The following is a 55,959-nucleotide window of genomic DNA, read 5'->3' as shown; positions in this document are numbered from 1 at the left end:
TTGCGCATCGTCCAGGGTGGCCCTGCGGATGCGCCAGATGGGCATGTTGGTCATTGCGGGAGTGCTCAGGCGGCCATGGTGAAAGGTTCGAGCCCGGCGAGCCGGGTGACGGGGGCAAGCTGGGGGACGCGGCGCGGGGGCAGCCCCTCGACCGCCTTGGCGATCGCGGCGATGTGCGCCGGGGTCGAACCGCAGCAGCCGCCCAGCGCGTTGACCTGGCCCGCATCGGCCCACTCCTTGACGAAGCTGGCGGTGGTGCCAGGCATCTCGTCGTAGGCGCCCAGTTCGTTGGGCAGGCCTGCGTTGGGGTAGATCATGATGAGGCAGTCGCAGATCTCGGAGAGGACCTTGACGTGCGGGCGCAGCTGGGTCGCCCCGAACGAGCAGTTGAGCCCGATCGTGAGCGGTCTGGCGTGGCGCACCGCGTGCCAGAACGCCTCGACGGTGTGGCCCGAAAGGTTGCGGCCCGACAGGTCGGTCAGCGTCATCGAGAGCATGATCGGCACTTCGCGCCCGATTTCCGCCTCGAGCTGGCGCACCGCCATGATCCCGGCCTTGGCGTTGAGCGTGTCGAACACGGTCTCGATCAGGATGAAGTCCGCACCGCCCTCGACGAGCGCGGCGGCCTGTTCCTTGTAGACGTCGACAAGCGTGTCCCAGTCGATCTCGCGGTAGCCCGGATCGTTGACGTCGGGGCTGAGCGAGAGCGTCTTGTTGGTCGGTCCGATCGCACCGGCGACGAAGCGCGGGCGTCCGTCTTTGGCCTGGAACTCGTCGGCGACGCGGCGGGCGAGCCGGGCGGAGGCGAGGTTGATCTCGCGCACGAGGTGTTCGGCGCCGTAATCGGCCTGGCTGATGCGGTTGGCCGAAAACGTGTTGGTCTCGGCGATGTCCGCGCCCGCCTCGAAGTAGGCGCGGTGGATCGCCTCGGGCACTTCGGGCCTGGTCAGCGCGAGGATGTCGTTGTTGCCCTTCTGGTCATGGCCCAGGTTGAGCGTTCCGGCGTAGTCGGCCTCGGCCAGCTTCCAGTTCTGGATTTCGGTGCCGAAGGCGCCGTCGGTAATGAGGATGCGCTTGGCCGCTTCGGCCAGGAAGGTATCGCGGGCGGACATCAGGCGGGTTCCCCAAGAGGCAGGTGCGGACGAAGGCCGAGCAGCTGGCAGATCGCGTAAGTCTGGTCGGCCTTGTTGAGCGTGTAGAAATGGAAGTTGCGCACGCCCCCGTCGTAAAGGCGCTTGCACAGGTCGGCGGCGGCGACCGCGGCCACCAGTGCGCGCGGACCGGGGCGTTCGTCAAGATCGCTGAACAGCGATTCCAGATAGGCGGGGATCGCGGTGTTGCCCGACATGCGGCGAATCGCGGCAAAGCTGGTCACCGGCATGATCCCCGGCACGATCGGGGCGTCGATCCCGGCCGCCAGCGCCTTGTCGAGAAAGCGGAAGTAGGCGTCGGCGGAGAAGAAGAACTGGGTGATCGCGCGCGTTGCGCCCGCGTCGATCTTGCGCTTGAGGTTGTCGAGGTCGCTCTGCGCGCTCGCCGCCTCGGGGTGGACTTCGGGATAGGCGGCGACCGAAACCTCGAAGTCGTGGCGCGCCTTGAGCCCTTCGACCAGCGCGGCGGCGCTGGCGTAGCCATCGGGATGCGCGCGAAACACGCCGTTGTCCTGCGGCTGCGGATCACCGCGCAGCGCCACGATGTGGCGCACGCCCGCTTCCCAGTACTGGTCGGCGATCTCCGCGATTTCACCCTTGCTCGCGGCGACGCAGGTAAGATGCGCGGCGGGGACCAGCGGGGTTTCCTTGCGGATGCGCGCGACGGTGGCGTGCGTGCGCTCACGCGTGGAGCCGCCCGCGCCATAGGTCACCGAGACGAAGTCGGGCGACAGCGGGGCGAGCTCGGTGATCGCGTCCCACAGCTGCGCTTCCATCTTCTCGCTCTTGGGGGGGAAGAACTCGAACGACACGGCGATGTCCCCGGCCATAGTGCCGAACAGCGGCGCATCGCTCGGCTGCGGGTGGGAAGGGGCCGGGTGGGAGGGGACGGTCATGGTTGGGCGGTCTTTCACTGGAACGGGTCTTGAAGGAGGTGTCGGGGCCGGCGGGCGCCCGGCCGGTCAGGCCTGGGCGTTCTCGACCGGAGGGCTGGCCGGGGTGTCGGCCGGGAGGCTGGGCGCAGGGCTGGCGTTGCGCCGCGCGGTCCAGATCTTCACCGTGAGCGGATCGCCGGGCAGCGCGATGGCGGGTTCGGGGGTGAAGCCCGCGCCCGTCATGAGCCCGGCCATCTGCTCGTCGGAAAAGCCCAGGCGCGCGTGGGCGTGGCGTTCGCGCAGGTCCTCGCGCTCGTGCGCGGCCAGATCGACGATGGCGATTCGCCCACCCTCGCGGGTGACGCGCGCGGCCTCGCCCAGCACGGGACCAGGGGAGGGGGCGAAGTGCAGCACCTGATGAAACAGCACGGTATCGAAAGTCCCCGAATCGAAGGGCAGCTCGGCAAAGTCGCCGCGCACCAGGTCCACTTTGCCCGCGGGCAGCGCCTGCAGGCGCGCGCGGGCGATCTGGAGCATCTCCGGATTGCGGTCGAGCGCGGTGATGTGAACGGCATTTGGCGCCAGAAGTTCAGCCATGCGGCCGGTTCCGGTGCCGATGTCGAGCAGTGCGCCGAGCCCTTGCGGGGCATCGCCGAGCGCGGCGATCAGCGCGGCCTCGACCGGCTCGTCGGCGCCGTGGAGCTGGCGCAGGGTGTCCCATTCCGGGGCATGGCGCGCGAAATAGGCCTGGGCATTGGCCTCGCGCGCCTCGCGGATGGTGGCGAGATGGCGCCGGTCGGTCCGGCAGCGGGTTGCAAATTCGGGATCGTCGCGCTCGGCAATTGCAAGCAGGCGCGCCGCTGCGGCCCCCATCTCGGGCTGCGAGGTGTCGCTCACCGCGCTGCGCAGGAACACCCAGCTGCCTTCCTTGCGGCGCTCGGAAAGACCCGCATCGCACAGGATTCGCACATGGCGCGAGACGCGCGGCTGGCTCTGTCCCAGCACCTGCGCGAGTTCGCCCACGGACAGTTCCATATGGGCGAGCAGGCGCATGATGCGCAGGCGCGTCGGCTCCGAAAGGGCCCTCAGAAGGGGGTCGATTTGCATGGAAGGGGATATAAAGATATCTTTATATCTGCGCAAGCCCACGGGGAACCGCCATTTGCCCCCCCCCTACTTCCTATTTGCGTTGCACCATCGTCTCGTTTAAAGAGTGCGACCGCAGGCTTGCCTGCAAGCGTTGGCCTATGTGCCAAACAATGCAAGGGGATTCGCATGAAGAAGATTGCTCTCGCCGCGTTCGCGTCGGCTGCCGCTCTGGCTCTCGCTGCTTGTGGCGGTAACGCACCGACCGACACCGCTTCGGAGTCGGTTGAGACCGTTCCGAGCGACATGATGACCACGGACGCTCCGACCGAGGTTCCGACCGAGGCGATGTAATCCGTTTGGGGGGCTGTCGGCGCCTCGCGGCGTTCCAGCCCCCCACGGCTTTCCGCTTCGCTTAGGCGAAGCAGCAGGAAAGAACCACTTTCGCAAGTGGACAAAGACCCTCCCGTTTCGGGGGGGTTTTTCGTGTTTGGCGCTTGTTTTCCCCTCGTGGGAAGGCGGGCGGGGGCGTGGGTTTTCATTTGCGCTGGGCGGGCCGGGCGGGCATCACCTGAGACCATGCCCGATGCTCTCAAGATTGCGCTTGGCCAGCTCAACCAGTCGGTGGGCGATGTCGCCGGCAACGCCGAGGCGATTCTCGCCGCCCGGCGCGAGGCGTGGGACGCGGATCTCGTCGTCTTTCCCGAGCTGCATCTGATCGGCTACCCGCCCGAGGATCTGATCCTCAAGCCGGCCCTCGTCGAAAAGGCCGCCGCCGAGCTTGAGCATCTGGCCGAGGCGACCGGACGGCCGGGCAGTCCCGCGCTGCTGGTGGGATCGGCCTTCGTGCGCGATGGTGCGCTGCACAACGGGGTGGCCCTGCTCGACCAGGGGCGAATCGCGGCAGTGCGTTTCAAGCACGAGCTGCCCAACTACGGCACCTTCGACGAGATGCGGCTGTTCCAGCCCGGCCCCTTGCCCGAACCGGTCATCGTGCGCGGCACGATGCTGGGCGTTCCCATCTGCGAGGATATCTGGCGTCCCGAGGTCTGCCGCCATCTTGCCGATTTCGGCGCCGAGATGTTCGTGTGCATCAACGGCAGCCCTTACGAGATCAACAAGGACGTGCTGCGAATCGAAGGCGTTGCCAAGCGTCGCGCGGTCGATACCGGCCTGCCACTGGCCTATCTCAACCGCGTCGGCGGGCAGGACGAGCTGGTGTTCGATGGGGCGAGCTTCGTCGTCAACGGCGACGGATCGCTCGCGGCGCAGGCGCGTGACTGGGAGGAGCAGGTGATCCAGACCCGCTGGACGCGCACCGCCAAGGGCTGGCGTTGCGACCGCGGGGCGATCGCGCCCGCCGCGCTGCATCCCGAAAGTCTCTACTGCGCGATCGTGCTGGCGCTGCGCGACTTCGCCGAGCGCGCAGGCGCGGCGAGAGTCGCGCTGGCCCTCGACGGGTCGCTCGATGCCGCGCTCTGCGCCGCGCTTGCGGTCGATGCGCTGGGGGCTGAGCGGGTGCTGGCGGTCCTCGCCCCGATCGGCGACGGCGAATCGCATGGAGGCGGGGCGGGCATCGCGCTGGCCCGGCTCTGCGCCAGCCGCCTGGGCATCGCGGCGCGCGAGGTGGCCGGGCATGCAGTCTTCGAAGCCGCGCTCGAGGCCTTCGAAGGCGGCGGTGCGGGTGAGGAAGAGCGTCTGGGCGAAGGCGTGCGCGGACTGCTGGTCGCCGCCGAGGCCGAGCGCTGCGGCGCGATGCTGCTGAGCGCGGTCAACAAGACCCAGCTCAGCGTGGGCGCGCGCGGGGATGCGCTGGTCGGGCGCTACGCCCCACTCAAGGATGTCTACGCCGGTACCGTGCGCATGCTGGCGCAGTGGCGCAACGACAGTCCGGCGCGGATCGGCCTGGGGGCGAACGGCGATGTCATTCCCGAAGCGGTGCTGGCCGCGCACGGCGCCGTGCATCACGCGCGCGCGCCCTACCGCGCGCTCGACGCGATGCTCCAGGGGCTGGTCGAGCAGGACAAGAGCATCGACCAGCTCGTCGCCGAAGGGTTCGACCGCGGGGCGCTGCGCGATGTCGAGGAACGCCTCCACCGCGCCGAAGCGGCGCGCCGTCAGGCCCCGCCGGGGGTCAAGCTGACCCCGCGCAATTTCGGACGTGACCGGCGCTATCCGGTGACCCACGCCTTTCGCAGCGCCTGAGCGGCGCACTCCCCGGCCACGCAGCGAGCGGCTACGCAGTTCGCGGCCAGGCAACCAGCGGCCCCGCTGCGCTTTGCCTGCATGCGCGCGCGTGGCATGGCGTGGCGCGCTGCGCATGATGGAGAACGATGATGGGACTGCTGGTCGAAGGGCAATGGCGTGATACCTGGTACGACACCAAGGCGACGGGCGGGGCCTTCCGCCGCTCCGAAGCCGCGTTTCGCGACTGGGTCACCGCCGATGGCGCGCCTGGCCCCGAGGGGCAGGCCGGCTTTGCCGCCGAGCCGGAACGCTACCACCTTTACGTCAGCCTCGCCTGTCCCTGGGCACACCGCACGCTTATCATGCGCGCGCTCAAGGGGCTGGAGGGAATGGTCCCGCTCTCGGTCGTCCACTGGTACATGGGCGAGAACGGCTGGACGTTCGCGCCGGGGCCGGGGGTGGTGCCCGATCCGATCCATCACGCGCGCTTCCTGCACCAGATCTACACCGCCGCCATGCCCGATTACACCGGCCGGGTGACGGTGCCGGTGCTGTGGGACACCCGGCGCGCGACGATCGTCAGCAACGAATCGGCCGAGATCCTGCGCATGTTCAACAGCGCCTTCGATTCTCTGGGCGCGCGCGCGGGGGACTTCTATCCGCCCGCGCTGCGCGCCGAGATCGATGCCGTCAACGCGCGGGTCTACGACACGGTCAACAACGGGGTCTACAAGGCGGGCTTCGCCACCACGCAGGAGGCTTACGAGGCCGCCGTGGTGCCGCTGTTCGAGACGCTCGACTGGCTCGAGGCGCGGCTGGCGACCAGTGGCTATCTGGTGGGCGCTCAATTGACCGAGGCCGATATCCGCCTGTTCACCACTCTGGTGCGTTTCGATGCGGTCTATCACGGCCATTTCAAGTGCAACCTGCGTCCGATTGCCGATTACCCGCGTCTTGCGACGTATCTGCGCGCGTTTTTCCAGATGCCGGGCATTGCCGCGACGGTCGATTTCCAGCACATCAAGGGGCATTATTATCAAAGTCACAAGACAATAAATCCGACCGGCATTGTCCCTGTCGGGCCTGTTCAGGACCTGCACGTTCCCCAGGTGCGCTTCGATACACTTCTTTAGTCGAAGAAAATGTAACAATTTCGTCATGTTGCACTGTGAAATACGCGGAAATCCAAATGCGATCTTGGTAATGTAGACGCACGATCTCTCGTTTCGCGTCTACAAGGTGCAAGTGTGCCGGCAGGCTTTTCGCACGCGGTTGATCCCCTCCCGTCCGGCTTTTTCGCGTATCGCAGGTGCGGGCGATGAGCGCGCTTCTGGTCGCCGGGCGGCGCGTGGTGTTGTTCATCTGCGCGCTTGCGCTGTTCGGCTGGGCGGTGCGTCAGGCTCCGCGCGATCCCGATTCGCTGGTGTTCGAGGGGGCGGACACGCTCGCCCGCGTGCCCGGCCTGATCGGGCAGACGCTGGCGAACCTGGTGCGCGATCCCTTCGTCGAATCGCAGACCCCCGACATCTCGCCCAGGACCGCGCACTACGCGCCGATCGCCAATCATACCGCGCACCGGATCGAAGGGTTGGTGCTGCGCACCGACCTCAAGCGCGCCGCGCCGCAGGCCGGCTGGCGCCTGGTGCAGGGCATTTTCATGATCGATGGCAAGCCGCGCTACGCGGCGCTCGCCATTTCGCCGCGCATGGCGGTCGAGCGGGTCTGGCTGGTCGGATCGGACATGCTCGTGCGGCACCACTTCGCGGTCGGCCAGGCGCCCTATCCGCACGGCTTCGCGCTGCTCGACGATGGCTCGATGCTCTATGCCTTCGACAGCGACTACTTCCCCTTGCGCATCGATTCGTGCGGCAAGCGGGTGTGGTACGGCGATGCGCGCATCACCCACGCCTTCAACCCCGACGATACCGGCAAGTTCGCCTGGGGGATCGGGTCGGAAGACGACATCCGCAAGATCGACCTGGCGACCGGACGCACCGTGCGGCGGATCACCGCGCTCCAGATCGAGGCTGCCAATCCGCAGCTCAGCGTGTTCCAGATGCGCCGGATCGACGACAACGCGGTGGGCGCCAATCCGCGTCGCGACACCGAGCGCTTCTACGACGATGCCTTCCACATCAACGACGCCGAACCACTGCCCGGTGCGCTGGCGGCGGCGTTTCCCGAATTTTCGCAGGGCGACCTGCTGATCAGCATGCGCTCGCTCAACCTCGTCCTGGTGATCGATCCCGAGACGCTGCACGTCAAATGGTTCACCAACGACGTGACCTTGCGCCAGCACGATCCCGACTGGGACGCCGACGGCACGATCAGCGTGTTCGACAACCAGAATGGCCGTTCGTTCAGCCGGATCGTCGCTTTCGATCCCAGCGGCGAGAAAGCCCCGCATGTCCTGCTCGATGGCCAACGCTACGATTTCTACAGCCGGGTGCGCGGCAAGCACCAGCGTCTGCCCGGCGGCGGCCTGCTGGTGACCAGTTCCGAACAGGGGCGCGCGTTCGAGGTGGATGCCTCGGGCCGGCTCGCGTGGGAGCTGGTGGTGCACGACCCGCGCCACCCCGGACGCAATTTCGTGCTGTCCGAAGTTGCTAATTTCCCCAGTGATTCCAAACGTATCGAAAGGGTTCTTGCATGCCCCGTTTCCTGATCTGCTTCGGCCTCCTGGCCGGTCTGATGAGCACCCCGGCGCTGGCCTATGTCGGCCCCGGTTCGGGGCTTGGCATCATCGGCGTGGTGTTCGGCATCATCGGTACGGTGGTGCTCAGCCTGGTCTCGCTGGTGTGGTATCCCATCAAGCGCGCGCATCGGCGCATCCGCGCCGCGCTCGCGCGCGGTGGGAAGTCCGGACGGTGATCCTCGAGGGGCTCCTCCTGATCGTGCTGTGCTGCACGGCAAGCGAGGTGTTCCTGCGTCTGCCGATCGCGCCGCGCGTCGCGCATCTCGCCGGGATCGGGCGTTCGGCCTCGCGGGTCCTGCTTTCGCGCCGGATTTCGGACCATTGGAAGGAGCGTGTCATGCCTCGCCATGCGCTGCGCATGGGGTTGGGGACGGCGGTGCTGGCGGGATGGTTTGCGCTGTTCGCGGCGCTGATCGGGGCGCTGGCCTGGGCTGCGGACCAGCTCGAGCCGGGCTTCGCGGAGGAACTGACGACGCTGCCGGGCCTCGTGGTGTGCTTCTCGGTTTCGGGCGCTTATCTCTTTATGCGGCACACCCTGCGCGGGTGCCGCGCGTGAGCCTGCGATGAGCGAGGCGGTTTCGCACTACACCCTGGCCGACCGCCTGCTGCACCGCCTCGCGCTGGGCCTGCCGGCGCTGGCCGAACTCTCGTTCGATCTCGACCAGAAGGCGAGCGCGGGGCAGCGCGATCGCGCCGCCGTCGCCGCGGGCCAGCACGTCTTCGTGACCGGCCTTGCCCGAGCCGGGACGACGATCCTGCTGCGTTCGATCCACGAGAGCGGGCTGTTCCGCTCGCTCACCTACCGCGACATGCCCTTTCCGCTGGCGCCCAACCTGTGGCAGCGCGTGTCGCGCCGCTGGCAGGCCGAGGCGGTGAGCCGCGAGCGCGCGCACGGTGATCGCATCGCGGCGAGCGTGGAGAGCCCCGAAGCGCTCGAACAGGTGTTCTGGCGCATCCACGCCGGGCACGACTACATCGGGCGCGACGCGCTGCGCCCGCATGATCCCGATGCGCGGCTGCTGGCGCGTTTCCAGGACTACGTCGGTGCGGTGCTGGCCTCGGGAGAGGCAGGGCCGACCCGCTATCTGTCCAAGAACAACAACAACATCCTGCGCCTGCCCGCGCTGCTTGGCGCCTTTCCCGCGGCGCGCTTCGTGATCCCCTTTCGCCGCCCCGAGACGCAGGCCGCCTCGCTCCTGCGCCAGCACCGCCATTTCAGCGCGGTGCAGCGCAAGGAGCCGTTCGTGCGGCGCTACATGGACTGGCTGGTCCACCACGAATTCGGTGAGGGCCATCGCCCCTTCGACTTCGGCCATATGTCTGCTGCGCGCTGGAGCGCGGCCGATCCCAACCACTGGCTGGCGCTGTGGATCGACGTGCACGAGACGCTCTGCGCGCTCGACGCGCCGGGACTGACCTTCGTATGCCACGAAGATCTGTGCCAGCAGCCCGCGGTGTGGGATCGGCTGGTCGACGCGCTGGCGCTCGCCGGGCCGGAGGGGCCATCGCCGCGCCCGGACTTCGTGCTGGCACAAGGCCGGGTCGATCAGCCGTTCGACGCCGAACTGCTGCTGCGCGCCGACGCGCTCTATTCGGCGCTGCGCGAGCGCGGCCGCGTGGCCGGCTGATCCGGGAGGACAGCGGCCGAAGGCGGGAAGGGGGCAACCAGCCTTTGACCTTCCCCGCGCGGCAACGTAATCGCGCTGGCCATGACCACCACGCGCTTTGCACCTTCGCCCACGGGGCTGCTCCACGTCGGCAACATCCGCACCGCCCTGCACAACTGGCTGCTGGCCAAGCGCGCGGGCGGGCGTTTCGTCCTGCGCATTGACGATACCGACGCGGCGCGCTCACGCGAGGACTATGTCGAGGCGATTCGCGCCGATCTCGCCTGGCTTGGCCTCCATCCCGAGGGCGAGGAGCGCCAGTCGGCCCGTTTCGCGCTTTATGAGGCGGAGTTCGAGCGGCTCAAGGCCGCGGGCCGGGTCTATCCGTGCTGGGAAACCCCGCAGGAGCTGGACCTCAAGCGCAAGGTCCTGCTCGGCCGTGGCCTCGCTCCGATCTACGACCGCGCCGCGCTGGCGCTGGGCGAGGATGCGAAGGCCGCGCGCATCGCGGCGGGCGATCTGCCGCACTGGCGCTTCCTGCTCGATCGCGAGGAGGCGATCGGCTGGGACGATGGTGTGCGCGGGCCCCAGAGCTTCGATCCCGCCGCCATGTCCGACCCGGTGATCCGCCGCGCCGACGGTTCGTGGCTCTACATGCTGCCCTCGGTGATCGACGATATCGCGATGGGCGTGACCGACGTCCTGCGCGGTGAGGACCACGTTTCGAACACCGCGACGCAGGTCCAGATGTTCACCGCGCTTGGCGGCACCGTACCGCGCTTCGCGCATGAGGCGCTGCTGGTGGGAACCGAGGGTAAGCTGTCCAAGCGGCTGGGCTCGCTCGGCGTGGCGCAGCTGCGCGAGATGGGGATCGAGCCCGAGGCGCTGATCGCGCTGCTGGCGCGGCTGGGGACGAGCGATCCGGTCGACCCGTCGCTGCGCCTTGCGGGCGCGGCGGCAAGCTTCGACCTTACCCATTTCGGCCGCGCGCCTGCGCGTTTCGACGAGGCCGAGCTCGAGCGGGTCAACGCCGCGATCGTCCACACGCTGTCCTTTGATACCGTGCGCGCGCGCCTGCCCGAGGGCATGAGCGCGGCGGCGTGGGAGGCGATCCGCCCCAATCTGGCGCACGTCCACGAAGCGCACGACTGGTGGCAGGTGGTCACCGGTCCGATCGCCCAGCCCGGTCTTGCGCCGGAGGACAGGCCGTTCCTCGCCGAGGCCGCCGTCGTTCTCGCTGATCTGGCGTGGGACGAAGGCGTGTGGAAGGCGCTTACCGGGGCGCTCAAGGTGCAGACCGGACGCAAGGGCAAGGCGCTGTTCCTGCCGCTGCGCCTTGCGCTGACCGGGATGGAACATGGCCCGGACATGGGCGCGCTGCTGCCGCTGATCGGCCGCGAGGCAGCGCTGGAGCGTCTTCGCGCGGCTTGATGCCGGTCAAGGTTGGAGCGGCCCGCCTGGCCTAGAGCGATTTTCGATCAAATTGCATCAGATCGACCGCTCTAGCCTTTTGTTTTAACGCATTTTCTGAACCGTCAGGTGATTCCACCTGACTGGAAAATGCTCTAGGGTTCGGGTGTGGGCTGGCTCGGCGTGGTTCTCCCAACCGCCGGTCGGGGCTGCGAAACGGACGTGTCCAGCGCGGGGGAAGGCATGGGGGCTTTCCGGCGCGGGACCCGTCTCGTTCGATCTTAGGCTTATTCCATGACCCAGCCGTGGCTGGCCAGCAGCGACTGGCCGGTCAGCGCGTTGCTCGGGAAGGCGGCGAAGAACAGCGCGACTTCGGCGATGTCCTCGACCGTGGTGAACTCGGTGTCGACGGTGTTGCCCAGCATCACCTTGCTGATGACCTCGTCCTCGGAAATGCCCAGTTCCTTGGCCTGTTCGGGGATCTGCTTTTCGACCAGCGGGGTGCGCACGAAGCCGGGGCAGATCACGTTGGTACGTACGCCCTTGGGGCCACCTTCGCGCGCGATCGTGCGGGCCAGACCAAGCAGGCCGTGCTTGGCGGTGACATAGGCGCTCTTGAGCTTGCTGGCGTCCTTGGAATGGACCGAGCCCATGAACAGGATTGCGCCCGAGCCCTGCTTGTACATGTGCGGGATCACCGCCTTGGAGGTGAGGAAGGCGCCGTCGAGGTGGATCGCGAGCATCTTCTTCCAGTCGGAAAACTTGAACTCCTCGATCGGGTTGACGATCTGGATGCCGGCGTTCGACACCAGTACGTCGACCGTTCCCCAGGCCTCGACCACCGCGGCAACACCGTCGTTGACGGCATCCTCGCTGGTGACGTCCATGACCAGCGCCTTGGTGTCGGTGCCATAGGCGTCCTTGATTTCGTCAGCGGCCTTTTGCGCGGCGTCGGCGTTGAGGTCGGCAATCGCGACCTTGGCGCCTTCGGACGCGTACTTGTGCGCGATCGCGAGGCCCAGACCGCTCGCGGCGCCGGTGACGATGCAAACCTTGTCCTTGAGCTTCATGTCGTCTTCTCTCTCCTGTTTTCTCTCTTGGGGCAGCTTCCGGAGACCACCGCTTGGTGGGCTGCGTGGTAGGGCTCAGCCGCGCGGGCGGTCGCCGGCCAGGTCGAACGTGGCGATTTCGTCCGGCTCGATCTTTCGGTCAATCCAGTCGGGATGCTCGAGCGAGTAGATGGCGTCGGCCTTGCCGGCCTGCCAGTGCTCGTCGACCGTCATGCGGGAGAACTCGTAGTCCTTTGAATTGGTTTCATAGCCGCGCGGGCGATTGATGAGGTGCATGACCGCGACCGGACCTTCGGGACGGCAGGCGAGCAGCTTCTTGAGATCGGGATCGTCCTGCAGTTCCTCGGGCAGCTTGTGCGCCAGGCGCCGGGCCGCGCCGCGCAGTTGCTGGAGCCGCCGCGACATGTCGGTGCCCAGCCGGGTGCGGCTGGAGAAGCGGATGTCCTTTTCGCGCTGGGCGACATCGGCCATCGTGCGCGGCACGTCTCCGCGCGCGGAGAACAGGTCGATCTGAAACACTTCCATCGCGCAGGGTGGCCGGTTGTCGAGCACGTATTGCAGCGGGGTGTTGGAAACCAGGCCGCCGTCCCAGTACCACTCCCCGTCGATCTCGACCGGGGGGAAGCCGGGGGGCAGCGCGCCGCTCGCCATGATGTGTTCGGGGCCGATCGGGCGCTCGAAATTGTCGAAATAGACAAAGTTGCCGTTGAGCACGTTGACCGCACCGGTGCTCAGGCGAACCTCGCCGCGGTTGATTCGCTCGAAGTCCACCAGTTCGAGCAGGCTGTCGCGCAAGGGGGCGGTGTCATAAAGCGACAGGCGGCTGAAATCGTTGGGCCATTCGGGCAGGGGCGGGGGGAAGCGGGGGTTGAAGAAGCCGGGAATGCCGATCGTCGAGGCGATCATCGAGGAGGCTTCGTTGTAGGCGCGCCGGGCAAAGCCGATCGGTTCGTCGAGCTTGTAGAGCAGCTGCGAGGAGGCGCGGTGCCAGAACGTGCGCAGCGCCTTGACCCGCTCACCCACCGGGTTGCCCGCGATGATCGCGGCGTTGATCGCGCCGATCGAGATGCCCGAAATCCAGTCGGGACGCATGTCCTCGGCGGCGAGCGCTTCGTAGACACCGGCCTGGTAGGCGCCGAGCGCGCCGCCGCCCTGGAGCACCAGCGCCGTGTAAGTGCCGGTTTCGCGGCCGGAACGGCTGGCCGAGGCGGCCCAGTGGGCGCGCAGCGATTTGTCGTGAAAGTTCATGGGCGCTCCCGTCAGTCCGGACTTGGGGATGTTGCAATGCAACATATGGTGCATCGGCCCCGATTTACAACTGATGAAGCGCCAATGTTCCCGCCGACAGGGCCTGGGGCGTGCTTGCCGTCAGGTCGCGACCGTCTCGGCGACGGCCTCGCTCGCGGCCTCGAGCATACGCCGTTCGAGCGCCTTGAGCCGGTTGCTCGAGGCGATCTTCTCGCCCAGCAGGTCGGTCACGTAGAACGTGTCGACCGCGCGTTCGCCATAGGTCGCGATATGCGCCGAATAGACCATCAGCTTGGCTTCGAACAGCGCGTGGGCCAGCCGGTTGAGGAGGGCCGGACGGTCGCGCGCGGTCACTTCGACCACGGTGAAGCGGTTCGAGGCGCCGTTGTCGAACAGCACGCGCGGGCGCACCTCGAAGGCGTCGGCGCGCGGGCGCACCTCCGGCTTGGCGACCAGCTGGGGCAGGATCTTGATGCGGTTGGCAAGCGCGTTCTCGATCGAGGAGCGCAGCCGGTCGAGCTGGCTGTCCTCGCTGAACGGGCGGCCGAGCGGGTCCTGCACCAGGAAGTTGTCGACCGCGCGGCCGGTGCGTGTGGTGTGGATGCGCGCGTCGATGATGTTGCCGCCCGCAAGGTGAATGCCCCCCGCGATGCGGTAGAACAGGCCCGGATGGTCCGAGGCGATCACTGTCACCAGCGTCGCGCCGCGTGCGGGGTAGTATTCGGTCTGGATCGAGAGCGGATCATCGTCGGCGGCGAGCAACTGGGCGAGGTTCTTGGAAATGACGTCCTCGGGCTCGGCGATCCAGTAGGCGTCGATGAACTTGCCGCCCACCTTTTCGACCAGCGCGGCGTTTTCGGGGGCGAGGGCGCGCACCGCCTCCTTCTTCGCCTCGACCCGCTGCTCGCGGCCGAACTGCGCGTGGCCCAGCCGCAGGCGTTCCTCGGCGGCGTTGTAGAGCGCGGCGATGAGCTGGCGCTTCCACGAGTTCCAGGTGCCCGGACCCACCGCGCGGATGTCGACGATGGTGAGCAGGGTGAGCTGGCGCAGGCGGTCGAGCGATTCCATCTTCTCGACGAAATCGAAGATCGTCTTGGCGTCCGACAGGTCGCGCTTGAAGGCGGTGGCGGCGAGCAGCAGGTGGTAGCGCACCAGCCAGGAAACCAGTTCGGTCTCTTCCTCGTCGAAGCCGAAGCGCGGGCACAAATTGAGCGCGATTTCGGCACCGAGCACCGAGTGATCGCCGCCACGCCCCTTGGCGATGTCGTGGAGCAGCACCGAGGCGTAGAGCGCGCGGCGCGAGCGCACCTTGCCGATGATGCCCACCGCGAGCGGATGGTCGTCCTTGAGCTCGCCCTTTTCGATCCGGGAAAGCAGGCCGATGGCGCGGATGGTGTGTTCGTCCACCGTGTAGTGGTGGTACATGTCGAACTGCATCTGCGCGTTGACGCGGCCGAATTCGGTGATGAAGCGGCCGAACACCCCCGCCTCGTTGAACCAGCGCAGCACGCCTTCGGGATCGTTGCGGCTGGTCAGCAGTTCGAGGAACAGCGCGTTGGCGCGCGGATCGTGGCGCACCTCCTCCTTGATCAGCGCGGCGTCGTGCTGGATCTGGCGCATGGTCTCGGGATGGACCTCGAGCCCTTCCTTGTCGGCGATCACGAAGATCTCGATCATGCGCACCGGATCGGCGGCGAACCAGTCGTCCGAAGGCGCCTTGATGCGCCCGCCGAAGACCTTGTAGCCCTTGACCACGCGCTCCTTGGCCTTGAACCCGGCGAGCAAGCCGCGCGGCTGGCGCTTGGCGAACTGTTCGTCGAGCTGGGCGAGGAAGACGCCGGTTAGGCTGCCCACGGTCTTGGCCTGGAGAAAGAACATGTGCATGAACCGCTCGACCGCGCTTTTGCCGGGGCGGTCGGTGTAGTTCATGCGCGAGGCGACCTCGCGCTGGAGGTCGAAGGTCAGCCGGTCCTCGGCGCGTCGGGTGATCGTGTGCAGGTGGCAGCGCACCGCCCAGAAGAAGTTCTCCGCGCGGCGGAAGGCGAGGTATTCCTTGCGGCTGAACAGCCCGGCGTCGACCAGTTCGCCCGGATCGCGCACATGGTGCATGTACTTGCCGATCCAGTAGAGCGTGTGCAGGTCGCGCAGGCCCCCCTTGCCCTCCTTGATGTTCGGCTCGACGACATAGCGGCTGTCGCCCATGCGCTTGTGGCGTTCTTCGCGCTCGGCCAGCTTCTCGACCACGAACTGGCGTTCGGTGCCCGAGACCACGTCGCGCCAGAAGCGCGCCTGCGCTTCCTCGTAGAGGTCCTGGTCGCCCCACACGTAGCGCCCTTCGAGCATCGCGGTGCGGATGGTGAGGTCGGACTTGGCCATGCGCACCATGTCGTCGAGCGAGCGGCTCGAATGGCCGACCTTGAGCGCCAGGTCCCACATGAAATAGAGCATCGCCTCGATCACCTGCTCGCACCAGGCGGTGTGCTTGATCGGGGTCAGGAAGGCGATGTCAACGTCCGAATGCGGGGCCATTTCGCCGCGCCCGTAGCCGCCCACCGCCATGAAGCACAGCCGCTCACCCTTCGAGCGGTTGCTGGCCGGGTAGACGTGCTTGACGACATGGTCGTGGATCACGCGCAGCAGCTGGTCGGTCAGGAACGCCTGCGCCTCGGCGACCTCGTGCCCGGCGGAGGGCTTTTCGCGCAGCCGGCGCGAGATTTCCGCACGCCCATCGCCCAGCGCGGTGCGCATCGTCTCGACGATGAACGGGCGCGCCTTGGCCGCGCCATAGGCGGCGACGAGCTTGTCGATCGTCTGGACCAGTTCGCGCCGGTCGATCACGGAGCGGGGCGAGGGAATACGGATGACACTCATGACCCGGCGCTTCTAGACCGACCGGGGCCGGAGAGGAACCCGTCGCAAGGGCGCGCGGGTGCCAAATTTTCCCTCGGTTTGCCGCGTATTTTGCGCGGGCCGCTGCATTTGGCGGCTACCATCGGCAAGACGGCTATGCCAGAAGGCGGCGCAAGCGTCCGCTCGTCGGCTGGCCAAAGGCCGCGCGAGGCTGCAAAACGAATCAACGAGGTCCAAGGCAATTGTCCCTGACAACTCTGGCTGTCGCCGCCGCCGCGCAAGCGCATGAACCGATCTACTGGGTGAACCTGGGGCTCAAGAGCTACGTCTTCCAGATCGGCAGTTTCGAATTGCGCTGGTACTCGCTGGCCTATCTTGCGGGCATCATCCTGGCCTACTGGCAGGTCTCGCGCATGATCCGCCAGCCCGGCGCGCCGATGGCCCAGCGCCATGTCGACGACCTGTTCTTCTACTGCACGATCGGGGTGATCCTGGGCGGACGGCTGGGCTATGCAACCTTCTACACCGGCGGGGATACCGGCATTCCCAGCCTCTGGGCGCACCCTTCCGAGCTCGTCAAGCTGTGGCACGGGGGCATGAGCTTCCACGGCGGGCTGATCGGCGTGACGCTGGCGATGGCCTACGTCGCCTGGCGCGGCAAGCTCAACTTCCTGCGCGTGGTGGACTACGTGGCGGTCTGCGTGCCGTTCGGGATGATGTTCGGGCGGCTCGCCAACTTCGTCAACGGCGAGCTGTGGGGCCGGGTCGTGGTCAACTACGTGCCCTGGGAAATGGTCTTCCCCGATGCCCCCGACCAGCTGCCGCGCCATCCCAGCCAGCTTTACGAAGCGGGGCTGGAGGGGCTGATGATGATCCTCATCATGCTGCCGCTGTTCTGGAAGACGCGCGCGCGGTTCCGCCCCGGAATGCTGGCGGGCGTGTTCGTGACCGGGATCGCCTGCGCGCGCTTCATCGTCGAGTTCTTCCGCGAGCCCGACGCCCAGCTGGAAACCTTCGCGCACGAGACCGGGCTGTCGATGGGCCAGTGGCTGACGATCCCGCTCATCCTGCTGGGCCTGACGCTGGTCGGCCGCGCGCTGGCGCGCCCTTCGCTTGGTGCCGCGCGCTTGCCCGAAGCCGGCGCACCCGCCGCAGCCGGGGAAACGGGCGGAGAAACGGGCGGGGCGGCCGAGTGAGCGCAGTGGGGGCAGGTTCGGGTGGCAGCCGCGAGGAAACGCTGACCACCATCTTCCAGCGCGTGATCGCCAATTTCGGGCCGATCACGCTCCAGCACTACATGGGCGAATCGAACGCGCGCTACTACGCGGGCAAGGACCCGCTGGGCTCGGGCGGGGACTTCATCACCGCGCCCGAAATCAGCCAGATGTTCGGCGAACTGATCGGATTGTGGCTCGCGGACATCTGGATCCGCGCGGGCCGTGACGAGGCGGTGCACTACGTCGAACTGGGGCCGGGGCGTGGCACGCTGGCCAAGGACGCGCTGCGTGCGATGAAGCGCTACGGGCTCGAACCCAGGGTCCACTTCGTCGAAAGTTCGACCACGCTCAAGGACCTGCAAATCGCGGCGGTGCCCGGCGCGCAGCTTCACGCCGATCTCTCCACCGTGCCGATGGACGGGCCGCTGCTGGTAGTTGGCAACGAATTTCTCGACGCGCTCGCAGTGCGTCAGCTGGTGCGCATGGCCGATGGCTGGCGCGAGCGGCTGGTCGATTTCCAGGACGGGCGCTTCCTGCCGGTGGCCGGGACCAAGCCGATGGACGCGGCGGTTCCGGCCGAATGGAAGGACAGCCCCGAAGGCACGCTGATCGAAACCTGCCCCGGCGCGGCGGCGGTGGTCTATGAACTGGCGGGCCGTCTGGTCGACCAGGGCGGGGCGGCGCTGCTGATCGATTACGGGCACGACCACTTCCGCACCGGCTCGACGCTTCAGGCGCTGCGCGCGCACACCCGCGTCGATCCCTTCGTCGCGCCGGGCGAGGCGGACCTGACCTGCCATGTCGATTTCGCCGCGCTTGCCAAGGTCGCGCTTTCGCACGATTGTCGGCACCTGGGCACGGTGACGCAGGGGCGTTTCCTGCGCGATCTGGGGATCGAGGCGCGCGCGCAGGCGCTCGCCAAGGTCGCCCCCCAGCACACCAAGGCGCTCCATGCGGCAAAGGAGCGCCTGATCGAGGAGGGACAGATGGGTGCGTTGTTCAAGGTAATGGGGCTGGCGTCCCCGAACTGGCCCGACGGTGCGGGCTTCTGAGGCACTGAGCGCCCGCGAGCAGGGCGTCTCGCGAACCCCCGACAAGCTGGAAAAGCTGCTCGGCTGGCTTGCGCTGGTGATGCTGGCCTTCGTGGCCGCGGCGGTGCTGCGCGGGATGGACGAGTGGGGCCGGGTGCCCGCCGTCGTCTGGCTGCATCTGGCGACGATCGTCGTGGCGCTGGTGCTGACCCCGATGCTGCTGTGGCGGGTGCGCGGCACGCGGCGCCACCGCGTGCTGGGCTATGGCTGGAGCGCGGCGATGTTCGCGACCGCGATCGACAGCTTTTTCGTGCGCCTCTCGCATCCAGGGCACCTGGGGCCGATCCATATCCTGTCGGCGCTGACGGTGGTTCTGGTGCCGGTGCTGGTGATTTCCGCAAGGCGCCACGATGTCTACCGCCACCGGCGCATGGTGCGCGGGCTGATTATCGGCGCGCTTCTGATCGCCGGGTTCTTTACCTTCCCGTTCAACCGCCTGCTCGGCCATTGGCTGCTGGGCTGATGCGCTGATCGGCGGGCAAGGCGTGATTGGCACGCCTCGCCCGCGCGATCTCACTTGCCCAGGATGCGCACGCGGTGTTCGGTCGGGACCTGGCGCACCGGCACGGCCGACATCCACGCCTCGAGCGCGTCGAGATCGAGCCCGCCCACGGTCGGTTCGGTGCCCTTGGTGAAGCCGGTGTAACCATCGCCGCCCTGTTCGAGGAACGAGTTCATCGTCACCCGGAAGCGCGCGTCCATCGCCATCGGCTGGCCGTTGTAGGTGAGCGCGGTGATGCGCTGGCCCACGGGCTGGCTCATGTCGATGGTGTAGGTGACGTTGGCCGAGGGGATGAGCAGGCTCGCCGAAGGCTTTGCGCCCACGCCGCTTTCGAGCACGGCCTTGATCTCGGCCCCGGTATAGGTGCGCGTGGAGAGCGTGTTGCCAAACGGCTGGACCGCGTAGATCTTGGCAAACGTCACCGCACCCTCGGCGCCGGGCTCCAGATTGGCGCGCACGCCGCCGGTGTTCATGAAGGCGATCTGCGCGCCGTTGGCCTTGGTCGCGGCGAGCTGCGAATCGGCGATCAGCTCGTCGAGCGAGCCGCCCTTGCGCTCGTTGTCCTCACCCGCCCAGTTGCGCAGCGCGCTGCCCGAAAGGTGCCCCACGGTGCGCTGGGCGTAGGTCCTGGCGGCATCGACGTAGCGCTGGACGTAAGCCTGGATGTCGGGGCGCGGGGCGTATTGGGTGACGAGGTCGGTGTTGGGAACGCTGCCGTGCGCGGTGGTGTAGGCCTGCGACTGGACGGGCACGTTGCGCGCGCTCGCCGAGAGGACGCGGCGGCTTGCCGGATCGATCTTGAGGTCCATGCGGGTGACGAGCCGGCCATAGGACCCCGCGCTCGTCAGCAGCAGCGGATGCGTGCCGGCGCGCGGGCGCTCGCAGATGTAGGCCTGGTGGGTGTGCCCCGAAATGACCACGTCGACGCGCGGCGAAATCTTGGCGAGGATCGGGTCGATGTCGCCCGAAAAGCCGGTGCAGGCGTTGGGGTCGGAGGTGTCCGACTGCGCGCCACCCTGGTGGATCAGCACCACGATGGCATCGGCGCCTTCCTTGAGCAGGACCGGCACCGCGCGGTTGATCGCCTCGGCCTCGTCACCGAAACGCAGGCCGTTGATGCCGCCGGGCGAGACGAGCGTGGGGGTGTCCTTGAGCGTCAGGCCGACGAAGCCGATCACCACCTTGTCCTTGCCGGTTCCGAAGCTCTTGATCCCGGTCGCCGGGAACAGAGTCTTGCCGTCTTCGGTATAGGTGCTGGCCGAAAGGTACTGGAAGTTCGCACCCTTGTACGCTTCGAGCTGGCAGGGCTGGCGCAGCGTGTTCTTCTCGCACCCGCCGTTCTGGATGCGCAGCAGCTCCTTGCGGCCCCGGTCGAATTCGTGGTTGCCGACCGAATTGAAGTCGAGCTTGAGCCGGTTCATCACCCCGATCGTCGGCTCGTCGAGGAACAGCGAGGACGCAAGCGGCGAGGCGCTGATGAGATCGCCCGCCGAAACGGTCGCCGAATAGCGAAAATCCTTGCGCAGCGCGTCGAGCGCGCTGGCCAGTTGCGCCGCGCCGCCCGCGGGCACCTGGACCGTGCCGCCCTTGCCGTCGGGCCAGCTGATCGAGGCCTTGGGCGCTTCGATGTTGCCGTGGAAATCGTTGAAGGCGAGGATGCCGACATCAACCGGGGCCGCAGTGGCAGGCGCTGCATCGGCGGTCGGGCCGGAGGCGGGCACGCTGGCGCAGGCGGCGAGCAGGGAGGCGGTCAGGAGCGGGGCCACCAGAAGCGGGGCGGCCAGAAGCTGGGTTGTCAGAGCGCGGGCGCGCGTGGGAAAGCTGGTCATGGCCGCGTTCTATCGACCCTGCTTGTGACAGGCAATTGACGAGCGTGCCTGTCGGCTGACCTTTAGCGCGCGCTTTCTTCCAGCGCGTGCATGTCCTCGTCCGACAGGCCGAAATGGTGCCCCACTTCATGGACGACGACGTGCGCGACCAGATCCTCGAGCGTGACGGGCGTCTCACACCACTCGGCGAGCAGGGGCTGGCGGTAGAGCGTGATGCGCGGGGGCAGTTCGCCCGCGCTCCACACGCTTTCCTCGTCCATCGGCCGGCCGTGGTAGAGCCCGGTCAGTTCGAACGGGTCCTCGAGGCCGAGCGCGCGGAGCGTCTCGGCCTCGGCGAATTCCTCGACGTGGACGGTCACGCCGTCCAGATGCGCGGCGAAGGGCTCGCCGATCCGCGCGAAGGCGGCCTGGGCGAGCGCTTCGAAATCCCCGGCCGAGGGGGCAAGGCCGAACCGGCGTGTCATGACCGGCGCTTACTCGCTCACGATCCGCGCGATCCCGGCGGCGGTTTCGGGGTGGTAGGTGGGCTTGGCCGCGTCGAACAGCTCACGTGCCAGCGGCGGGCCCCATTCGGCCTGCTGCATCAGCCCCTTGTAGACCGGGTAGACCAGCAGCCCACGCCCGATCCGGCCGACATAGTCGCGCATCGCCGGGAAGGCGGGTTCGTAGTGGTTGGCGATCGCCAGCTCGAACCAGGCCGACTGGACATAGGCGTTCTCGGAGGTCGAGAGGTGCAGCGTCTGGTCCAGTTCGGCAAGCCGGGCGCGCTCCATCGTGCGCGGCAGGCCGTTGAGGAAGCGCAGCCATTCCTGCGTGCTCCACCCTTGCGGCTGGACCGCGCTGGCCGGACCACCGGCGGTGAAGGCGGCGAGTTTGTCGTCGACCCTGGCCAGTGTCGCGCTCTTCACGTGGACGGCGTTGTCGGGGATGCCCGCGCCATAGGCCCAGCGATCGAGCTGGAGCGAGAGTTCGAGCGCGGGCTTGCCCTTGAGCACGTGTTCGCGCAGGTCCGCGAGGAATCCAGCCGTGGTCTGCGGCTGGAAGGCGTGGCGGTCGAAATAGGAGGTGAGGTACGCGTCGAAGGTCGCGCGGCCGAGCCGGTTTTCGAGCATACGCAGGAAGTTCGAGCCCTTGGTGTAGTCGAGTGCGCCGTCACCCGGATTGCCGTGCAGGCGCGTGCCCGCCGCGGTCATGCCGGTCTTCATCGCATCGCTCATGTCCGCGATGTCGCGGGTCATGTTGTCCCATTCGAGATCGGCCTCCACCGCGGCGCGCTCCTTGCCGTAGAGCGATTCCATGATGCGGTTCTCGAAGTAGGTGGTGAACCCCTCGTTGAGCCAGGAATCCGACCAGGTCGCGTTGGTGACGAGGTTGCCCGACCAGGAGTGCGCCAGTTCGTGCGCGACGACATCGGTGTTCGATCGGTCGCCGGTGATGATCGTGGGCGTCAGGAAGGTGAGCATCGGGTTTTCCATGCCGCCGTAAGGGAAGGCGGGCGGCAGGACGAGCATGTCATAGCGGCCCCAGCGGTAGGGGCCGTAGAGGTTGCTCGCGGCGGTAATCATCTTTTCGACATCGGCGAATTCGCTGGCCGCCTTGTCGAGCATCGCGGCTTCGGTCCACACGCCCGAACGCGGGCCGAGCGCCTTGAACTTGAGATCGCCCACCGCAAAGGCGATGAGGTAGGGCGGCACCGGCTTGTCCATGCGGAAGCGGAACGCGCGGCGCCCGTCAGGCAGCTTCTCGCCCTTGGCGCCTGACAGCTTTTCGGCGCTCATCACCGCGACGAGGTCACCGGGCACGCGCAAGGTCGCGTCCCAGGTCTGGCGGATGCCGGGGCTGTCCTGCGTCGGGATCCAGCTGCGGTTGTGGATCGCCTGGCCCTGGCTGTAGAGGTAGGGTCTGGTCTTGCCGAAAGTCATCGCCGGGGGCAGCCACTGCAACGCCGAGGCGGCGGGCGCGGTGCGGTAGGCGATGCGGATCGTGCCGGTCTTCTTCACCGCCTCGCTCAGCGTGACGGTAAGCGCCGAGCCCAGTTCGGCGTTGTCCTTGGGGGCGAGCGTGTAGGCGAGCGCAGCGCCGCTGGCGTCGGTGACCGACGTGATCGCAAGATCGTCCGCATCGAGCACGATGGCCTTGGCGTCGGGCTTGGCAAGGACCGAAAGCGTCGCGCTACCCGCCAGCGTGTGGCTGGCGAAATCGACATCGAGATCAAGCGAGACGTGCGTGACGCGCGCGGTTTCGGGATCGGCGTGGGTCCACACGTCGCGCGCTTCGGGCGTGGTGAGGATCGGGGCGACCGGAGCAGCGGGCGCAGCCGTGTCGGCGAGAGCCGGCGCGATGGCGAGCGGGGCCGTTCCCAGGAGAAGCGCGCTCATCAGCGCGGGAGCAAGAAGTTTACGCATGAACGCAACCCTATTGCTCTGCCGCGAGGAGCGCAACGGGGGGCCTGCGCTCAGGCCGGGCCATCCACCGCGAGACGCCCCACCGCCGGATCGTCGGTGAAGAAACTGTCGAGGCCAAGCGCGAGATAGCGCCGGATCTCGGCCACGCTGCCCGCCACGTTGCGCGCGCCGTCCCCGGCGGTCGAGCGCAGGTTGGCGGGCAGGAAATGGTTCTCGGGGCGGAACGTCCAGGTGCTGAGCTTGAGCCCGGCGGCGTGCGCGGCATTGGCAAGCCCGCTTGGCGTATCGAGCAGGTTGTCCGCCTTGTCGCGCGCGAGCAGCGCGATGTTCCAGGGGGAGAGCCACTGCGCGTAGCGCGCCACTTCGGCAAGGCCACGCTCTGTGTGCATCGCGTTGTAGGTCGGCCCCGTCCCGGCGCTGGCGAGGTCGGGTGGGCGTACGTCGAGCGGCATGGTGAGCTGGAGCAGTTCGACGTTGCGTTGCCCGGCCAGCCGCTCGTGCAGCCACTTGAGGTTGGAAACCTCGAAGCTCTGGATGATGAGCGGGGCGCTCTGGAGATAGCCGCTGGCCGCGATACGATCGAGCAGGCGCTGTTCGAGCGGCAGGCCGATCCCGGCGAAGTAGGTCGAGTGCTTGATTTCGGGGATAATGCCGATCGTCCGCCCATGCGCGGCGGCTTCGGCGGCGAGGAAATCGGCGATTTCCTCGAACGTCACGACCTGGAACTGGCCGTCGTAACCCTGGCTTTCGGGGCGCAGCGCGCCGAGCCGTTCGACCGCGCGCAGCCGCTTGATTTCGGCCAGCGTGAAATCCTCGGTGAACCAGCCGGTCAGGGCCTCGCCGTCGATCACCTTGGTGGTCTTGCGATCGGCGAATTCGGGACGACTGGCGACGTCGGTGGTTTCGGTGATCGCGTTTTCGTGCCGGGCGATCAGCACGCCGTCGCGGGTCGAGACCAGATCGGGCTCGATGAAGTCGGCGCCGTCGGCAATCGCCTTGGCGTAAGAGGCGAGCGTGTGTTCAGGGCGGTGCGCGCAGGCGCCGCGATGGCCGATGACCAGTGGCTTTTGCGTGTCGCGTGCGGGCGTCTTGCCGGAGGTTCTACCTTGTGCCGAGGTGGCTGCGCCCATCGCCGTCACGGCCAGCGAGGTCCCCAAAAGTGAGCGGCGCGAAAGAAGGGCATTGTCCATGATCCTCGCTCTAGGTCGCCCGCATGACAAAAGCGGGACAGTCGTTGCCGACCATCCCGCCCGTTGTCCTTGTCCTTCAAGCCTGAAGCCTGGCGTCAGATGTCGAGGTTGGCGACATTGAGCGCGTTTTCCTGGATGAAGTCGCGGCGCGGTTCGACCACGTCGCCCATCAGGCGGGTGAAGATCTCGTCGGTGACGTCGGCATCCTCGACCTTGACCTGGAGCAGGGCGCGGTTCTCGGGATCGAGCGTGGTTTCCCAGAGCTGCTCGGCGTTCATTTCGCCAAGGCCCTTGTAGCGCTGGATCGACAGGCCCTTGCGCCCGGTGGCGAGGACCTTTTCGAGCAGCTGGCTGGGGCGCGCGATGGCATCGGCATCGGCGGTCGGGCGCTGGACCTCGTCCTCGCCTTCGGCCTCCGCGTCCTCGGCCGAGATCGCGGTGGCGCGCACCAGACGCGAGACCGAGGAATAGACCTCGGCGTGTTCGGCGGCGAGCTTGGCCAGCTTGCGCGCCTCGGCGCTGGTGAGGAAGGCGGCTTCGATCTTGTGGTTGTCAGTCACCCCGCGCCAGACGCGATTGATGTCGAGCGCGCCGCCTTCGGTCGGCGTCACCGACCACTTGGCCTCGCTGTCCGAGAACTGCAGCCACTCGGCCGTGCGGGCGTAGGCCGCTGCGCGTTCGGTGGTCGACAGGTCGAGCGCGAAGGCGCCTGAGAGCGCCAGCGCCTCGATGATCGAACTGTCGTACCGGCGCGGCACGAAGGCCATCAGGTTGCGCATGCGGATCGCGTGTTCGACCAGCATTTCCAGATCCTGGCCCATGCGCGCGCCGCCCGCGGTTTCGAGCACGCGGCCGCTGAGCCCGGCTTCGACCAGATAGCGGTCGAGCGCGGCGTTGTCCTTGAGGTAAACCTCGCTGCGGCCCTTGGCGACCTTGTAGAGCGGGGGCTGCGCGATGAACAGGTGCCCGGCGCGGATGATGTCGGGCATCTGGCGGTGGAAGAAGGTCAGCAGCAGGGTGCGGATGTGCGCGCCGTCGACGTCGGCGTCGGTCATGATGACGATCTTGTGGTAGCGCAGCTTTTCCAGGTTGAAATCGTCGCGGATGCCCGTGCCCATGGCCTGGATCAGCGTGCCGACTTCCTTGGAGGAAATGATGCGGTCAAACCGGGCACGCTCGACGTTGAGGATCTTGCCCTTGAGCGGCAGGATCGCCTGGGTCTTGCGGTCGCGGCCCTGCTTGGCGGAACCGCCTGCCGAATCGCCCTCGACCAGGAACAGTTCGCACAGCGAGGGATCGCGCTCCTGGCAGTCGGCCAGCTTGCCCGGCAGGCTGGCGATGTCCATCACGCCCTTGCGGCGGGTCAGTTCGCGCGCGCGGCGCGCCGCTTCGCGCGCGGCGGCGGCGTCGATCACCTTCTGGACGATGGCCCTGGCGGTGGCGGGGTTTTCCTCCAGCCATTCGCTCATCTTCTCGCTCATCAGGCTTTCGAGCGGCTGGCGAACTTCGGAGGAGACCAGCTTGTCCTTGGTCTGGCTGGAGAACTTGGGGTCGGGCAGCTTGACCGAGACGATCGCGGTGAGCCCTTCGCGCATGTCGTCACCCGACAGCGTGACCTTCTCCTTCTTGAGCAGGCCGGCGCGTTCGGCGTAGCCGTTGAGCGTGCGGGTCAGCGCCGCGCGGAAGGCGGCGAGGTGGGTGCCGCCGTCGCGCTGGGGGATGTTGTTGGTGAAGGTCAGGACGTTTTCGTAGTACGAATCGTTCCACTGCAACGCCACCTCGATGCCGATGCCGTCCTTGTCCGCCGAAATGGCGATCGGGTCGGGCATCAGCGCCTGCTTGGTACGATCGAGGTACTGCACGAAGGCGCCGATGCCGCCTTCGTAGTAGAGGTCGTGCTGCGCCGGTTCCTCGCCGCGCAAGTCGCGTAGCTGGATGCGCACGCCCGAGTTGAGGAAGGCCAGTTCGCGGTAGCGGCGCTCCAGCTTTTCGAAATCGAACTCGGTGACGTTCTTGAAGGTATCGTGGCTGGCCTGGAAGGTGACGCGCGTGCCCTTCTTGTAGCCATCGGGATCGGCGTTGCGCTCGACCCTGGGGGCCTCGCCCTTGACGATCAGCGCGGCCACGGCATCGCCGTGCTCGAAGCGCATCCAGTGCTCCTTGCCGTCGCGCCAGATGGTCAGCTCGAGCCATTCGGATAGCGCGTTGACCACCGAGACGCCCACGCCGTGCAGGCCGCCCGAGACCTTGTAGGCGTTGTCGTCCGAGGTGTTCTCGAACTTGCCGCCGGCGTGGAGCTGGGTCATGATGACCTCGGCCGCCGAGACGCCTTCTTCCTTGTGCAGGTCGACCGGGATGCCGCGGCCGTTATCCTCGACCGAAACCGAACCATCGGCGTTGAGCTCGATCAGGACGAGATCGCAGTGCCCGGCGAGCGCTTCGTCGATCGCGTTGTCCGAGACTTCGAAGACCATGTGGTGCAGGCCCGAACCATCGTCGGTGTCGCCGATGTACATGCCCGGACGCTTGCGGACCGCATCGAGGCCCTTGAGGACCTTGATCGAATCGGCGCCGTAGGAGTTGTGGTTCTTGGTGTCTTCGGGTTCGCTAGCCATGGCAAAGTCTATAAGCACCGCAAAGGGTAAACCCAAGCAAAACCGCGCGCGCGGCGCCGCCTTTTCCACAAAGCGGGGCGTGCGCGCCAGGGGTGGGTCGCGCGGGGGTGGCGCGCGCGGGCGCATGGGGCACGCGAAAAGGGCGGTCCTGGCGGGCCGCCCAGTCGCTTTTCAAGGCTAAGTCGTCAATTCAACAGGTCCGCACCGGCCGTGCATTCGCGTGCCGGGCGGGTCTTTGCGCGGGTGCGCCTCAGGTCAGGGTCAGGGCAAAAGCCAGCGAACAAATCGCCAAAGCCGCCGCAAAGCCGATCGATTTTTCGACAAGCGTCATCGCATCCTCCTCTGTTTTTCCCAAAAAACGGCCGGTTTTCCCGGCTCGCCGCAAAGGTACGCCACTTCATCGCAGCCGACAAGCCGAGCGATTTGGCGTGTCTCTTGTCCTTTAGGCCAATACGGCGGCGGTCTGGCCGCCAAACTCCGGCAGCTTTGCGTATTGCCCGGTTTAGCTGTTCGCAGTGGGTGGACAGCGCCAAGCCTTGCGACTATCGGCCGACCATGAGCATCCAGACCACTGAATCGGTCCTGATTGTCGATTTCGGCAGCCAGGTGACCCAGTTGATCGCACGCCGCGTCCGTGAAGCCGGCGTGTACTCCGAGATCGCGCCCTTCACCAATGCGGCCGAAGCCTTCGAGCGCATGAACCCCGTGGGGATCATCCTGTCGGGCTCGCCCGCCTCGGTTCTCGACGAGGACGGGCCGCGCATCCCCGCAGCGATCCTCGAGAGCGGCCGCCCGATCCTGGGCATCTGCTACGGCCAGCAGTCGCTCATGCACCAGCTGGGCGGCGAAGTGACGCTGGGCGATTCGGGCGAATTTGGCCGTGCCTTCATCGAGATCCAGGATGACTGCGCGCTCTTCGACGGGATGTGGAAGAAGGGTGAGAAGCATCAGGTCTGGATGAGCCACGGCGACAAGGTGACGAAGCTGGCCGACGGCTTCCGTCCGGTCGCTGCCTCGCCGGGCGCGCCCTTCGCGGTGATCGCCAACGACGAGAAGCGCATCTACGCGATGCAGTTCCACCCCGAAGTCGTGCACACACCCGATGGCGGCAAGCTGCTCAAGAACTTCGTGCGCCACGTCTGCGGCCTCGCCGGGGACTGGACCATGGCCGAGTTCCGCAAGACCAAGATCGCCGAAATCCGCGAACAGGTCGGCAACGGCCGCGTGATCTGCGGGCTTTCGGGCGGCGTCGATTCGGCGGTGGCCGCGCTTCTCATCCACGAAGCGATCGGCGATCAGCTGACCTGCGTCTTCGTTGACGGTGGCATCCTGCGCATGGGCGAGGCCGAGCAGGTCGTCAGCCTGTTTCGCGGCCACTACAACATCCCGCTGGTCCACGTCGACGCCTCGACGCTGTTCCTCAAGGGGCTCGAGGGTGTCACCGACCCCGAGAAGAAGCGCAAGTTCATTGGTAAGACCTTCATCGACGTGTTCGAGGACGAGGCGAAGAAGATCGGCGGTGCCGAGTTCCTTGCCCAGGGCACGCTCTATCCCGACGTGATCGAATCGGTTTCGTTCACCGGCGGTCCCTCGGTCACCATCAAGAGCCACCACAACGTGGGCGGCCTGCCCGAGCGCATGAACATGAAGCTCGTCGAACCCTTGCGCGAACTGTTCAAGGACGAAGTGCGCGCGTTGGGGCGTGAACTGGGCCTGCCCGAGATCTTCGTCGGCCGCCACCCCTTTCCGGGGCCGGGCCTGGCCATCCGCATTCCGGGCGAAGTCACCCGCGAGCGTTGCGACATCCTGCGCAAGGCCGACGCGATCTACCTCGAGGAAATCCGCAATGCCGGGCTCTACGATGCGATCTGGCAGGCCTTCGCGGTGCTGCTGCCGGTCAAGACCGTGGGCGTGATGGGCGACGGGCGCACCTACGACAGCGTCTGCGCGCTGCGTGCGGTGACTTCGACCGACGGCATGACCGCCGACATCTATCCCTTCGACGCCGCCTTCCTCAGCCGTGTCGCCACGCGCATCATCAACGAGGTGAAGGGCATCAACCGGGTGGTCTACGACTACACCTCGAAGCCGCCCGGCACGATCGAGTGGGAGTGATCGCGCCTCGCCCCGACAGCGGCGCCCAGCGACCGTGAACATCAGGAAGGCCCGCGCAAGACGCGGGCCTTTTTGCGTTCGGGCTCAGGCAAGGCGCGGGCCCTTTTGCGTTTCGGGTTCAGGCAAGGCGCGGGCCTTTTTGCCTGCCGCGCCATTCGCAGCCCTTTGCGGGAACGCGCCGCGCTTGAGGTGCATGAACTGCATGAAAGGGGCTCGCTCCGCGGCGCTGGGTGGCCATGTCGTCCATGCATTTTTCCGGGAATGTATTATTTTCTGGCGGATTCGTGGCATTTTTGCCGGGTACGCTTGCGCAATTTTATTCTCTACTAATTGCGTAAAGTGCAAGCAAGATTGTTGCTTTGTAATTTGCGGAAATTCCGCAGAGGTCTATTTGGCCACTCCTGCCCCAGCGGTGAACCGCCGCTGGAGAGCGGTAAAACGAAAAGCACGAAACACGATCACGTGTTCGCAGGAGTATCGATTATGACCCTTCTTCACCGCACCGTCGGTGTCGCGGCGGCTCTGGGCACGAGCGCTCTGCTCGTTGCTCTGACCCTGGTCTGATTTCGGATTCCGACGTCAGAGTCGAAAGACACCATTGCCAAGAACAGGGGGCGGTCCATCAGGGCCGCCCTTTGTTGTTGGAGCGCGCGATCTGGCGCTGCCTGCGCGCTCAGTTGGCCGTGGAGGGGGCCTGCGGGATCGTGGGGACGGTGTGGCAGTGGAAGAAGCCGGAGCCTTCCAGCGTCGTCTCGCTTCCCGAAGCGCCGTCCTGGTGGCTTTCGGTGCGGATGGTCAGCTCTCCGCTGGCGCGTTCGAGCCGCGTGGCAATGCGGGTCGAATGGCCTTCGCCGTCCTCGCTCACGTCGGTCCAGGCGATCGTTGCGGGGGTGAACTGCATGTCCGCGCAGCTGCTGCGGCACACGTTGTCCATCTGGCCGCCCGGTTTTTGCCCGAAGATCGCGGCGCGCTGTTCGTCGATGCGATAATAGAGCGTGGTCATGCTGGTTGCCGACTGGCCGCCCCAGTCGAAGGTCTGGGTGCCGTTGCATTCGAGAATATAAGCAGCGGGGCCAGGCGTGCAGGCGCCGAGCAAGGCCGCCAGGCCTGGCAGTGTCAAAGCTTTCGTCACGCGGATACTCCCTCTCGAGGAGAGGGTAGCGGGCAGACGTTTGACGAATCGGCAGGGCCGGGCACCGCACATCGGCGGATGGGGTTTGCCCGTGGCCGATGGGCACGGGCGCTTGCCACCGGCCCCGGTCGATGCAAAAGCGGCCACGAGAGACTCGCGACCGCTTCTGCAGGGGTTCGTTGAAAAGGCTTTGTTTACTTGCCCTTGCGGTAGGGCACGAATTCGCGCAGGCCCACGAAGCCGCGCCACATGCTGGGCGACATGCGATCGTGCAGCTGGATCGTATCGACGCTGCACAGCTGTGAGCCCCACAGCCTCGTGACGAGAATGTCGTCATCGTCCAGCAGGTCGGCGTTGGTTGGGCGGTTGACGTAGAGCGTGCTGCCCGAACGGTAGACGATCGCGGTTTTCTTGATGACGGTCGCATCGTTGGTGCGCGAATAGGGGATGCAGTTGACCGGCTTTCCGGCGGTGCGTCCCTCAAGCATCTTGGCGAGCTGTTCCTCACCGGTCAGCTTGGGCTTGGCCTGCGCGGCGGGCGCGAGAGCCAGCGTGGCCGTGGCGAGACCGGTAACCAGCGCGGCGATTGCGGATTTCATGATCTTCTGCTCCATCATGAGGTCCCCTTCCGGAGCAATCCTAGGGGCCAGAACTGAACACAGCCTGACCGCGGTGCCGAAAATCGACACGGCGCCCGCCGGATCGGCGCATCGGTGGCGCCGCACGAGCACGGCCGGTGGCGGATCAGGCGGTTCCGCCCACGGTCAGGCCTTCGACCACCAGCGTGGGCTGGCCGACGCCGGCGGGCACGCTCTGTCCACCCTTGCCGCACACGCCGATGCCGCGATCGAGTTCGAGGTCGTTGCCGATCCCGGTGACGCGGGTGAGCACCGAGGGACCGTCGCCGATCAGCGTCGCCCCTTTGATTGGCGCGCCGATCTTGCCATTCTCGACCAGATAGGCCTCGGTGCAGGAGAACACGAACTTGCCCGACACGATGTCGACCTGCCCGCCGCCGAAGTTCTTGGTGTAGATGCCCTTCTTGATGCGGCTGAGCAGTTCGGCCGGATCGTCGTTGCCCGCCTTCATGAAGGTGTTGGTCATGCGCGGCATGGGGGCGTGGGCGTAATTCTCGCGCCGCCCGTTGCCGGTAGGGGCAACGCCCATGAGGCGGGCGTTGAGGCGGTCCTGCATGTAGCCCTTGAGAATGCCGTCCTCGATCAGCACGGTTTCCTGCGTGGGGGTGCCTTCGTCGTCGATGCTGAGCGAACCGCGCCGGTCCGCGATCGAACCGTCGTCGACGATGGTCACCCCGGGGGCCGCCACGCGCTCCCCGATGCGGCCCGAAAAGGCCGAGGTGCCCTTGCGGTTGAAATCGCCCTCGAGCCCGTGGCCGACGGCTTCGTGGAGGATCACGCCGGGCCAGCCGGGCGCCATGATGACGGTCATCTCGCCCGCAGGGGCATCGATGCTTTCCAGGTTTACCAGCGCTTGTTCGAGCGCGCCGTCGATCGCCCGGTTCCAGTTTTCGGGCTGGAACAGGTCATCGTAGAGCCAGCGTCCGCCGAGGCCAAACGATCCGGTTTCGCGCCGTCCGTTGCTTTGCGCGACGATCGACACCGAAAGGCGCACCAGCGGGCGCACGTCGGTGGCGATGAAGCCGTCGGGCCGCACGATTTCGACCACCGACCACGAACCCGAAAGGCTGGCGCTGACCTGGGCGACGCGTGGATCGCGCGCGCGCGCGGCGGCATCGATCGTTTCGAGCAGCTTCACCTTCTCGGCAAAGCCGATGAGGTCGAGCGGGGAGGCGTCGGTATAGAGGTGGCGGTTGGAGCGGATCGGCGGCGGTGCCTTGGGGCCGGTCGCCGGATCGAGCAGGCGCAGTGTTTCGCCCGCGCGGCGAATGGCCTTGGCGGAAATCTCGTTGGCGTGGGCAAAGCCGGTCATTTCGCCCGACACCCCGCGCAGGCCAAAGCCCGCATCGCGCGAATAGTCGGCGGTCTTGAGCCGCCCATCGTCGAACCCGAAGGCCTCGCTCGCCATGAACTGCAGGTAGAGTTCGCCGTCGTCGCACGCGCGCAGCGTTTCGGCGGCCAGCGCCGTCGCATCGTCGGGCGTGAGGTGGCGGTAGAGCAGCGAGCGGGGGTCAGCGGAAGAAGACATGGCTTTCCATATAGGCGCCAAGTCGGGGCGGCGAAAGGCACCGCGCACCAATTCCTGCCGGAACGGATGCGTGGGGGTGGTGCGCCTGGCCGGTTGCGGGCGCCCAGACGCCAAGCATCCGCGCGAACCGGTCGTTCGCACGGGCCGCGCTTTTAGAGGAACAGGAAAGATCTGCCGGAACGGGCGCCCTCAGCGCCTTTTCCGGGGCGTCCTTCAGGCCGCCTGCTGGTCGGCCGGGCCGCCCTTGAGGACGAAGCGGCGATCGCAATAGCCGCACTCGACATAGCCTTTTTCGTCGATTTCGAGCCATACGCGCGGGTGGCCAAGGGCCGCTCCGCCGCGGATGTCGGTGGCGCCATCGCACGAGACGCGGTGGGAATCGGTGAATACGGTTTCGGGCGTGTTCGTCATGAGCCGTGCCTTTATCAGCGAGCGGGGGCGATTTCCAGCACCAAACGTCGCCGCTCGATTGCGTAAGGGGGATGCGGCAGTTGCGCGGCGCTGCATGGGCTGCGCAGGGGAGGGGGCGGGCGAAGTCGGAGCGGCGGGGCCGGTTTTCGTGGCGGCAGACGCATCTGGAGGCTTTACCTTGTCGCCAAGGTATCCCAAATGGGCGCCATGACAGCTTCCAGCCCTGCAAATCCCGCCATTTCGATCCGCGATCTCGTCAAGCGCTACGCACCGGCGGGCGGCGGAGAGGCGAAGCTCGCGCTCAAGGGGGTGAGCTTCGATGTGCCGCAGGGTGAGATCTTCGGCCTGCTTGGCCCCAACGGTGCGGGCAAGTCCACGCTGATCAACATCATGGCCGGGCTCGTGCGCAAGACGTCGGGCAGTGTCGATATCTGGGGGTTCGATATTGATCGCGACCAGCGCAACGCCAAGCGCGCGATCGGCATCGTGCCGCAGGAAATCGTCTTCGACCCCTTCTTCACGCCTTACGAAGTGCTCGAGAACCAGGCCGGGCTCTACGGTGTGGTCAAGCATCTGCGCCGTTCCGAGGAATTGCTGCGCGCGGTCCATCTTGCCGACAAGCGCGATGCCTATGCGCGCAGCCTGTCGGGCGGCATGAAGCGCCGCCTGTTGATCGCCAAGGCGCTGGTCCACCAGCCGCCGGTGCTCGTGCTCGATGAGCCGACCGCGGGCGTCGATGTCGAACTGCGCCGCCAGCTGTGGGAACTGGTCACCGAGATGAACCGCGAAGGGGTGACGATCGTGCTCACCACGCACTACCTCGAAGAGGCCGAGGAGCTGTGCGATCGCATCGCGATCATCAATCATGGCGAGCTGATCGCCAACAAGCCCACCCGCGAACTGGTGGGCATGGCGCGCGAGAAAGTGCTGCTGCTCACGCTGGCCAATCCGGTGGTGGACCTGCCCAGCCATCCCGGCTTCATCCGCTGCCAGGCGGTGGGTGAGCACGGGCTGGAGATTACCTACAACAAGGACAAGGCGAACGCCGGCGAGCTGCTTTCGGCCTTGCAGGCGCAGGGCTTCTCGGTGGTCGATGTGACGACCAAGGAAGCCGACCTTGAAGACGTCTTCGTGCGCCTCACCGCGTCCGTGGCGGTCTGATACCAGGCTGCCGTGTGCCGGTGCATCAGGCGCCTGGCGGGCTGAGGCGCTGTGCGGGCTGATGTGACGCGGCGATGAGACACGCCCGGTGCAGTCTGGGGTGACCCACCGCGTTTCGGTCGGGGGTGATCCCCTTTTTTCGGGGCTGTGCATCTGCGGTATCTGCGGGCGTGCGAGGCGGTGTCCGTCGGGTCTGTTCTTGCGGGTCTTCTTGCGCGCGTGAAGTTTTGCGGGGGCGCTCTGGGGAGCTATAGGCAACGATTGCAAATAGTGGCTGAGCTCTTGGCGGAGGGATGCTGCGTTGCAGCGCGATGCCTCGGCGAAAAAAAATGGCTTCGGAGCCGCATCGGTGGCGAATCCGGCCTGAAATCGCTCCATTACGGGTCAAGAATCGGCCGGGGTGATGCCGGGCGCGCGGGGGTTACGAATCGTCCTGAGACAGCCAGTCCTTAAGCCAGATTCCCCGTTTTTTGCGGCGAATGGGCGTTCCGCAACGTTTGCATTCGGACACGAAATGGCTGCCGTCCCAGTGGGCCATCTCGCGGATGGGGGTGTGGCGATTGAACCAGCACAATGGAAAACGAGCCGACGCGGAGCGTTTTGAATGTAATGTCGAAGTCTTGGACATAACGGTCTTTGTTCTCTGGGTGCGACAGCAAGAACACGTGATCGCTTCGGCAGGGAAGCATTTTTAATTTTCAAAACGTGCAGATATAGGCGGCATTCTGCAAGCGTATTTCTTGAAAATTGCGCTCTGCGGAATCGAGGGGACTTGCTATTTTGAATAGTTTACAAGCGTTTTTTGTTATAGACCCGAAAGGCTGTGTACGCCCCGCCTGCAGTCAGTTAACTTCCGTACTGATAATTACGTCTATATTGGTTCTAATGCCGTATTGCAACAATGGACCGAGGTAGGTCGCAGATATCTTGCGATTAATTGATTCTCCCGGCAAGGGAGCCGGATGCAGGATAACGCAAGAGTCGAGGTGGCGTTCGATGCCATCGTCATCGGGTCCGGCGCAGCCGGACTGACCGCCGCCCTGGCCCTGGCCGAACGGCTCAAGGTACTGGTTCTGGCCAAGGGTGGACTCGACGGCGGATCGACCGCCTGGGCGCAGGGTGGCATCGCGGCCGTGCTCGACCAGGGCGATACCTTCGAGGAGCATATCCGCGACACGATGGTCGCCGGGGCCGGGCTCAACCGGCGTGAGACGGTGGAATTCGTGATCGAACGCGCGCCGCATGCGATCGCCCGGCTGCAGGAGCTGGGCGTGCCCTTCAACACCGAGGGCGGCGCGCTGCATCTCACCCGCGAGGGCGGCCATTCGCACCGGCGCATCGTGCACGTCAACGATGCCACGGGCTGGGCGGTGCAACAGGCGCTGCTGCGCGCCGCGCACGCCCATCCGAACATCACCCTGTTGCCCGGCCAGTCGTGCATCGATCTCATCACCGGGCGTCATGAAATGCGCTATTCCGGCTCGGGGCGGGTCTGGGGCGTCTACGCGCTCGACGAGCGGACCGGCAAGGTCGAGGCCCACACCGCGCGCGCCACGATCCTGGCGACCGGCGGGGCCGGGCGCGTCTACCAGTTCAGCACCGCGCCGCGCGGGGCTACAGGCGATGGCATCGCCATGGCCTGGCGTGCGGGCGCGCGGGTCTCCAACATGGAGATGATGCAGTTCCACCCGACCTGCCTCTACAATCTTGAGGTCAAGAACTTCCTCATCACCGAAGCGGTGCGCGGCGAGGGTGGGCGGCTGCTTCATCCGGTTACCGGCCACCGCTTCATGCCCGATTACGATGAGCGCGCCGAACTGGCCCCGCGCGACATCGTGGCGCGCGCGATCGACGATCAGATCAAGCGCTACGGGCTCGATTTCGTGCACCTGGACATCAGTCACCAGCCCAGCGAGTTCGTGCGCGAGCACTTTCCCAACATCCATGAGAAGCTGCTCGAACTGGGTATCGACATGACCCGCGAGCCGATCCCGGTGGTGCCTGCGCAGCACTACACGTGCGGCGGCGTGCTGGTAGACCTCGACGGCAAGACCGACCTGCCCGGCCTCTATGCCGCGGGGGAGTGCACCGAGAGCGGTCTGCACGGGGCCAACCGCCTGGCGTCGAACTCGCTGCTCGAATGCTTCGTGTTCGGCGACGCGGCGGCCAGCCACATCCTTGACCATTGGGACGCCTTCGACGCGCCGCCGCCGGTCCTGGCCTGGGACGAGAGCCGGGTGAGCGAACCCGACGAGGAAGTCGTCATCAAGCAGAACTGGACCGAGATCCGCCGCTTCATGTGGAACTACGTGGGCATCGTGCGCACCACCAAGCGGCTCGAACGCGCCATGCACCGCATCCAGATGCTCAACACCGAGATCGAGGAATACTACCGGCACTTTCGTGTCTCGACCGACCTCATCGAGCTGCGCAACCTGCTCCAGTCGGCCGAACTGATCGTGCGCTCGGCGCTCAAGCGCCATGAAAGCCGGGGGCTGCATTTCACGCTCGATTTCCCGCAGTCGAGCGCGGAGCCGCACGATACCGTGCTTGTGCCCTGAGCATCGGGCCCTGAGCATCGTGCCCTGAGAAGGGGCGCCGGGGATGGTGCAAGGGGAGCGCCCGGCGCTCTCCCTGGGCTATGCGTTACATGCCGATATGCAGCACGTGGCCCAGGAAGATCAGCGCCATCGCGCCCAGGATCGAGGCGAGGCAGCCGGCGCGGTTGAAGTCGCGGCTCGCGCGCGAGGTGACGAGCCCGGCCACCAGCGAGCCGCCGATGCCCAGCAGGATCGTGGCGATCCAGGACATCTCCACGGTGCCGGGATAGAACCAGCGCGCCAGCGCGCCGATGACCAGGCCGCTGATGATCGCGCCGATGATGTTGAACATGTCCAGGTTCCTTCGTGTTGGTCTGCCGTGCAGCATGAGGGGAAATTCGTGGCAGGCAAGGCGGTTGCACGCAAATCCAGCCCCGGCCCGCGATTCTCGGCGGGCGTGGCCGGTGGCTCGACCGGGGGCGTGGCGAAGGCGGTGTGCTGCGGCGGGGTGCGGTTCATCGGTTTCAGGCGGGACAAGATATGGTGTCGAAAACGCATCGTTTGGGTCAGACCTTGTGGGTCGTGGCCTTGACTTTGACGAAACTGCGACTCGTTTCGTCGCAAGTCTGATTCGGTTCGTCGGCAAATTTTGTGGAAAAAAAGTGTCACACAGGCCGAGATGGGACCTTGCAATCTGGCAGAGCGAGGAAATTCCACGCGTCGCGCCTGATGCACCTGTCCAGAGCGGCGGGCCGTCTCTCTTGTGGGCCCTCTTGCGTCTCAACTCAGAAACGGCACTATGGGTTGTGGCGCTTCGGTAGCCGAACCTCTAGACCTTGATCGGGTGCGGATTTTTCCGTGCAGGACTGCGAAAGCGATTTTCGGGGTCTGGATGTTCGCCTCCCCCTGGCGCTGCCGGGTCGGACAGGGCAGTTTTGTTCTTTTTTTGTCCCGAGTGTGTCAGGCGGGGCGCGGAACCCCTGGTTGATTGGCTCGCAGGCAGGTTCGCTCCCGGTGCGGAACGCAGGCGCGCTGTCTTTTTCGGGGCAGCGCCGCAATCATATGGGGCGAACACGTGGATTTCAGGAACGAAAGCGGCAGTCGGGTCGACAGCGCGGACCTTGATGACAGCGGTGCAGGCAACTCGGGCGTCAGCGTCGGTGGTAAAGCGGGTTCGTCCAGGACCGGGAACTCGAACAACTCGAACAAGGAGACGGGCGGAAGCCCGGCAATCGCAATGACAATCGCTGACATGGCCAGCGCCGCCCTGGCGGGCGCTGCATCGGCCGGCAAGCAACTGGACAAGGATCCGGCCAAGTCGGATTCCAAGACCATCAACCCGCGCCGTTTCACGGTCGTGACCGATGAAAGCCGCGATGCGCTGCTGACCGATTTCGGCAAGAACACGCTCGAGGACCGCTACCTGCTTCCCAACGAGAAGTACCAGGACCTCTTCGCGCGCGTCGCCGACGCCTATGCCGACGATGCCGAGCACGCGCAGCGTCTCTACGACTACATCTCCAAGCTCTGGTTCATGCCCGCGACGCCCGTTCTCTCGAACGGCGGCACCGGGCGCGGCCTGCCGATCTCGTGCTATCTCAACTCGGTCGAGGACAGCCTGGAAGGCATCGTCAACACCTGGAACGAAAACGTCTGGCTCGCCTCGCGCGGCGGCGGCATCGGCACCTACTGGGGCAACGTGCGCGGCATCGGTGAGCCGGTCGGCCTGAACGGCAAGACCAGCGGCATCATCCCCTTCGTGCGCGTGATGGACTCGCTGACCCTGGCGATCTCGCAAGGCTCGCTGCGCCGCGGTTCGGCCGCGTGCTATATCGACGTGTCGCACCCCGAGATCGAGGAATTCCTCGAGATCCGCACCACCACGGGCGACTTCAACCGCAAGGCGCTTAACCTGCACCACGGCGTGCTCCTGACCGACGAGTTCATGGAGGCGGTGCGCGACGGGCGCGAATTTGCGCTGCGCAGCCCCAAGGACGGCACCGTGCGCAACTCGATCGATGCGCGCTCGCTGTTCCAGAAGCTGGTCGAAGTGCGCCTGCGCACCGGCGAGCCCTACCTCGTCTTCTCCGATACCGTGAACCGCATGATGCCCAAGCATCACCGCGATCTGGGGCTCAAGGTCTCGACCTCGAACCTGTGCTCGGAAATCACGCTGCCTACCGGCCGCGATCACCTGGGCAATGACCGTACCGCGGTGTGCTGCCTCTCCTCGCTCAACCTGGAGACCTGGGAAGAGTGGAAGGGCGAGAAGCGCTTCGTCGAAGACGTGCTGCGCTTCCTCGACAACGTCCTGCAGGACTTCATCGAGCGTGCGCCCGACGAGATGGCCCGCGCCAAGTATTCCGCCGCGCGCGAGCGTTCGGTGGGCATGGGCGTCATGGGCTTCCACTCGTACCTGCAGAAGAAGAACATCGCCTTCGAAAGCGCGATGGCCAAGGCCTTCAACCTCCAGATGTTCCAGTACATCAACCAGAAGGCCAACGAGGCCTCGATGATGCTGGCCAAGGAGCGCGGGCCGTGCCCCGACGCCGCCGACCAGGGCGTGATGGAGCGTTTCAGCTGCAAGATGGCGATCGCGCCGACCGCGTCGATCTCGATCATCTGCGGCGGCACCTCGGCCTGCATCGAGCCGATCCCGGCCAACATCTACACCCACAAGACGCTGTCGGGCTCGTTCGTGGTCGAAAACCCCTACCTCAAGAAGCTGCTGGCTGAAAAGTCGAAGGATTCCACCAATGTGTGGAACTCGATCCTCGAGCATGGCGGTTCGGTCCAGCATCTCGATTTCCTCAGCCCCGAGGAAAAGGCGGTGTTCAAGACCAGCTTCGAGATCGACCAGCGCTGGCTGCTCGAATTCGCGGGCGATCGCACCCCCTACATCGATCAGGCGCAGTCGCTGAACCTGTTCATCCCGGCCGACGTCGACAAGTGGGACCTCCTGATGCTCCACTACCAGGCGTGGGAAAAGGGCATCAAGTCGCTCTACTACCTGCGCTCGAAGTCGGTGCAGCGCGCAGGCTTTGCCGGCTCGGGCGGGGTCGAGGCGGACAACACCGCCGTCGCCCCCAAGTTCGAGATCGGCGAGACGACCGACTACGACGAGTGCCTCGCCTGCCAGTAAGGCCTGGCTGCAAACGCACATCCGAACGGCGGGCCTGCGCAATGCAGGTCCGCCGTTTCGGGTTTAAGGGAAAGAGGATTCAAGGGGTTACCACCCCTTGACCCCCAACTGTCGACCTCACCTTTCTTCGCCAACGTGGCGCAAGAGAGGTGAGGTCGACAGTTGGGGAGCCCGAGGGCGATGGCCCTCGGGCTCCTTTCCTTACGGTCACGAACGCTTCGAAGACGCGAAAAACCCCGGCCTTTCCCTGGCGGAAAAAGCCGGGGCTCGCTGCGGTGCCGGGGAGGGTGTCCGGCACCGCGCGCGGTGTCAGTTCGCGCCTACGCCCATCGGGATGGGGGTGCCAGCCTTGAGGTAGACCCGGTTGTCGTCGATCCGGTCGACGTTTTCCATCGCGAGGAAGTGGTGCTGGCCGTCCGAACTGTCGGTACGGGTCAGCTTGATCTGGTCGTTCGCCACATCGTCGACCGTGCCCACGTGCTGGCCGTTGGCGTCGGCGACTTCCATGTGCTCGCGGATGCGCAGCTTCTCGAACATAGATCTCTCTCCTGTCTGTCGTTGGTGCCTCTTGCGAGGCGTCATCAATGTAACGGGCAGGGGTGCAGCGGCGTTCCTGAGTTCATCGCAGATCCGCCACGACCTGCGGATATCGGCGTTATTTTACCAATTGAGACAATTTGATGCTTGCGACAGGGCGGTCTGATCGGCTTGTCAGGAGGCGTAGTGTGACATCATCAAGGGGTCTTTCGAACATGCGCAAGTGGCACCGCTGGGTATCGGTTTTCTTTGGAATCTTCATGTTGTGGATCGCCGTGACCGGCGTGCTCAGCCAGGTCGCAGTGCTGTGGCCTTCGGGCGCGTCCGAGGCGGCGAGCCAGGCCGCCGCAACCCCGCCTGCCGGTTTCCAGTGCCCCGAGGGCTGGCGCTGCATGCCGCCGCGCGGGGACAGTTCGGGCATCCGTGGCATGGTCGGCCTGTTCCACCACCTCCACTCGGGCGAGACCTTCGGGCCGATCGGCACCGCGATCTCGGTGCTTTCGGGGCTGGCGCTGGTGTTCTTCTCGATCTCGGGCATCTGGCTCTATGTCCAGATGTGGCAGAACCGCAAGAGCCGCAAGCTCAGCCCGCGCTGGTTCTGGAAGTAGGCGCGTGTTTGAGGCCGGTGCAGCCAATTAAAACAGTCTTTGAGCGGCAAGGCGCCTTGGGCGCCTTGCCCTGCGCTAAAACACGAAGGCCTCGCGGTGTGCGCCGCGGGGCCTTCGCGTCTCAGGATGGGAAGCGCCGCGCGCCGTGTCCGGTCAGGACGCCATGCCGAACATGGCGTCGCCGCGATCGGACAGCAGCACGCCTTTCTCGCCCACGCCGTCGATCTGGCTGAGCGCGATGAACCCGTGGCCGCCGTCACCCGCAAGCATGACCTCGTCGCCGACCAGCGTTTCGACCTGCCCGAGGCACGTGCCTTCAGCGTCGATCACGTTCATGCCCTTGCGGATGGTTCCAGCGACCGTCGTCCAGGCGGTTTCGGGCTCGGTGGGGAAGGGGGTGTCGACCGTCATGGCGTTTCTCCGGTGCGTCGGGCAGGAGGCGGGATGGGCGCCGCCGCCTGTCTCTTGTTCAACGTGACTCTCTTGCTCAACGTGGCCAGGGCCCCTCGCGTTCCGTGCGAGGGGCGGGAAATCGCGTGCGCAACGCGCATTGGCGGCAAATCGGCGAGTCGCGGCGGGGCGCGGGGCTGCCGGTGTGTGCACTAGGTCTTGCGTCCTGCCTCTTGCGCAGCATCAAGATGTATGATTCAAAGCTGTGCAAACTTTGAAAAAGTCATCCCGGATGGGCTGCACAAGGCAGGGCAAATCGGGTTATCGAGGCTGTCCCCGTTTCGGACGCGATCCGCGCCGGGGTCGCAAGATAAAGCCGCAGGATGTCCGGGCCGCGCGCGGCGCGCCGGGGGTGTCCTGCGACACAACGCACACCACCTTTGGATCCATCGGAGTCATTCGCCCATGCCCCTTCTCGACGCGCGTAAAACCTACAAGCCCTTCGAGTACCCCTGGGCCTACGACTACTGGAAGCGTCAGCAGCAGCTCCACTGGCTGCCCGAGGAAGTGCCGTTGGGCGAGGATTGCCGTGACTGGGCGCAGAAGCTCTCCGAGCATGAGCGCAACCTTCTGACGCAGATCTTCCGCTTCTTCACCCAGGCCGACGTCGAGGTGCAGGACTGCTACCACGAGAAGTACGCGCGCGTCTTCAAGCCGACCGAGATCAAGATGATGCTGACCGCCTTCTCCAACATGGAGACGGTGCACATCGCGGCCTATTCGCACCTGCTCGACACCATCGGCATGCCCGAGAGCGAATACGGCGCCTTCCTCGAATACGCCGAGCTCAAGGACAAGCACGACTACCTGCAGAAGTTCGGTGTCGACACCGACGAGGACATTGCGCGCACGCTGGCCATGTTTGGTGGTTTCACCGAGGGCGTGCAGCTCTTCGCCAGCTTCGCGATGCTGATGAACTTCCCGCGCTTCAACAAGATGAAGGGCATGGGCCAGATCGTTTCGTGGTCGGTGCGCGACGAATCGCTGCACTGCGAGGGCATCACCCAGATGTTCCACGCCTTCACCAAGGAACGCGGTTGCCTGACCAAGGCGGTCAAGGACGACATCGCCGACGTATGCCAGACCACCGTGCGTCTGGAAGACAACTTCATCGATCTCGCCTTCGAGATGGGGCCGGTTCCGGGCATGACCGCCAAGGACATCAAGAAGTACATCCGCTACATCGCCGACTGGCGCCTCGACCAGCTGGGTCTCAAGCCGATCTACATGATCGACGAACACCCGCTGCCCTGGCTCCAGCCGCTGCTCAACGGCGTCGAGCACGCCAACTTCTTCGAGACGCGCGCGACGGAATACTCCAAGGGCGCCACGCGCGGTGACTGGAACACCGTGTGGACCAACTTCGACGCACGCAAGAAGGTCAAGGCCAACGACGTGGCCGACGATGCGGCGGACGGCAGCGAGCCGGGCCTGTTCGAAGGGACCCAGGCGGCCGAATAACGCTACGGCGAAGCCGTGAGGCTCGCACCTTGTGCGGGTTTCCCGGCATCACCATGCAAACTTGGGGTGGGATCAGGTCCTATCCAGGCCGCCCGTCGATCAGGGAGAGGTCCGGCGTTGCAACCAGAGCCGGGCCCACTACATCAGGCGAGAGGCCCGGCTTTGCAACCAAAGCCGGGCCTTGCGTGTTTCGGCGTAAAGGCTGGACGAAAACGTCTTGGGAGAGAGTGCAGGCGGGGCGATTGATTTGTGATGTGAAGGAGTTTCGAGATGCTCCGCAAGAGCCCGTTTCGCATGCGGCGTGAAGCCGCTTTCAAGACCGTCCTCGGCACTGCCCTTTGGGGCAGCCTTGCCCTTGCCGCGACCGCGTCCGGCGCGCTCCACGCCCAGAGCGGCGTGATCGCGCGCACGCCCGAGGAAATCGCCAAGGCCAAGCAGAGCCCCTACCTCGAGATGGTGCGCAACATCTCGCCGCGCGAACTGACGCCCGGCACGCCCATCGTCGAAGCCAGCGGCGCGCCGATCGGGACGGTCGAGAAGGTCGTGGGCAACACCATCGTGCTGACCGACGGGCGCCGCGAATACCGCGTGCCGATCGAACAGCTCTACGCCTATTCCAAGGGCGATGTGGACCACTTCGCAAGCCGCATCCCCAAGAAGAAGCTCAAGCCCGAGAAGGGGTCCGAGAAGAGCAGGCGCGCGGGCGGTTGAGCCGCAGGCTGCGGGCGCTGCCTCTCTTGCGCTGTGCAGGGAGGTGGCGGCCCTGACCCCTTGTCCTTCAAATCAGCCAGGACCCCGGATTGGACATGGCCTGGTGCTTCTGCGCGTTGAGCAGGCTGAGCACCGTGCGCACGATCACCAGAACCCACACTGCGGGCAGGATCAGGACGCCGACCAGCACGACGATCAGCATCGCGCCCAGTATACTGCCGACCAGGCCGATCCAGAACGTGTTGATGAGGTACTGGTAGTGCGAGAGTTCCCAGTCGGCATTGGCCTCGCCCCGCCAGACGAAGGCCAGCACGACGCCGATGATCGCGGTCACGCCGGTAATGAACGAAGCGAAGTAGAGCAGGCAGATGATGGTCGGGTTGTTGAATTCGAAATTCGAACCCGTCGAAGTCGGTCGATCGAAATCGGTCATGGCACCCTCCGTTACGAAGGGCTTCATGATGCGGTCTTACGGCGCAGTACGCAAGAACGCTCGACGAAGGCGGGAGTGCCTTCGTCGAGCGACTTGAATTGGCGTGAAATTCTGGGCGTCTTTACTCAGGAAAGGCCAAGAAAAAGCCCCGCGAGCGCTGCGCTCATCAGGTTGGAGAGGCTGCCCGCGGCCAGCGCGCGAAGCCCCATGCGCGCGATGTGCGGGCGTTGGTTGGGGGCAAGGCTGCCGGTCACCGCCATCTGGATCGCGATCGAGGAAAAGTTGGCAAAGCCGCACAGGGCAAAGGTCACCACTGCCACCGTGCGCGGCGAAAGTCCGGCATCGCCGCCCAGTTCGATGAAGGCAACGAATTCGTTGAGCACGATCTTGGTGCCGAACAGGCTGCCCGCCTGCATCGCCTCGTGCCAGTCGGGCGTGGCGAGCAGGTAGAACACCGGCGCGAAGACGTAGCCGATGAGGCCCTGGAAGGTCACCCCGTCGTAGCCGATCAGGCTGGCCAGCGAGCCGATGATGCCGTTGGCCAGCGCGATGAGCGCGACGAAGGCGAGCACCATCGCGCCGACCGCCACCGCCAGCTTGACCCCGGTCTGCGCGCCCTGCGAAGCGGCCATGATGATGTTGGCGGGCTTTTCTTCCTCGTGCTCGACCGGCTCGACCTCGTCGATATGGACACCCGGCTGGTGCGTCACGTCATCGCGGTTGAGCGCGGCGGCGGCCATTCCGGCGGGCGGGTTGTGGCCCTCGTGCACGTCGCTTGGACCCGCTGCGGCGTGGATCGGATCGGGCATGATCATCTTGGCCATGAAGATCCCGCCCGGTGCCGACATGAAGGCCGCGGCCACCAGATAGTCGATGCGGATGCCCATCGAGGCGTAGGCGGCCAGGATCGTTCCGGCGACACCGGCGAGGCCCACGCTCATCACGCAGAACAGCTGCGAAGGGTTGAGGTTGGCAAGATAGGGGCGGATCACCAGTGGGCTTTCGCTCTGGCCCACGAAGATGTTCGAGGCCGCGCACAGGCTTTCCACCTTGCTGATGCCGGTGACCTTTTCCAGGGCGCCGCCGATCCAGCGGATCACCAGCTGCATGATCCCCAGATAATAGAGTACCGAGATCAGCGAGGCGAAGAAGATGATCACCGGAAGCGCGGAAATGGCGAAACTGGCGCCGCCGATCTCGGGCTTGGCGAGCGGGCCGAACAGGAAATTGGTGCCGTCCGCGGCATAGCCGAGCAGGCTTTCCACGCACCCGGCCGCCCCACGCAGCAGGCGATTTCCGAACGGCACGTAGAGTACGAGCGCGGCAAGACCGGCCTGCAGCGTGAACGCCGCAGCCACGACCCGCAGGCGGATTGCCTTGCGGTTGGCCGACAGCAGGTATGCCAGCGCCATGATGAGAACAATGCCGAACAGGCTGTAGGCGACATGCATCGAGGCACGCTTCTCCGTGAAATAGGTAGGGAATCGGCGGAACCTAGAGGCGGATGCGCAAGACGGCTAGTGCAATTGTCCCGAGGCGGTTAGAGGATGGTCATGAACCAGCCCGCCGCCACGCCCGTCACCCTTCCGCGCTCGCTCTTCATCTTCTCGCTGCTGTACGGCGGCCTCGTCGTGCTGGCGGGGGTGCTGGGAACCAAGCTGGCCTCGCTCGGGCACTGGCCGGTGCTGGGCGATCTGGCGGTGGAATCGGGCATCTTCGCCTTCCTGTTCCTCGTCGTGCTGTCGAGCGCGGTGGCCGAGCTGCACGGCCGTGCGATCGCCAACCGGCTGATCCGCTACGGCTTCATCCCGCTGATCGTCTCGATGGTGCTGATCACGCTGGTGATCCACGTCGTGCCGCCGGCCTCGGAAATGTGGAGCGATCAGGAAGCCTTCGCGCGGCTGCTGGGGCAGGGCGCGCGCATGCAGTTCGCTGGGCTGATTTCCTACGGCGTCTCGCAGACGCTCAACGTCTATGTCTTCTCGCGGCTGGCGGGCAAGACGCTGGGGCAGGAGCGCGGCGCGGTGCTGCTGCTGCGCGCCTGGCTGGCGGGCATGCTTTCGCAAGCCGTCGACACGGTGATCTTCATCACCATCTCGTTCATCGGGCTGGACCTGCCGCTGGTGGCGATCATGGAAGGGCAGATCATCTCCAAGCTGCTGCTTTCCACGATCATGGTGCCCCCGCTGATCCTGTTCTTCGTGCGCCTCGGGCAGCGGCTGGACGGCACGCGCCGGGCCTGATTGGGCACGATGTGCCGTTCGGCGGCCGGTTACTTGCGCGCCATGCACGAAAAAGGGCATAAAAAACCTTCAATTCCGCGTCAGGAGGGGTAAAGCGGGCCCATGCCGAATCCTCACGATCCCGCTCTGCTTGCAAAAGCCGAAACCCTCGTCGACGCACTGCCCTACATGCAGCGCTATGCCGGGTGCACGTTCGTCGTAAAGTATGGCGGTCACGCCATGGGCGATCCCGAACTCGCGCACGACTTTGCCGAGGACATCGTCCTGCTCAAGGCGGTGGGCATCAACCCCGTGGTGGTGCACGGCGGCGGCCCGCAGATCGGTGCGATGCTCAAGAAGGTGGGCGTGGAAAGCCAGTTCGTCGACGGCTTGCGCGTGACCGACAAGGAAACCGCGCAAGTCGCCGAAATGGTCCTGTCGGGCGCGATCAACAAGGAGATCGTGGGCTGGATCGCCAAGGCAGGCGGCCGGGCGATGGGCATCTCGGGCAAGGATGGCAAGATGGTCACCGCGCGCAAGGTCCAGCGCACCAAGAAGGACCCCGACAGCCTGATCGAGCGGGTCGTCGACTTGGGCTATGTCGGCGAGCCGGAGCGGATCGACACCAGCGTGATCGAGACGATTTCGGCCTCGGGCATGATCCCGGTGATCGCGCCGATCGCCACGGGCGCCGATGGCGAAACCTACAACGTCAACGCCGATACCATGGCGGGCGCGATTGCCGCCGCGCTCGGCGCGGCGCGGCTGTTCCTGCTGACCGACGTGCACGGCGTGCTCGACAAGCAGGGCAACCTGCTGACCGACCTGCGCCCGGCGGACATTGCCGAGTTGCAGGCGAATGGCACGATTTCGGGGGGCATGATCCCCAAGCTGGAAACCTGCGTTCTCGCGGTCGAGGCGGGCTGCGAGGCGGCCGTCGTGCTTGACGGGCGTGTCTCGCATGCCATGCTTCTCGAAATATTCACGCAAGAGGGGGCTGGCACCTTGATCCGATCGGGTCCGGCCGCCATCTGAAAGCAACTACGGGCAAGAAAAGGCAATATTCACCGCCATGCGTACCCAAGCCGTCATCGCCACCCTGCTGTGCAGCGCAGCCCTGCTGCTCGCCGGGTGCGATTCGCAGACCCCCGCAACGCAGCCCAGTGAGGGCGCGACGGGCGCGGCGGCGGCCGACGTGCTGGTTCCCGAGGTCCAGCCCAGTGCCGATGCCACCGCGGCGGCATCGGGCGGGATCGCCAGCGCGCTCGACATGGATGCCCTGACCGAGCGGCGCGATCCCGAACGCCTGCTGCGCTATTACACCAACGCCATTCGCCTGGGTGACTGGATCGACGCCGCCAAGGCGTGGAGCCTGGATGCGCAGATGACGCCCGAAAAGCTGCGCGACGAATTCGGCGGCAAGGCGGGACCCCGCATCGCGGTGGGCAAGGGGGACAACGCCGGTGCGGCGGGCTCGCTCTATTACGAAGCGCCGATCGTGATCGACTTTGCGGATGGACGCCCCTCCAAGCGCGGCACGATCGTGCTGCGCCGCGTGAACGATGTTCCCGGGGCGAGCGAAGAGCAGCTCAACTGGCGGATCGAGCGCACCTCCACGCTGACGCAGTAACGCGTCGCCGAAAAGGACAGGCATGACCGGCTGTGGTCGGGCTCGGAGTGGCCGGGCCGGATGCGCGCCGTTCAGTCCGTTCCTGACCCCTCGTCGATCCACGATGGCGCATTGCAGAGCCGCTCTTGCCGGAATCGGGGCGCTTGGGCTATCAGCGCGGCCATTCCACCCGCGCGCGTTCACGCGCGGACCGGGTGCAGACCCGTTTCAGCAGGAAAGGAGCAAGGCTTGCTCTTCTACACGCTCTACCAGATCATCGATTACCTCGTGAACATCATCGTCTTCGTGGTGATCGTGCAGTTCGTGCTCGGCCTGCTGATCGCGTTCAATGTCGTCAACATGCACAACCAGTTCGTCGCCGGGATCTACCAGGGCCTGAACGCGGTGCTCGAGCCGCTGCTGCGCCCGATCCGCAAGTTCCTGCCCAACACCGGCGCGATCGATTTTTCGCCGCTGGTGCTGATCGTGGGTCTCAATATCCTCAAGATCATCCTGAGTGGTCTTGCTGCAAGCAGTTACGCCTGATGAGCGCGTCGATCATTGACGGAAAGGCCTTCGCGGCCGGTCTTCGCGAGCGTATCGGCGTTCTGGCGAGCGCGTTCGAAGCCGCCGCCGGCCGCAAGGCGGGGCTCGCGGTGGTCCTGGTCGGCGAGGACCCGGCCAGCCAGGTCTACGTGCGCAACAAGGGCAAGCAGACGATCGCCTGCGGCATGGAAAGCTTCGAACACAAGCTGCCCGCCGAGACGAGCGAGGCGGACCTGCTGGCGCTGGTCGAGACGCTCAACGCCGATCCGGCGGTCGATGGCATCCTCGTCCAGTTGCCGCTCCCCGCGCACATGAACGAGCAGAAGGTGATCGCCACGATCAACCCGGATAAGGACGTCGACGGGTTTCACGTCGTCAACGTCGGGCGTCTGGCGACCGGGCTGCCGGGCTTCGTGCCCTGCACGCCGCTGGGCTGCGTGATGCTGCTCAAGGACCAGCTCGGCTCGCTCTCCGGGCTCGACGCGGTGGTCATCGGGCGCTCGAACATCGTGGGCAAGCCGATGGCGCAGTTGCTTATCGCCGAAAGCTGCACGGTCACCGTCGCGCACAGCCGGACCAGGGATCTGCCCGATGTGGTGCGTCGCGCCGACATCGTGGTCGCCGCCGTCGGTCGGCCCGAAATGGTCAAGGGCGAATGGATCAAGCCGGGCGCCACGGTCATCGACGTGGGCATCAACCGCGTCGCGGGCGCGCAGGAAGGCAAGTCGCGGCTGGTCGGCGATGTCGATTTCGCCTCGGCCAGCACGGTGGCCGGCGCCATCACCCCGGTACCGGGCGGGGTCGGTCCGATGACCATCGCGGTCCTTTTGCGCAACACCATCGTCGCTGCCCACCGCAACGCCGGGATCGCGCTGGACGAGAGCGCGATTTGATCCGCACGCGCGGTCTCGTGACGCTGGCGCTGATCGCAGGCGCGCTCGCTCCCGTGGGCGGCCTCGACGCGCGCGAGCGGCGTCCGGCGGGGCCTGCGGGCGCGGGAACGGCCAACCCCAGCGCGCTCGTCGCCACCGAACTGGCCTTCAACCGCCGGGTGCGGGAGAAGGGACAGTGGGCCGCGTTTCGCGATTTCGCGGATGAGACAGCGGTGCTCTTCGTGCCGCAGCCGGTGCTCGCGCAAGGCTGGCTCGGGGGGCGCAAGGACCCGCCTGGACAGCTGCAATGGCAGCCGAGCGAGGTGTGGATCAGCTGCGATGGCACGATGGGGCTGACGAGCGGCGGGTGGACCCGCAGCGACGGCACGCACGGGCGCTACACCACGATCTGGAAGCAGCGGCCCAAGAAGGGCGACTACCGCTGGGTGGTGGACCTTGGCGCGCCGAGCGCCGAGCCGGTCGCGATCCCCGAATTCGTGCGCGCGAAAGTCACCGATTGCCCCGCGCCGCAGCCCTGGGCGGTGCCCGGCGGCAAGAAGCCGGACAGCGAGGAGGAGATCCGCGTGACCGCCGAGGGGCCGCCCTCGCAGGGGCGCTCGGTCGACGGGACGCTGCGCTGGCGCTATGCCACGCAGCCTTCGGGCGAGACCAAACTCGTCGTCACCGTGCTCAGCGATGGCGAGGACAGGCAATTGACGTATACGGGCGCCGCTGCCGGGGCGGTAGGCGCGAACGGCGCCGGGGGGAATCCATGATCGAATTGTTCGTCAGCGCGTTCACCGCGTTCTTCGTGGTCATCGACCCGCTGGGTTGCGCGCCGATCTATGCCGGGCTGTCGGCCGGGGCCAGCCGCCGTCAGGCGGTCACCATGGCGGGCCGGGCCTGTCTGATCTCGGCGTCGATCCTGCTGGTCTTCGCCCTGTTCGGCGAGCAGTTGCTGGGCGCGCTGCACATCGAGCTCGACGCGTTCCGCATTGCGGGCGGGATCATGCTCTTCGTCATCGCCATCGAGATGGTGTTCGAGAAGCGCACCAAGCGGCGCGAGGAACGGGTCGAGAAGCACAAGGCCCAGCACACCGAAGTGGACGATGTGTCGGTCTTTCCGATGGCCATGCCGATGATCGCCGGGCCGGGCTCGATCGCCACCATCATGCTGCTGACCGCGCGCGCGCACGGCACCGAGGCGACCCTGGCGGTGCTTGCCGCGATGCTGTGCGTGCTGGTGCTCACCTTCGCCGCGCTTGCCGCCGCAGGGCCGCTGATGCGCATCCTGGGCGAGAACGTCGAGGCGGTCATCACCCGCCTGCTCGGCGTGCTGCTGGCCGCGCTGGCCACGCAATACGTGCTGGACGGGCTCAAGGCGACGCTGCTGAGCTGACAGCGATTCGCGGCAGCACTATTGCAGCGTGGCGCCGTCGTCCTCGTCGCGTTCGCCGCGCCGGCCGTAGAACTGCATCAGCTGAACCAGCATTTCGCACCGCGCGGCGAGCGATCCGGCTTCGAGCAGGCCTTGCTTCGAGGCGGGATCGAACGGCGCGATCTGCGAAACCCCGTTGATGAGCGAGACGTCGTCGAGCCGCGAGACCTGCTCCCAATCCACCGCGTAGCCCTGCCGTTCGGCGAAGCGGCGGGCCTCGCGTTCGAACGAGGCGCGTTCGACCGGGGCGAGCGGGGTGTCCTCGGGCTCGTCGATGAACTCGGCCTCGACCTGGCGGAACGGGGTACTGACGGCCAGTTCGCGGGTAATGCGAAACAGCCGCTCGCCTTCGAGGATGATATTGTAGCGCCCGTCTTCCAGCGCCTCGACCTCGCCGATCCGCCCCAGGCACCCCACCGAATAGAGCGGGGCGCCTTCCTGCGGGCGCTGCGGCTGGATCATCCCGATCAGCCGATCGCGCGCGAGGGCATCGCTGACCATGGCGCGGTAACGGGGCTCGAAGATGTGCAGTGGCAGCTGAAGGTTGGGGTAGAGCACCGCACCGGTCAGGGGAAAGATCGTGATGCGCGCCAAGGTCCGCCTACCTTCCGCTGGTCCGGCTCAGCCGAACAGGATCGTGGAGAGCCTGCGCCGGGTAGCCGCTGCCCAGGGATCCTCGAGCCCGACGGCCTCGAAGATCTCGAGCAGCTTGGTGCGCGCCGCGCCGTCGTTCCAGGTGCGATCCGCAGCGACCATGGCCAGCAGCGTGTCGGCCGCGGCATCGCGCTCGCCCGCGGCAAACGCCGCGCTGGCAAAAGCGAACTGCGCGTCCATGTCGGCCGGGTTGCCTTGCGCGGCGGCGCGCAGCGCGGCGAGTTCGCCGTCCTCGGGCTTGGCCTTGGCCAGCTCGAGCGTCTTGCGCGCGCGATCGAGATGCGCATCGCTCGCCATCTCGGGCTCGAGGCTGGCGAGCAGCTGCTCGGCCTCGGCGATGCGATCCCCGGCGACGAAGCTGCGCACGAGCCCGGCGACCGCTTCGACGCTGTCGGGCACGGCCTGGAGGATCTGCATGTAGACCCCGGCGGCCTGTTCGGCATCGCCTTGGGCAAGCGCTTCCTCGCCCATGGCGAGCAGCGGGGTGATGTCGGGCTTGGGCGGCTGGCCGCCGGGCTGGACCGGGAGCTGCGAGAGCAGCTGGTCGAGCGTTGCCTTGAGCTGCGATTCGCTGCGCGCCTGGGTCAGGTCGGCGACCGGCTGGCCCTGGAACATCGCATAGACCGTCGGGATCGAGCGGACCTGGAACTGCGAGGCGATGAACTGCTCTTCATCGACGTTGATCTTGGCGAGCACCACGCCCTTGTCGGCGTATTCGGCGGCGACCTTGTCGAGCACCGGGGCGAGCGCCTTGCACGGACCGCACCATTCGGCCCAGAAGTCGAGAATGACGAGCTGGGTCATCGAGGGTTCGACGATGTCCTTGCGGAACCGGTCCACGGCCTTCTGCTCTTCGATATTCAGACCCATGCTGGCCACTGCAACTGCTCCCGCATCCTAAAGGCGCCTAGATCGACATTCGGTGCGGGTTTGTGAAGGGGGTTTAAGGCACGGGGAGGGCAAATCGGAATTTTGCGCAAATTCTTTCATTTTGCGCTTGCCGGGTTCGAAAGCCGCTGCTAATGGGCCGCCTCCCCCCGGAAGCGGTGGAGCGCACGGCGCTTCGAAAGCCTTCCGGACAAGGCGCCAGAGCGGGCGTAGCTCAGGGGTAGAGCACAACCTTGCCAAGGTTGGGGTCGAGGGTTCGAATCCCTTCGCCCGCTCCAGTTTTACAGCCTTTTTACCTACATGGACAGTGTTTGAATGTCTCGCGGAGGATCTCCAGCGGGGCCGCTCTTGCTTGTGCGGGCGCTTTTGCGCGCGCCGGGGGCGGCGGGCTATTCGCCCGCCACCGTCATCCCGTCGATGCGAAGGGTCGGCACGTTGATCGCGCGGTACCATTCAAGATCGTTGGCCGGGGTCAGTTCGGCGAACATCGCCAGCAGGTTGCCCGCCACGGTCAGTTCGGCGACCGGGCCAGCCAGCTGCCCGTCCACGATGCGAAAGCCCGATGCGCCCCGGCTGTAATCGCCCGTCACGCCGTTGACGCCCTGGCCGATCAGCTCGGTCACGTAGATCCCGTCCTTGATGTCGGCCATCAGTTCGCTGGGCGACAGCGTCCCCGCGCCAAGGTGGACGTTGCCCACCGAGACCGAGGGCGACCCACCCCCGCTGCGCGCCGCGTGGCCGGTCGGCTCGAGCCCGAGCTGGCGCGCCGAGGCGCTGTCGAGCAGCCAGCCGGTGATCCGTCCATCCTCGACGAGGTTTCCGGTGCGCGTGGGCAGGCCCTCGCCGTCGAACGGGCGCGAGCGCAGCCCGCGCGGGCGATGCGAATCCTCGCCGATCACGGTGCCGGGGCGGAAGATCTGGGCCCCCAGCTTGTCGAGCAGGAAGCTCGATCGCCGGGCGATGGCGCTGCCCGAAATCGCGCCAAGCAGATGGCCGACGAGCGTTCCGGCGACGCGCGGGTCGAACACCACGGGCAGCGGCCCGCTCTTGACCCGGCCGGGGTTGAGCCGGCCTACCGCGCGCGTCCCCGCGAGCGTGCCGATCTCGGCGGCTGAGGGCAGGTCGTGCGCGTGATGGGCCTGGCGCCAGGCGTTGTCGCGCTGCTTGGCCTGGCCTTCGCCAGCGACCACCGAGACGCTGATCGAGTGGTTGGTCGAGGCGTAGCCGCCCGAAAAACCGTGGCTGGTGGCGAGCGCGAAGACACCGCGCCCGGCGCTGGCCGAGGCGCCGTCCGAATTGGTCACGCCCGCCACCGCGCGCGCGGCGTCCTCGCCTTCTTCGGCAAGCGCGCGCAGGGTCTGCGGGGTGGGTTCGGCCGGGTCGATCATGTCGAGTTCGGGCCAGGGGGCGTGGCTGAGCCGCTCAGCCGGGGCGAGCCCGGCGTAGGCGTCCTCGGGGGCGAGGCGGGCCATCGCGATCGCGCGCTCGGCCAGTTCGTCGAGCGCGGCGGGTGACAGGTCGGACGAGCCGATCGAGGCCGAGCGCTTGCCCGCAAAGACGCGCAGGGCGATGTGCTCGCTTTCCGAACGCTCGACGTCCTCGAGCTTGCCGAGCCGGATCTGGATGCCTTCGGAGGCGTTGGCGGCGTAGATCGCATCGGCGGCGTCGGCTCCGGCGCGGCGGGCGCGTTCGACCAGGTCCTGCGCACGGTCCTGGGCCTGCTGCGGGCTGAGCATGTCTCTATTCTCTCCAAATCGCGTTGGCGCCCTGGTCGGGGTGTGCGGGCACCGCAATGCCTTGAGCGTGACGAGGTAGTGTCCGCAGCGCCCAAGCGCAAATGGTCAGCCGTGGTTTTTGCCCGGAAGCGGGGGGATGGGGTGGCCGATCGGACCGCTGCGGCGGGGCAGGCGACCCGGGATGCGCGGTCCGGGAGCGGGCGGGATCAGGAAAACAGCAGGGCGAGCAGCTTGAACACCCCGGTCAGCACGAAGGGCAGGCCGATGGCGATGGCCCAGATGCCCGCCCGGTCGCGCCGGTAGGTGGCGGCCAGCGCGGGGTCGCGCGCTTCGCGGTCGGTCAGCCGGTTCCAGCGCGCCTCGAAGTGGCGGCAGGCGGGAATGATCGCCATGACCAGCACGATCAGCGCGAAGTAGGGCAGCAGCGAGCCTTCGCCCGCCTTGAGCGCGCCGATCGTCACGAAAATCTGGAGGGCCGTGTAGACGAGCAGCGCGTAGGCGATGTGATCGCTCATCCGGCGGCGCCAGTCGATCGGCGCGGCGGGCGGGCGCCCGGCGTGTGTCGGCACGGACGGAGCCAGGGGCGATTGCGCCGGAGCGGTGGGGTCGGGGTGGGGCGTTCTCATCGCGGCGGGCGGCTTGTTCCTGTCCATGGCGGGGCTCGTGAGCGTGAAAGCGGGTCGAATAGACCATCGATCGGCGCCCAGATCAAGTTTTCGTGGCATTTTTGCAACTTTTGGGTACAGTCTTTCGACAGATTGTTGCTGCCACCGGCCCGGTCGTTGGGGATGCAGGCTGGCCTTGCTCGGGCCCCGACTCGGAGCGCAGGTCGCCCGACCATGCACGAAACCTGCCATCGGCATGTGACCTGCCGAAAAAGGCACGCAAACCGCCCTTGCCGATGCCCGAGCGGCTGCGTACATCGGGGGGGATGACAGCGACTACCGATCTTCCCGCCGAGCCTGCCTCCGAGCCATTCCGGGCCACGCGCGCCGACGCCGTGGGCGATGGGCTCGAAGTGATCTCGATTGCCAAGAGCTACGACAAGCGTGCGGTGCTGACCGACATCTCGCTGTCGGTCGCCAAGGGCGAAGTGCTTGGCCTGCTTGGGCCGAACGGAGCGGGCAAGACCACCTGCTTCTATTCGATCATGGGCCTGGTACGGCCGGACTCGGGGCGCATCCTGATGGACGGCGTCGACGTGACGCGCCTGCCGATGTACCGCCGTGCGGTGCTCGGGCTGGGTTATCTGCCGCAGGAAACCTCGATCTTTCGCGGGCTGACAGTCGAACAGAACATCGGTGCGGTGCTCGAGCTCAACGAGCCCGACCGCGACGTGCGCCAGAGCGAGCTGGAGCGCCTGCTCGACGAATTCGGCCTTACCCGCCTGCGCTCGAGCCCGGCGATGGCGCTTTCGGGCGGCGAACGCCGCCGCGCCGAAATCGCGCGCGCGCTGGCTGCCAAACCGACCATCATGCTGCTCGACGAACCGTTCGCGGGTATCGATCCGCTGTCGATCTCGGACATCCGCCATCTTGTCGCGGATCTCAAGACGCGCGGCATCGGCGTGCTGATTACCGATCACAACGTGCGCGAGACGCTCGACATCGTCGATCGCGCCTGCATCATCTACGGCGGGCAGGTGCTGTTCGCCGGCAGCCCCGAAGCGCTGGTCGCCGACGAGAACGTGCGCCGGCTCTACCTGGGCGAGGGCTTCACGTTGTGAGGCCCGCTCGCGGCGGGAGCTGAGCGGTGGTGCTGGGGCCAAGGCTGGACCTTCGCCAGAGCCAGTCGCTCGTCATGACGCCGCAGCTCCAGCAGGCGATCAAGCTGCTGGCGTTGTCGAACCTCGAAATCGAAACCTTCATCGGTGACGCGCTCGACGCCAATCCGCTGCTCGACGTGGCAAGCGCCGCGCCCGAACCCTCCGCCGACGGGCGCGGTCCCGCCGAGGCCCCCGGTGAGGAGGTGCGCCGCACCGCGCTCGAAACCTCGGGCACGGACCAGCTGATCGGCGAAGGGCGCGGCGGCGAGGATCGCCCGCTCGACATCGACACCGCCGCGATCGACCGTGATGTCGATACCGGCGACGGCGAGGC

General features: G+C 66.4%; 51 protein-coding genes, 1 tRNA gene and 1 pseudogene (1 of these 53 only partly in view). 28 read left to right on the top strand and 25 right to left on the bottom strand.

The annotated features are described in order from the left end of the window. From MTR62_RS05310 to MTR62_RS05295, 4 genes are all read right to left on the bottom strand, one after another. Positions 1-54: the 5' portion of a GNAT family N-acetyltransferase gene (locus MTR62_RS05310; protein WP_244017706.1), read on the bottom strand. Its footprint begins 489 nt before the window's first position; only the first 54 of its 543 coding nucleotides appear in the window; its start codon is at positions 52-54; its stop codon lies beyond the left edge, outside the window. An 11-nt stretch (positions 55-65) separates the two neighbouring features. Continuing rightward, positions 66-1,112, bottom strand: a complete 1,047-nt coding sequence (locus tag MTR62_RS05305) for a homocysteine S-methyltransferase family protein (protein WP_244017705.1) — start codon at positions 1,110-1,112, stop codon at positions 66-68. Continuing rightward, positions 1,112-2,047: a methylenetetrahydrofolate reductase [NAD(P)H] gene (gene metF, locus MTR62_RS05300; RefSeq protein ID WP_244017703.1), complete on the bottom strand. Its 936-nt coding sequence runs from the start codon at positions 2,045-2,047 to the stop codon at positions 1,112-1,114. The genes MTR62_RS05305 and metF overlap by 1 nt, the downstream gene beginning before the upstream one ends. Before the next feature lie 66 nt (positions 2,048-2,113). Beyond that, on the bottom strand, positions 2,114-3,133 hold the full coding sequence (locus tag MTR62_RS05295) for an ArsR/SmtB family transcription factor (RefSeq protein ID WP_244017700.1): 1,020 nt from the start codon (positions 3,131-3,133) through the stop codon (positions 2,114-2,116). A gap of 168 nt (positions 3,134-3,301) precedes the next feature. Between MTR62_RS05295 and MTR62_RS05290 the strand changes: the two genes are divergently transcribed. From MTR62_RS05290 to gltX, 8 genes are all read left to right on the top strand, one after another. Continuing rightward, the gene (locus tag MTR62_RS05290; protein ID WP_244017698.1) at positions 3,302-3,466 is read left to right on the top strand and encodes a hypothetical protein; all 165 of its coding nucleotides are present in this window, start codon (positions 3,302-3,304) and stop codon (positions 3,464-3,466) included. Positions 3,467-3,691: 225 nt separating this feature from the next. Beyond that, positions 3,692-5,317, top strand: a complete 1,626-nt coding sequence (locus tag MTR62_RS05285; protein WP_244017696.1) for an NAD+ synthase — start codon at positions 3,692-3,694, stop codon at positions 5,315-5,317. Positions 5,318-5,448: 131 nt separating this feature from the next. Continuing rightward, positions 5,449-6,432, top strand: a complete 984-nt coding sequence (locus tag MTR62_RS05280; RefSeq protein ID WP_244017737.1) for a glutathione S-transferase family protein — start codon at positions 5,449-5,451, stop codon at positions 6,430-6,432. Positions 6,433-6,617: 185 nt separating this feature from the next. After that, positions 6,618-7,964, top strand: coding sequence for an arylsulfotransferase family protein (locus tag MTR62_RS05275; RefSeq protein ID WP_244017694.1), 1,347 nt, complete (start codon positions 6,618-6,620; stop codon positions 7,962-7,964). Beyond that, the gene (locus MTR62_RS05270; protein WP_244017692.1) at positions 7,949-8,170 is read left to right on the top strand and encodes a hypothetical protein; all 222 of its coding nucleotides are present in this window, start codon (positions 7,949-7,951) and stop codon (positions 8,168-8,170) included. The genes MTR62_RS05275 and MTR62_RS05270 overlap by 16 nt, the downstream gene beginning before the upstream one ends. Then, positions 8,167-8,550 (top strand): hypothetical protein, encoded by a 384-nt coding sequence (locus tag MTR62_RS05265; protein WP_244017690.1) that lies wholly within the window; start codon positions 8,167-8,169, stop codon positions 8,548-8,550. The genes MTR62_RS05270 and MTR62_RS05265 overlap by 4 nt, the downstream gene beginning before the upstream one ends. 7 nt (positions 8,551-8,557) lie before the next feature. Beyond that, positions 8,558-9,622 (top strand): sulfotransferase, encoded by a 1,065-nt coding sequence (locus tag MTR62_RS05260; protein ID WP_244017688.1) that lies wholly within the window; start codon positions 8,558-8,560, stop codon positions 9,620-9,622. Positions 9,623-9,703: 81 nt separating this feature from the next. Next, the gene (gene gltX / locus MTR62_RS05255; RefSeq protein WP_244017686.1) at positions 9,704-11,032 is read left to right on the top strand and encodes a glutamate--tRNA ligase; all 1,329 of its coding nucleotides are present in this window, start codon (positions 9,704-9,706) and stop codon (positions 11,030-11,032) included. A gap of 266 nt (positions 11,033-11,298) precedes the next feature. Here the strand turns inward: gltX and MTR62_RS05250 are convergent, their stop codons facing one another. The 3 genes from MTR62_RS05250 to MTR62_RS05240 all read right to left on the bottom strand — a co-directional run bounded on the left by MTR62_RS05250 (position 11,299) and on the right by MTR62_RS05240 (position 16,200). Next, complete coding sequence (locus MTR62_RS05250; protein WP_244017683.1) at positions 11,299-12,081, bottom strand: 3-hydroxybutyrate dehydrogenase; 783 nt, start codon at positions 12,079-12,081, stop codon at positions 11,299-11,301. 75 nt (positions 12,082-12,156) lie between these two features. After that, the gene (locus MTR62_RS05245; protein WP_244017681.1) at positions 12,157-13,329 is read right to left on the bottom strand and encodes a DUF3734 domain-containing protein; all 1,173 of its coding nucleotides are present in this window, start codon (positions 13,327-13,329) and stop codon (positions 12,157-12,159) included. Between the two features lie 120 nt (positions 13,330-13,449). After that, positions 13,450-16,200, bottom strand: a complete 2,751-nt coding sequence (locus tag MTR62_RS05240) for a [protein-PII] uridylyltransferase (RefSeq protein WP_244017679.1) — start codon at positions 16,198-16,200, stop codon at positions 13,450-13,452. Between the two features lie 221 nt (positions 16,201-16,421). Here MTR62_RS05240 and lgt point away from each other — a divergent pair, with 221 nt between their 5' ends. Genes lgt through MTR62_RS05225 form a run of 3 tightly spaced genes read left to right on the top strand, consistent with a single transcriptional unit; the run spans position 16,422 to position 18,950 of the window. Continuing rightward, a complete protein-coding gene (gene lgt, locus MTR62_RS05235; protein ID WP_244017677.1) occupies positions 16,422-17,375 on the top strand; it encodes a prolipoprotein diacylglyceryl transferase in 954 nt (317 codons plus the stop codon). A 5-nt stretch (positions 17,376-17,380) separates the two neighbouring features. Beyond that, positions 17,381-18,448 (top strand): class I SAM-dependent methyltransferase, encoded by a 1,068-nt coding sequence (locus MTR62_RS05230; protein ID WP_244017734.1) that lies wholly within the window; start codon positions 17,381-17,383, stop codon positions 18,446-18,448. After that, positions 18,435-18,950 carry a DUF2306 domain-containing protein gene (locus tag MTR62_RS05225; RefSeq protein ID WP_244017675.1) on the top strand — a complete coding sequence of 172 codons (516 nt, stop codon included), beginning with the start codon at positions 18,435-18,437 and terminating at the stop codon, positions 18,948-18,950. The genes MTR62_RS05230 and MTR62_RS05225 overlap by 14 nt, the downstream gene beginning before the upstream one ends. A gap of 50 nt (positions 18,951-19,000) precedes the next feature. Here MTR62_RS05225 and MTR62_RS05220 read toward each other — a convergent pair whose 3' ends face one another. The 5 genes from MTR62_RS05220 to gyrB form a co-directional block, all read right to left on the bottom strand. After that, entirely contained in the window at positions 19,001-20,818 is a 1,818-nt protein-coding gene (locus tag MTR62_RS05220) for a bifunctional metallophosphatase/5'-nucleotidase (protein ID WP_244017673.1), read from the bottom strand. A 62-nt stretch (positions 20,819-20,880) separates the two neighbouring features. Then, the gene (locus MTR62_RS05215) at positions 20,881-21,282 is read right to left on the bottom strand and encodes a metallopeptidase family protein (protein WP_244017671.1); all 402 of its coding nucleotides are present in this window, start codon (positions 21,280-21,282) and stop codon (positions 20,881-20,883) included. Between the two features lie 9 nt (positions 21,283-21,291). After that, a complete protein-coding gene (locus tag MTR62_RS05210; protein WP_244017669.1) occupies positions 21,292-23,223 on the bottom strand; it encodes a M1 family metallopeptidase in 1,932 nt (643 codons plus the stop codon). Positions 23,224-23,273: 50 nt separating this feature from the next. Then, positions 23,274-24,413, bottom strand: a complete 1,140-nt coding sequence (locus MTR62_RS05205) for a glycerophosphodiester phosphodiesterase family protein (protein ID WP_244017667.1) — start codon at positions 24,411-24,413, stop codon at positions 23,274-23,276. A 95-nt stretch (positions 24,414-24,508) separates the two neighbouring features. Next, positions 24,509-27,028 carry a DNA topoisomerase (ATP-hydrolyzing) subunit B gene (gyrB, locus tag MTR62_RS05200; protein WP_244017665.1) on the bottom strand — a complete coding sequence of 840 codons (2,520 nt, stop codon included), beginning with the start codon at positions 27,026-27,028 and terminating at the stop codon, positions 24,509-24,511. Between the two features lie 555 nt (positions 27,029-27,583). Here gyrB and guaA point away from each other — a divergent pair. Further along, entirely contained in the window at positions 27,584-29,143 is a 1,560-nt protein-coding gene (gene guaA, locus MTR62_RS05195) for a glutamine-hydrolyzing GMP synthase (RefSeq protein WP_244017663.1), read from the top strand. Positions 29,144-29,816: 673 nt separating this feature from the next. Here the strand turns inward: guaA and MTR62_RS05190 are convergent. The 4 genes from MTR62_RS05190 to MTR62_RS05175 all read right to left on the bottom strand — a co-directional run bounded on the left by MTR62_RS05190 (position 29,817) and on the right by MTR62_RS05175 (position 32,852). After that, the gene (locus tag MTR62_RS05190) at positions 29,817-30,275 is read right to left on the bottom strand and encodes a hypothetical protein (RefSeq protein WP_244017661.1); all 459 of its coding nucleotides are present in this window, start codon (positions 30,273-30,275) and stop codon (positions 29,817-29,819) included. A gap of 194 nt (positions 30,276-30,469) precedes the next feature. Then, complete coding sequence (locus tag MTR62_RS05185) at positions 30,470-30,874, bottom strand: hypothetical protein (RefSeq protein WP_244017660.1); 405 nt, start codon at positions 30,872-30,874, stop codon at positions 30,470-30,472. A gap of 145 nt (positions 30,875-31,019) precedes the next feature. Beyond that, positions 31,020-32,441, bottom strand: coding sequence for a metalloprotease TldD (gene tldD / locus MTR62_RS05180; protein ID WP_244017658.1), 1,422 nt, complete (start codon positions 32,439-32,441; stop codon positions 31,020-31,022). 213 nt (positions 32,442-32,654) lie between these two features. Then, the gene (locus MTR62_RS05175; protein WP_244017656.1) at positions 32,655-32,852 is read right to left on the bottom strand and encodes a zinc-finger domain-containing protein; all 198 of its coding nucleotides are present in this window, start codon (positions 32,850-32,852) and stop codon (positions 32,655-32,657) included. A 207-nt stretch (positions 32,853-33,059) separates the two neighbouring features. Between MTR62_RS05175 and MTR62_RS05170 the strand changes: the two genes are divergently transcribed. Both MTR62_RS05170 and nadB read left to right on the top strand, forming a co-directional pair. Continuing rightward, complete coding sequence (locus tag MTR62_RS05170) at positions 33,060-34,013, top strand: ABC transporter ATP-binding protein (protein WP_244017654.1); 954 nt, start codon at positions 33,060-33,062, stop codon at positions 34,011-34,013. 962 nt (positions 34,014-34,975) lie between these two features. Further along, entirely contained in the window at positions 34,976-36,574 is a 1,599-nt protein-coding gene (gene nadB / locus MTR62_RS05165; protein WP_244017652.1) for an L-aspartate oxidase, read from the top strand. A gap of 85 nt (positions 36,575-36,659) precedes the next feature. Here nadB and MTR62_RS05160 read toward each other — a convergent pair whose 3' ends face one another. Next, positions 36,660-36,905, bottom strand: coding sequence for a GlsB/YeaQ/YmgE family stress response membrane protein (locus tag MTR62_RS05160; protein ID WP_244017650.1), 246 nt, complete (start codon positions 36,903-36,905; stop codon positions 36,660-36,662). 900 nt (positions 36,906-37,805) lie between these two features. On the opposite strand from MTR62_RS05160, the gene MTR62_RS05155 reads away from it, so the two are divergent. Further along, positions 37,806-39,695, top strand: coding sequence for a ribonucleoside-diphosphate reductase subunit alpha (locus MTR62_RS05155; protein WP_244017648.1), 1,890 nt, complete (start codon positions 37,806-37,808; stop codon positions 39,693-39,695). A gap of 309 nt (positions 39,696-40,004) precedes the next feature. Here the strand turns inward: MTR62_RS05155 and MTR62_RS05150 are convergent, their stop codons facing one another. After that, complete coding sequence (locus MTR62_RS05150; protein WP_244017646.1) at positions 40,005-40,232, bottom strand: DUF2171 domain-containing protein; 228 nt, start codon at positions 40,230-40,232, stop codon at positions 40,005-40,007. A 143-nt stretch (positions 40,233-40,375) separates the two neighbouring features. Between MTR62_RS05150 and MTR62_RS05145 the strand changes: the two genes are divergently transcribed. Then, entirely contained in the window at positions 40,376-40,840 is a 465-nt protein-coding gene (locus MTR62_RS05145; RefSeq protein ID WP_327194380.1) for a PepSY domain-containing protein, read from the top strand. A gap of 153 nt (positions 40,841-40,993) precedes the next feature. Here the strand turns inward: MTR62_RS05145 and MTR62_RS05140 are convergent, their stop codons facing one another. Beyond that, positions 40,994-41,251, bottom strand: coding sequence for a DUF2171 domain-containing protein (locus MTR62_RS05140; protein WP_244017642.1), 258 nt, complete (start codon positions 41,249-41,251; stop codon positions 40,994-40,996). Between the two features lie 444 nt (positions 41,252-41,695). Here MTR62_RS05140 and MTR62_RS05135 point away from each other — a divergent pair, with 444 nt between their 5' ends. Both MTR62_RS05135 and MTR62_RS05130 read left to right on the top strand, forming a co-directional pair. Then, the gene (locus MTR62_RS05135) at positions 41,696-42,751 is read left to right on the top strand and encodes a ribonucleotide-diphosphate reductase subunit beta (protein WP_244017640.1); all 1,056 of its coding nucleotides are present in this window, start codon (positions 41,696-41,698) and stop codon (positions 42,749-42,751) included. Positions 42,752-43,021: 270 nt separating this feature from the next. Continuing rightward, entirely contained in the window at positions 43,022-43,462 is a 441-nt protein-coding gene (locus tag MTR62_RS05130; protein ID WP_244017638.1) for a hypothetical protein, read from the top strand. A 67-nt stretch (positions 43,463-43,529) separates the two neighbouring features. Here MTR62_RS05130 and MTR62_RS05125 read toward each other — a convergent pair whose 3' ends face one another. Both MTR62_RS05125 and MTR62_RS05120 read right to left on the bottom strand, forming a co-directional pair. Beyond that, on the bottom strand, positions 43,530-43,895 hold the full coding sequence (locus tag MTR62_RS05125) for a DUF4870 family protein (RefSeq protein WP_244017636.1): 366 nt from the start codon (positions 43,893-43,895) through the stop codon (positions 43,530-43,532). 125 nt (positions 43,896-44,020) lie between these two features. Beyond that, positions 44,021-45,346, bottom strand: coding sequence for a NupC/NupG family nucleoside CNT transporter (locus tag MTR62_RS05120; RefSeq protein WP_244017634.1), 1,326 nt, complete (start codon positions 45,344-45,346; stop codon positions 44,021-44,023). Positions 45,347-45,448: 102 nt separating this feature from the next. Between MTR62_RS05120 and MTR62_RS05115 the strand changes: the two genes are divergently transcribed. From MTR62_RS05115 to MTR62_RS05085, 7 genes are all read left to right on the top strand, one after another. Continuing rightward, entirely contained in the window at positions 45,449-46,138 is a 690-nt protein-coding gene (locus MTR62_RS05115; RefSeq protein ID WP_244017632.1) for a queuosine precursor transporter, read from the top strand. 102 nt (positions 46,139-46,240) lie between these two features. Continuing rightward, entirely contained in the window at positions 46,241-47,152 is a 912-nt protein-coding gene (gene argB, locus MTR62_RS05110) for an acetylglutamate kinase (RefSeq protein ID WP_244017630.1), read from the top strand. A 37-nt stretch (positions 47,153-47,189) separates the two neighbouring features. Further along, positions 47,190-47,747 carry a hypothetical protein gene (locus MTR62_RS05105; RefSeq protein ID WP_244017628.1) on the top strand — a complete coding sequence of 186 codons (558 nt, stop codon included), beginning with the start codon at positions 47,190-47,192 and terminating at the stop codon, positions 47,745-47,747. Between the two features lie 228 nt (positions 47,748-47,975). Further along, a complete protein-coding gene (locus MTR62_RS05100) occupies positions 47,976-48,272 on the top strand; it encodes a YggT family protein (protein WP_244017626.1) in 297 nt (98 codons plus the stop codon). Next, a complete protein-coding gene (folD, locus tag MTR62_RS05095; protein ID WP_244017624.1) occupies positions 48,272-49,165 on the top strand; it encodes a bifunctional methylenetetrahydrofolate dehydrogenase/methenyltetrahydrofolate cyclohydrolase FolD in 894 nt (297 codons plus the stop codon). The genes MTR62_RS05100 and folD overlap by 1 nt, the downstream gene beginning before the upstream one ends. Next, positions 49,162-49,920: a hypothetical protein gene (locus tag MTR62_RS05090; protein WP_244017621.1), complete on the top strand. Its 759-nt coding sequence runs from the start codon at positions 49,162-49,164 to the stop codon at positions 49,918-49,920. Before folD ends, MTR62_RS05090 begins: the two co-directional genes overlap by 4 nt. Continuing rightward, on the top strand, positions 49,917-50,543 hold the full coding sequence (locus MTR62_RS05085) for a MarC family protein (RefSeq protein WP_244017619.1): 627 nt from the start codon (positions 49,917-49,919) through the stop codon (positions 50,541-50,543). The genes MTR62_RS05090 and MTR62_RS05085 overlap by 4 nt, the downstream gene beginning before the upstream one ends. A gap of 18 nt (positions 50,544-50,561) precedes the next feature. On the opposite strand, the gene MTR62_RS05080 is transcribed toward MTR62_RS05085, so the two are convergent. Both MTR62_RS05080 and MTR62_RS05075 read right to left on the bottom strand, forming a co-directional pair. Next, a complete protein-coding gene (locus MTR62_RS05080) occupies positions 50,562-51,176 on the bottom strand; it encodes an LON peptidase substrate-binding domain-containing protein (protein WP_244017617.1) in 615 nt (204 codons plus the stop codon). Between the two features lie 27 nt (positions 51,177-51,203). Next, positions 51,204-52,106, bottom strand: a complete 903-nt coding sequence (locus tag MTR62_RS05075) for a tetratricopeptide repeat protein (protein WP_244017615.1) — start codon at positions 52,104-52,106, stop codon at positions 51,204-51,206. Positions 52,107-52,327: 221 nt separating this feature from the next. Between MTR62_RS05075 and MTR62_RS05070 the strand changes: the two genes are divergently transcribed. Continuing rightward, positions 52,328-52,402 (top strand) — tRNA-Gly (locus MTR62_RS05070). A gap of 111 nt (positions 52,403-52,513) precedes the next feature. Here MTR62_RS05070 and MTR62_RS05065 read toward each other — a convergent pair. Together MTR62_RS05065 and MTR62_RS05060 are read right to left on the bottom strand one after the other, a co-directional pair. After that, on the bottom strand, positions 52,514-53,860 hold the full coding sequence (locus MTR62_RS05065) for a TldD/PmbA family protein (protein ID WP_244017613.1): 1,347 nt from the start codon (positions 53,858-53,860) through the stop codon (positions 52,514-52,516). Positions 53,861-54,066: 206 nt separating this feature from the next. Further along, positions 54,067-54,513 carry a hypothetical protein gene (locus MTR62_RS05060; RefSeq protein ID WP_244017611.1) on the bottom strand — a complete coding sequence of 149 codons (447 nt, stop codon included), beginning with the start codon at positions 54,511-54,513 and terminating at the stop codon, positions 54,067-54,069. Positions 54,514-54,791: 278 nt separating this feature from the next. Between MTR62_RS05060 and lptB the strand changes: the two genes are divergently transcribed. Then, positions 54,792-55,586 (top strand): LPS export ABC transporter ATP-binding protein, encoded by a 795-nt coding sequence (gene lptB, locus MTR62_RS05055; RefSeq protein WP_244017609.1) that lies wholly within the window; start codon positions 54,792-54,794, stop codon positions 55,584-55,586. Between the two features lie 26 nt (positions 55,587-55,612). Next, a pseudogene (locus MTR62_RS05050) lies at positions 55,613-55,959 on the top strand (RNA polymerase factor sigma-54); the annotation flags it as partial.

Source organism: Novosphingobium organovorum, from assembly GCF_022832435.1.
Classification (GTDB): Bacteria; Pseudomonadota; Alphaproteobacteria; order Sphingomonadales; family Sphingomonadaceae; genus Novosphingobium; species Novosphingobium organovorum.
The sequence above is the reverse complement of the archived record's forward strand: the minus strand, read 5'-3'. Positions and strand labels throughout refer to the sequence as shown.

Excerpts from the sequence above, each read along its gene's own strand:
- MTR62_RS05305 (WP_244017705.1), bottom strand. The coding sequence starts at position 1,112 with ATGTCCGCCCGCGATACCTTCCTGGCCGAAGCGGCCAAGCGCATCCTC.
- metF (WP_244017703.1), bottom strand. The coding sequence starts at position 2,047 with ATGACCGTCCCCTCCCACCCGGCCCCTTCCCACCCGCAGCCGAGCGAT.
- MTR62_RS05295 (WP_244017700.1), bottom strand. The coding sequence starts at position 3,133 with ATGCAAATCGACCCCCTTCTGAGGGCCCTTTCGGAGCCGACGCGCCTG.
- MTR62_RS05290 (WP_244017698.1), top strand. The coding sequence starts at position 3,302 with ATGAAGAAGATTGCTCTCGCCGCGTTCGCGTCGGCTGCCGCTCTGGCT.
- MTR62_RS05285 (WP_244017696.1), top strand. The coding sequence starts at position 3,692 with ATGCCCGATGCTCTCAAGATTGCGCTTGGCCAGCTCAACCAGTCGGTG.
- MTR62_RS05280 (WP_244017737.1), top strand. The coding sequence starts at position 5,449 with ATGGGACTGCTGGTCGAAGGGCAATGGCGTGATACCTGGTACGACACC.
- MTR62_RS05275 (WP_244017694.1), top strand. The coding sequence starts at position 6,618 with ATGAGCGCGCTTCTGGTCGCCGGGCGGCGCGTGGTGTTGTTCATCTGC.
- MTR62_RS05270 (WP_244017692.1), top strand. The coding sequence starts at position 7,949 with ATGCCCCGTTTCCTGATCTGCTTCGGCCTCCTGGCCGGTCTGATGAGC.
- MTR62_RS05260 (WP_244017688.1), top strand. The coding sequence starts at position 8,558 with ATGAGCGAGGCGGTTTCGCACTACACCCTGGCCGACCGCCTGCTGCAC.
- gltX (WP_244017686.1), top strand. The coding sequence starts at position 9,704 with ATGACCACCACGCGCTTTGCACCTTCGCCCACGGGGCTGCTCCACGTC.
- MTR62_RS05250 (WP_244017683.1), bottom strand. The coding sequence starts at position 12,081 with ATGAAGCTCAAGGACAAGGTTTGCATCGTCACCGGCGCCGCGAGCGGT.
- MTR62_RS05245 (WP_244017681.1), bottom strand. The coding sequence starts at position 13,329 with ATGAACTTTCACGACAAATCGCTGCGCGCCCACTGGGCCGCCTCGGCC.
- MTR62_RS05240 (WP_244017679.1), bottom strand. The coding sequence starts at position 16,200 with ATGAGTGTCATCCGTATTCCCTCGCCCCGCTCCGTGATCGACCGGCGC.
- MTR62_RS05220 (WP_244017673.1), bottom strand. The coding sequence starts at position 20,818 with ATGACCAGCTTTCCCACGCGCGCCCGCGCTCTGACAACCCAGCTTCTG.
- MTR62_RS05215 (WP_244017671.1), bottom strand. The coding sequence starts at position 21,282 with ATGACACGCCGGTTCGGCCTTGCCCCCTCGGCCGGGGATTTCGAAGCG.
- MTR62_RS05210 (WP_244017669.1), bottom strand. The coding sequence starts at position 23,223 with ATGCGTAAACTTCTTGCTCCCGCGCTGATGAGCGCGCTTCTCCTGGGA.
- MTR62_RS05205 (WP_244017667.1), bottom strand. The coding sequence starts at position 24,413 with ATGGACAATGCCCTTCTTTCGCGCCGCTCACTTTTGGGGACCTCGCTG.
- gyrB (WP_244017665.1), bottom strand. The coding sequence starts at position 27,028 with ATGGCTAGCGAACCCGAAGACACCAAGAACCACAACTCCTACGGCGCC.
- guaA (WP_244017663.1), top strand. The coding sequence starts at position 27,584 with ATGAGCATCCAGACCACTGAATCGGTCCTGATTGTCGATTTCGGCAGC.
- MTR62_RS05185 (WP_244017660.1), bottom strand. The coding sequence starts at position 30,874 with ATGAAATCCGCAATCGCCGCGCTGGTTACCGGTCTCGCCACGGCCACG.
- tldD (WP_244017658.1), bottom strand. The coding sequence starts at position 32,441 with ATGTCTTCTTCCGCTGACCCCCGCTCGCTGCTCTACCGCCACCTCACG.
- MTR62_RS05175 (WP_244017656.1), bottom strand. The coding sequence starts at position 32,852 with ATGACGAACACGCCCGAAACCGTATTCACCGATTCCCACCGCGTCTCG.
- MTR62_RS05170 (WP_244017654.1), top strand. The coding sequence starts at position 33,060 with ATGACAGCTTCCAGCCCTGCAAATCCCGCCATTTCGATCCGCGATCTC.
- nadB (WP_244017652.1), top strand. The coding sequence starts at position 34,976 with ATGCAGGATAACGCAAGAGTCGAGGTGGCGTTCGATGCCATCGTCATC.
- MTR62_RS05160 (WP_244017650.1), bottom strand. The coding sequence starts at position 36,905 with ATGTTCAACATCATCGGCGCGATCATCAGCGGCCTGGTCATCGGCGCG.
- MTR62_RS05155 (WP_244017648.1), top strand. The coding sequence starts at position 37,806 with ATGGCCAGCGCCGCCCTGGCGGGCGCTGCATCGGCCGGCAAGCAACTG.
- MTR62_RS05150 (WP_244017646.1), bottom strand. The coding sequence starts at position 40,232 with ATGTTCGAGAAGCTGCGCATCCGCGAGCACATGGAAGTCGCCGACGCC.
- MTR62_RS05145 (WP_327194380.1), top strand. The coding sequence starts at position 40,376 with ATGCTTGCGACAGGGCGGTCTGATCGGCTTGTCAGGAGGCGTAGTGTG.
- MTR62_RS05140 (WP_244017642.1), bottom strand. The coding sequence starts at position 41,251 with ATGACGGTCGACACCCCCTTCCCCACCGAGCCCGAAACCGCCTGGACG.
- MTR62_RS05135 (WP_244017640.1), top strand. The coding sequence starts at position 41,696 with ATGCCCCTTCTCGACGCGCGTAAAACCTACAAGCCCTTCGAGTACCCC.
- MTR62_RS05130 (WP_244017638.1), top strand. The coding sequence starts at position 43,022 with ATGCTCCGCAAGAGCCCGTTTCGCATGCGGCGTGAAGCCGCTTTCAAG.
- MTR62_RS05125 (WP_244017636.1), bottom strand. The coding sequence starts at position 43,895 with ATGACCGATTTCGATCGACCGACTTCGACGGGTTCGAATTTCGAATTC.
- MTR62_RS05120 (WP_244017634.1), bottom strand. The coding sequence starts at position 45,346 with ATGCATGTCGCCTACAGCCTGTTCGGCATTGTTCTCATCATGGCGCTG.
- MTR62_RS05115 (WP_244017632.1), top strand. The coding sequence starts at position 45,449 with ATGAACCAGCCCGCCGCCACGCCCGTCACCCTTCCGCGCTCGCTCTTC.
- argB (WP_244017630.1), top strand. The coding sequence starts at position 46,241 with ATGCCGAATCCTCACGATCCCGCTCTGCTTGCAAAAGCCGAAACCCTC.
- MTR62_RS05105 (WP_244017628.1), top strand. The coding sequence starts at position 47,190 with ATGCGTACCCAAGCCGTCATCGCCACCCTGCTGTGCAGCGCAGCCCTG.
- folD (WP_244017624.1), top strand. The coding sequence starts at position 48,272 with ATGAGCGCGTCGATCATTGACGGAAAGGCCTTCGCGGCCGGTCTTCGC.
- MTR62_RS05085 (WP_244017619.1), top strand. The coding sequence starts at position 49,917 with ATGATCGAATTGTTCGTCAGCGCGTTCACCGCGTTCTTCGTGGTCATC.
- MTR62_RS05075 (WP_244017615.1), bottom strand. The coding sequence starts at position 52,106 with ATGGGTCTGAATATCGAAGAGCAGAAGGCCGTGGACCGGTTCCGCAAG.
- MTR62_RS05065 (WP_244017613.1), bottom strand. The coding sequence starts at position 53,860 with ATGCTCAGCCCGCAGCAGGCCCAGGACCGTGCGCAGGACCTGGTCGAA.
- MTR62_RS05060 (WP_244017611.1), bottom strand. The coding sequence starts at position 54,513 with ATGGACAGGAACAAGCCGCCCGCCGCGATGAGAACGCCCCACCCCGAC.
- lptB (WP_244017609.1), top strand. The coding sequence starts at position 54,792 with ATGACAGCGACTACCGATCTTCCCGCCGAGCCTGCCTCCGAGCCATTC.